Here is a 57,671-nt window from a genome sequence, read left to right on the forward strand (position 1 = left end):
CGCACTTTCATCCTGAAAGATTTAGCTGATGCCATTAGCAGCCTTCCGGTATCTTGGCCGGCTGCTGACTATGGACGTGCAACAAAAGGTGCGGCTTATTCACTCAGGGGGAAGGTGTATTTATACAATAAAGAGTGGCAAAATGCAATTGCCGATTTTGAAGAAGTTGTATACAATAAAACCAACAATTACGGATACGCACTTTACGATGATTATGCAGCTCTTTTTACTCCTACCGGTCAAAGGAGTTCCGAGATGATTTTCGCCATACAGAATAAAGGAGGTGTCGGTATTGATAACGGCATGCCGTTTGCTCACTATCTTGGAACACGCAGCACCTTTGGAGGTTGTTGGAATAATGGAATGCCCTCCATTACATTGGCTGATATGTATGAACTAAAAGACGGACGAAAATTTAATTGGAATGATTTTATCCCGGAATTCAACGAAAAGAACGATGTGAAAAGAATCACATTCATGGCGGAACATACAAGCGGTAACCTAACTTCTATTCCCGACACTGCCCTATTGGCATCCATTTATGAACAACGGGATCCACGAATGATGGAAACTTTGATCGTGCCCTATTCGACCTATGTAGGGTGGAATGCAAATCAACCACGGGAAATGTTATTTGTCGTTGCGCCCGGCACAAACGAAAATTTTGGACAAATTCGAAACAACAAAGGATGGTATGCCTATCTTTGGCGAAAATTTGTTCCGGAAGGGAATATGGATGGAGAGTTAACCGATAGAGCACATACTCCCTTCAATTTCCCGTTAATCCGCTTAGCGGACGTGTTGCTTATGCTTGCAGAAGCTTATAACGAAAACGGACAACTTGATAAAGCTGTCATTGAACTTAATAAGGTAAGACAGCGTTCTTCCACCAACATGCCGGAATTAAACAGCGGCCCGGAATGGCTGAGTGTATCCAACAAGGGGGAGATGTCAGCACGTATTTTTCAAGAAAGAGCCGTTGAGCTGGCAGCTGAAGGCCATCGGTTCAGTGACCTGAAAAGATGGGGGCTGGCCCAGTCTACACTAAGCGGTGTCATTGAAAAAGACTTAATAGGCAACAGTCTTTATACAAGAAGTTTTCAGAATCGTGATCTGTTATGGCCTATACCCGGACAGGAGATTGAGACAAACGAATTGTTGACTCAAAATCCAGGATGGTTTTAATTTGACTATTGAAACAAGAGAAGGCAGCATTGAGTCTGCCTTTTCCTGTTTTCAATCTTCAGACAACACATACTCAGTCACTCTTCAATTTATACAATATGAACATCGACAGATTGTTACTTTTTTCACCTATGAGACTACTGGCTATAATTATTTTGTTTTTTTCTACCCTGTCCATACAATCGCAAACACCGGTTGCCCGTTCATTCGAGCTGAGGCATTTCACACAGGACGAAAAGGCAAACGGGGAGACCGATTTCAAGGGGGAAACCGAATGGATGAATCTGGACCAGCGAATAGCGTTTCTTCATCGTTATGCCGATCATGCCTCCCGTTTCTTCAATGACCCGGGACTCGACACCAGACTTGTAACGGAAGAAGAAAAACAGGTTTTGCTGGATAATTGGAAACCCCAACCCCTGACATCAATAAGAAGGACCGTCCCCTTGCCGAAATGGAAATCATATGGTTACCGAGAGGGGCAGGACATCGGAAAAAGGAAGGCCCTGCACGGATGGGCATCCCATCCCGGTGCAGAAATAAAGAATGGAAAGTTACACCTCACGGACGGTGTAGTCGATATGCATATAGACACCATCACCTGGAGGTTCAAACTCGAAACTAATCTGACTATAGGAGACAACGCCTCGCTGGATATGAGGTTGGGCGGGAATTCGGGTAATGCCGTGGAAGTTACGCTGGACAGGTTATCCGTCACGGTCACCAGCAACGGGAAACAGTCAAGAAGCAGGATAAACAACCCGGCTCCCGGCAAGACGCCCGTTTCCATGACTATCGAGGGAGATTTTTCAGAACATTCGATGAACCTTTATATCAACGGCAAACTGGTTTCAGACTTTGTCCTGTTTGCAGACAGCAGTACGGAACTTGCCGACCGGCTATACATGGCCACGCATGGGCAGGTTGAAATAGAAGACATCTTCCTGTTTAACCATGACCGTGCGGATGGAACGCCACAACAACCCATCCGATCCTCCATTATCTTGGATGAGGACTTCAGTGAAAAGCCCGGTGTTACCGGCTGGAATGCACCCGGCTACGATGACAGCCACTGGAAGGAAGTGGAGCTCCCTACCGTGCACGGCGGCATGCGCGAGGCGGGGGAAAGCCTCTACCTGCGGCATGAGATCGAACTGGAGCCGTTTGAACGGGCAACGCTGGAAATGGAAACCATCGATCCGGCCGGGGAGGTATGGGTCAACGGCCAGGTGGTCGCCGTCACGCAGGGGAGACACCCCCTGAAACTTGACGTCACACCATACCTGAAGCCGGGAAAAAATCTGCTGGCGGTAAAAGTAAAACCCTACTACTCCAACATTCCCATGCTGCATGCCCCGGACGACAGGAACATCGGTTGGTTCCTGGGGCGTACAAAGCTGTTACTGTCCACGCCATGTATGATACAGTCCGCCGAATCATACACGAAGGAGATATCTGGAGGGAATGCATTGCAGGCACACCGCATCCAGGTGCAATTTCCCCGGAAGGAGTATTTTAAAGGGAACCTGGAGGTGAATTATTATCCATGGTTCCCCTTGGAAGGGGAACGGGTAGCAAGCAGAAAGATAGATATACAGGTACGTCCCCGGATCGACAACCTGTTTGAAATGGACATGGAGATACCCGACGCAAATTTATGGTCGGGAGGCAAACCCTACCTGTACAAGGTTGAAGTTATCCTCAGGGACTCCACCGGAAACCCGGTGGATGATGCCGTCTTCACCACCGGTATCCGTACCGTGGCACAGAAAGGGGGAGAACTGCTCATTAACGGGAAGCCGGAAATGCTCAACGGTGCCCAGATCATGGGGATGCGTCCCCCATTGGAGACGATGGCAAAATACAACAGGTGCGCCCCAGTGGGATCGATAGCGGAAGAGATGTTGAGCCTGCGGAAAATGAACGCCAACCTGTTGCGGGTGCATGTGCATGCCGAAAAGGATACCATTGACGGTATCAATGATCCCCGTTACGCAGAGCTGGCGGACCAGATGGGGATTTACCTGATCTGGTCCACGGCCGGTTTTATCCGTGAGGGTGAAGCCTGGAACGTGGACTTCGACGGGTACCCCCAATATATGGCCCAGGTATATAACCATCCCAGTATTGTCCTGTGGGAGGCGTCGAACCATCCGAACCGGTTCAAAGACCACGATATATCGGACACCCACGATTTTATAAGCAGGATATACCGGGTTATCTCAGGAAGGGATCAAAGCCGGCTGATTTCTCCCACCTCCTCTTGGCGGCTCACCCACTATGCCAACCACGAGGGGACACTCGACAGGGATGGCAATTCCATACAGGCGGTCGGGGAATACCATGCGTCCCTGATGACGCGCGGCAGCCAGGATGCCTACTCGGGCTACGGGGCTGAGTGGTCAAAGATCCGCAACATGCCCAATGAATGGGCGGGATCTGTGCTCGCTGCCAACGACATGGCCTATTTCAACTTCGAACATGAAGAGTCGGCCGCCCAGCCAAACTGGGAACTCCACAGGGGCAAACCCTGGTACAGGGTGCAATCCTACGAATGGGGATATGAGGAAGGGAGCATCGGCAAGAAACTCGACACCGGGGAGTGGCGTGCCAGCCAGGCATACCAGGCATTCTCCGCCTGGGAGTCGATGAAAAAACAGATGCTCATAGGCTACGACGGCTTTTCCTGGTGCACGCTCGAGGGAGGGGCCAACATGGGCACTTACCAGAAGCCGCTGATTGACAACCTTGGGCACCCGAAACTGGCCTATTATGTGAACCGGATGGTTTTCCAACCCACATGGGCGGGAAGCGGTGATGTGGATGTGGTATACGGCCCGTCCGACCTTATAACACCTGTAATCCATCATCTCGGAGAGGAAAAGAAGGTGGATGTGGAAGTAATACTCACAAGTTTGGACGGTAAAGGCGTGGAGCGAAAAATATACCGCGATATCCGGCTGGAAGAGGGAAGGAGCATTACCCGGCTCATGCCATTCCGGTTCAAAAAGGCCACGGAAGGGACTTATGCAATCCACTATGTAATATACCAGCAGTGATAATCATTTAATAATATTTACTATAAACTATTCTCGAAGACAATTCTTAAGAACTACAGGAATCGTGCAGCAATTCCGAAAATAAAAACTTCCAACATGGACAGCTGATTTTTATAAATCCATCGAGAAATAGCACCTTTGTAGGGAGCAACTCTATCATAAAATATTACAATAGACAATATATCGGAATGTTACGGTTATTCATGGGCACGCCACCCGAAACCGGCTTGCGCAGTTTCATAAATTACTTATGTTGGAGTTGGAGTTTAATCGAGTAGGAGGAAAATAAAGTAGTTCCTCCTACTTTATTTTCCTCCTACTCGATTTAATGAATGAACAGCCTATTTTATCCTCAATTTGGTTATCAAAAGAAAATCGTGTATATTTGGAGAATAAAAGATGCGTCTCGGACAATAAAAATTAAGCACAATGTCAACCGCTGAATTAAAACTACAGTTCTAAAAGAATGATCGAAATTCTTACACAATATCTCCAAAAAAATCATTTTTCTCATTTCGACCTCAAAGCAGTACTCTTTGACATGGACGGTGTATTATACGACTCCATGCCAGCACATGCGGAATCATGGCAACAAACGATGGAGGAATTTGGATATACTTCAACCGAACCATTGGAGTTTTATTATCACGAAGGAAGGGTAGGTTCTTCCACCATCAATATTATCACTGAACGGGAATTCGGGCGTAAAGCCACCGAAGAAGAAATAAAAAAGATTTACGCGAGAAAATCGGAACTTTTTGCTCAATATAATCAAGGTAAAATTATCCCTGGTATAAAAGAAATTATTAAGTTTGTAAAGTCGCACGGACTAAAGCCCGTATTAGTCACAGGATCAGGTCAACCTTCATTGCTGGATCGGTTAGACACCCACTTCCCGAAAGTATTCACCCCCAAAACAATGGTGACCGCATTCGACGTGGAGCACGGCAAACCTGATCCTGAGCCTTACCGGATGGGATTACAAAAAGGCGACCTGAAACCCAACCAGGCTATTGTGATCGAGAACGCTCCATTGGGTGTTGAATCGGCCGTCGCGGCAGGTATCTTTACCATCGCGGTGAATACGGGACCTCTGCCCGACTCCGTGCTGGCCGACGCAGGCGCTTCAATCGTTCTCCATTCGATGAAAGAATTGCTTGAGAAAATACCGGAAATACTGAGGCAGACAAAGACAATCACTGTGTAAACCAGGAGGATAAAAGATGAACATAAAAACATTTGACCAGGTAAAAGACGAAGTAATTGGTTTACGCGGCACAGAGAGGAGAGATGCTCTTGAGCGTGAGTTGGAGGCATTACGTCTTGGCATTCAAATACGCAATGCACGTGAAAAGCAGAACCTTACACAGGAGCAACTTGCAGAACGCATCAATAAAAAGCGCACTTTTATTTCACGTATAGAAAATGATGGTTCTAACTTGACGGTAAAAACGCTTCTGGATATTGTAGAAAAAGGACTTGGCGGAAAACTTGTCATATCGGTAGATGTATAGTTTATCCTTGAAAATATCACAATCAATGAGAACGGTTTTGAATTTACTGATCCTCCTGCTACTGGCCGGCTGCGCTGCTCCAAAGCAACAAGACCCCGTTAAGGAGATCAACAAAGAAATCGCAGCGGGAAATTTCACAAGAGCTGCGGAACTGGTTGATTCTCTTGTAGCCGGCGGGCAAATCGGAGAACTACAGCAAAGGAATCTTCTGTTTATCCGGGATTCCCTGCATAGGGTAAAATTGGATTTCAATAAAACGAAAGAGGAGATTGTCGAATGGATCGAAAACAATCGCTTGTTTACCCCTTCCGATTCACTGATAGACAGATGGGAACTGTCAAAAGCACTTGAGTGCAGAGTTATCGACGGAGAGAAACGGTATTTCAGGAATGCGGCACCCAATCTCTTCAGAGTGGATGCGTCGGCAAGGGAGTTGAGTCCGGTATCACCCCCAAGCTCGGATGTCCCTCGCGATGCATTATTGATAGGTGCTTTCAATCACAAAATCAGCAGTGATACGAAAGGGAAATACCTTCTTCCCGAAAAAAAGATGAAAGCGCGTTATACGCTGACCGTGAATGCGGACGCTGTGCCGGAAGGTGAACTGTTGAAAGTGTGGTTACCTTTTCCGAGAAAAGATATTGACAGACAAACCAATGTGGAACTGCTCGCGACCTCACAACCCGATTATATCTTGTCTGATGACAAAATGGCACATACAAGCCTTTATATGGAACAAAAAGCCGTAGCAGGTGAACCGACCGTTTTTTGGATCGATTTCCAATTCACCTCCCGGGGGGAGTGGTTCGACTTGTCGGAGATAGCGCCAACCCCTTACGATAAGAGCAGTGCGCTGTTCCGGACATATACCGCGGAACAGAAACCGCATATCGGGTTTTCACCCACTATCCAAGCGTTGACCGACAGCATCACCCGGAATGCGGAGACACCGGTGGAAATCCTTCAGGCAGCCTACCGTTATATCGCATCCAATTACCCGTGGGCAAGTGCGCTGGAATATTCCACTATCGCCAATATCCCGGAATATGTCATCGAAAACCGCAAGGGCGACTGTGGGCAAGTAGCCTTGTTATTGATCACCATGTTGCGATACAAAGGTGTTCCCGCCCGTTGGCAGAGCGGATGGATGACCCACCCTGGAGAGGTGAACCTGCACGACTGGGCGGAAGTCTATTTTGAAGGAACAGGTTGGGTTCCGGTGGATATCTCATTCGGCCGTGGCCCGGAAGTGCCTATCCAGCCGGGAAGGGAGTTCTTTATGAGCGGTATCGATTCCTATCGGTTGTATATCAATTCTGGTTTTTCGGGTGAATTTTATCCTCCAAAAAAATATCCCCGTAGTGAAACGGTAGATTTCCAACGCGGTGAAGTGGAATCCGGCCCGTGGAATCTTTATTTCGACCAATGGAGATATAGAATGGAATTAACTTACAATAATTAATTCTGAAGTTTTTCATTTCACGCCCTTGGGAAGACGAAGTTTTTCATGTACTTTTGTAAGAAGGACGCAAAACACATTGAATATGAACATAAATGATTATGGATTTGTGCGCGTGGCGGCGGCTTCTCCGAAGCTGAAGGTGGCGGACTGCGACTACAACACCGAAGAAATAAAGCGGGTCATCGAGCAAGCGCAGGAGGAGAATGTGCAGTTACTTTGCTTCCCGGAACTCTGCATCACTGCCTATACCTGTGGCGATCTTTTTTTCCAGAAGGCATTGCAACAGAAAGCACTGGAGTCGTTACTCGAGCTGGCCCATTTTATGCGCGACAGGCCGCTGAACGTCATCGTAGGACTTCCCTTGAATATAAGAAACAGCCTCTACAACGTGGCCGCGGTATTGTCGGGCGACGGCATCGAGGGGTTTGTACCCAAAACATATATCCCCAACAACAGCGAATATTACGAAAAAAGGTGGTTCACCTCCGGCAAAGACTTTGAAGGGGATTCGGTAGAAATCGATCTTGTAGATATACCGGTCTATTCGAATGGCAAGGTTTTCCACACCCTCGTTGCCGATTTTGGCGTGGAGATATGTGAAGACCTGTGGATGCCCATCCCTCCCTCATCGGAGTTGGTCATAAAAGGCGCCGAGCTGATCTTTAACCTTTCGGCAAGCAACGAGTTAGTGGGTAAGAACCACTACCGCAAGTCGCTCGTAGTCCAACAATCCGGACGTTGTAACGCAGGCTATGTCTATGCTTCGGCAGGATGGGGCGAATCTACCACCGATATGGTTTTTTCCGGGACCTGCTTTATCGCTGAAAACGGATCGTTGCTCGCCGAATCACAACGGTTTTCAGCAGAAAGCGAGATGATCATTGCCGATATCGACATCGAGGTTTTGCGCCACGACCGGCTGAAGAATACCAATTACACGTCACCAAGCTATTTCCCTGCCTATTCGTTCGACAGTTTTATTGAAGAGGTGGAAGTTTCCAAAATGTACCGCACATTCAACCCACATCCTTTTAACCCTTCCAAAGCGACGTATGACGAGAGCCTCTCTGAGATTTTCGACATTCAAACCCATGGTTTGGCAAAACGGCTGAAGCACACAGGTATAGAGAAAGTCACCATAGGAATCTCAGGCGGTCTGGATTCAACGCTGGCGTTATTAGTGACCGTCAAGACATTCGACCTGCTGAACCTCCCGCACGAAAACATTTACGGTATCACCATGCCCGGCTTTGGCACGACCGGCAGGACGTACAACAATGCTATCTCACTGATGAAGTCATTGGGTGTGACCAGCAAGGAGATTTCCATTGTGGATGCCGTCACCCAGCATTTCAAGGATATCGGGCAGGGGATCAATACCCACGACGTCACCTACGAGAATAGTCAGGCGCGGGAACGTACTCAAATACTGATGGATTATGCCAACAAGATCGGTGGACTGGTAGTGGGTACCGGCAACATGTCGGAGCTGGCATTGGGATGGGCTACCTATAATGGTGATCACATGTCGATGTATGGCGTAAACAGTAGTGTGCCGAAAACGCTCGTCGCCACCCTCGTAAGGTGGATCGCCGACACCCGTATCGATGACGAAGGGGCACGTGCTATTTTACACGATATTTTAGACACTCCTTTCAGCCCGGAACTGCTTCCGGCCCGTGAAGATGGTAAGATCGCACAGGAAACCGAACATTTCGTTGGTCCTTATGAACTGCACGATTTCTTCCTGCACCGCATGCTCCGGTATGGCGACGCGCCCTCGCGCATACTCTTTATGGCCGGCCAGGCTTTTGAGGGAAAATATTCCCGGAAAGAATTGGTAAAATGGCTGAAACTGTTCTACCGACGGTTCTTTGCCCAACAATTCAAACGCTCCTGCATGCCGGACGGCCCCAAGGTAGGCTCCGTGAACCTCTCTCCTCGTGGCGACTGGCGTATGCCGAGCGACGCTTCGGCCAATATCTGGCTGGCGGAATTGGAAAAACAGGAATAATTAGTTTGATTATTGAATGAAACAATAAATATAGAGAAAAATGCCGAAATTGTATGAATATTTAGGATTGATCATTCTTTTTTATTCGAATGAGCATGAACCGATACATGTTCATTGCAAGTATCAAGAAAAAGAAAGTAAAGCAGAAATAATATTTGTAAATGGAAAATTCGTGGAGGTGAAAATCTCTGACGTGCCGGGAAAAGAACCTCTCGACACTAAAAACTTGAAAAATTTCAAGAAGTTGGTTGAGGTGTATAGAGATGATATCGTTAGAAAATGGGTAGATTTTTTTGTATACAACAAAGCGATTCAATCAGAAAAAATAACCAAAAAATTATAGATTATGGTGGTTTCAATTTCAAAAGCAGAATATAGTGGAGATTACAAAATCAAATTTATTTTTTCAGATAATACAGAAAAGACAATTGATTTTAAACAATTTATCATGGATGCTAAAAATCCCATGACAAAGAAATATCAGAACGAAAAGTTATTTAGTCAATTCTCTATTGAATATGGAGATATCCAATGGAATGATTTTGAATTGAGTTTCCCAATTTGGGATCTGTATCAAGGAGCAATATAAACATCGTTTTTTTCTATTAGAAACTATCCCGTATGCAACAATTAATATCCCTCTTCACCTCCTATACAGGAAAAACCAATCCCACGTTAGAGGCTTTACCCACTTCGGGGTCAAATCGGAAATATTTCAGGTTGAAAAAAGATGACCTGTCGCTTATCGGCGTGCATGGGGAATCGCTTGAGGAGAACCGGGCATTTATTGCATTGTCCCGTCATTTTCACCAACAGCAACTGAACACTCCCGAAGTGCTTGCCGTTTCGGAAGATGAAATGTGCTATATCCAACAAGACCTGGGGGATGCTATCCTATTCGATGCGATAAAAGGAGGCAGGCTGACAGGCGTTTTCAGCCATGAAGAAAAAGCGCTGCTACACAAAACTATCGCGATGTTGGCCGATTTTCAGGTGAAAGGCGCACAGGGGCTCGATTTCAACGTCTGCTATCCACTGCCGGAATTCAACCACCGCTCCGTGTACTGGGATTTGAATTATTTCAAGTATAATTTCCTGAAAACTACCGGCATGGATTTTCAGGAGGAGTTGTTGGAGAATGACTTTGAAAAATTGACGGAGAACCTGCTGAGGGATCAATCGGAGACTTTCATGTACCGCGATTTCCAATCACGCAATGTGATGCTGGTGGACGGGAATCCCTGGTTTATCGATTTCCAGGGAGGAAGGAAAGGCCCGGTCTATTATGATGTGGCATCCTTCCTCTGGCAGGCGAAAGCCAATCTCCCGGAAGAATTGAGGGATGAACTTATCCACACGTATGTTGCCTCTTTAAAAAAATATCAACCGGTGGATGAAGCCGATTTTCTGAAACAACTGCGCCAGTTCGTACTTTTCCGCACGTTACAGGTACTGGGCGCTTATGGTTTCAGGGGTTATTTCGAGAAAAAACCGCATTTCATCCAAAGTATACCCTTTGCGCTGAACAACCTCCGTGATCTGCTGAAAGAGGGTTTTGAGGAATATCCCTATCTCGGTGGCATCTTGAAGGAGATGACGGAGCTGAAACAGTTCGCCGATACCCAAAAACGGGCCTTGGAGGTACGTGTTTACAGTTTCGCTTATAAAAAAGGGATTCCCGACGATAGCTCCGGTAACGGAGGAGGATATGTGTTCGATTGCCGCGCCATCAACAATCCGGGAAAATATGAACGCTACAACAATGTGACCGGACTGGATGAGCCGGTAATCCAGTTCCTTGAAGAGGATGGCGAAATGCTGGAATTCCTTGACAATATCTATCCTCTGGTGGACCGGCATGTGAAACGATACCAGGAGCGCGGGTTCACCGACCTGATGATTTCGTTCGGTTGTACCGGCGGGCAGCACCGCTCGGTCTACGCCGCCCAAAAAACAGCGGAACATCTCTCGAAAACATTCGGTATCAAAGTCTCGTTGGTACACCGAGAACAAAATATCGAACAGGCGTTCAGGAAAAGATAAGAAGTAACGTATTAAACAACCGCATAAACAAGTATGGCAACACAATCAACGGTATCGAAGAAAACCACTACAAGTAAGAAAAAAACGAAGAAAACCCCTAAAAAATCCACTCCCAAAGTCTCCCTTCTGCAACGGCCCGATGGCATGAGCTTAGAAGAATGGCAGATAGCCCTCCGCAAACAGGCGGCCCAGAAAGAATTTTTGGACATCGAACCGGTGGACAAAAAACAGGCACCCGGCGATTACAACGTGCGCAATCCCCAAACCGGTTATGTGTACAAAGTAGCGTTCAGGGGAACGGACAGTGCCTGGAATTATTGCTCGTGCCCCGATTTCAAGACCAACCAACTCGGTACCTGCAAGCATATAGAGGCTGTGCAGCTATATCTCGAGAACCACAACAAACGAGTTCCCAAGGAGATCGTCCCCCCTTATACTTCCGTATATCTCTCCTACCGAGGCGAGCGCGATATCCGTATCCGGATCGGGTCCGACAACCGCAAAGCCTTTACGGAACTGGCGGGCCGTTATTTCACCGATGAGGGTATCCTTCCCGAGTCGCACTATGCCCGTTTCTATGATTTCCTGCAGGAGGCCGGGCAAATAGACGACACTTTCCGCTGTTACAACGACGCCTTAGACTTTGTGATAGAAAAAAGAGCTGCTCTTTTCAGGGAACTGAAACTCAACGCCACATATCACGACAATAAACTGAATGGCCTGCTCCGCACGCAGCTTTTCCCATACCAGGAAGAAGGCATCCTGTTCGCCGTACGCAAAGGGCGCAGCATCATCGCCGATGAGATGGGGCTGGGTAAAACCATCCAGGCGCTCGGGGCAGCCGAACTGTTGCGCAAAGAATTCAATATCGCATCAGTGCTTATCTTGTGTCCCACCTCCCTCAAATACCAGTGGAAGAAAGAGATCGAGAAGTTCACCGGCGACACGGCACTCGTGATCGAAGGCAACCACCTGAAAAGACGCGCACAATATGCACAAGACACATTCTACAAAATTGTCTCTTACCAAAGCGCGAACAATGACATAAAAATACTGAAGTCACTCTCTGCCGACCTTCTGATCATGGATGAAGCGCAACGGCTGAAAAACTGGAACACGCAGATATCGAAGGCTGCCAAACGGATTGAGTCGCAGTACACGGTGGTGCTCTCGGGCACTCCTCTTGAAAATAAGATCGAAGAGCTGTATGCCATCGCGCAATACGTGAATTCCTACTGTCTGGGGCCTTACTACCGGTTTATCGACCGATGCTTAGTGAAGTCCGACACGGGGAAGACGATCGGTTACCAAAACCTGAACGAAGTGGGCAACCTGATCGGCAACATCCTCATCAGACGGAAAAAATCGGATGTCCACATCCAACTCCCGGCGCGCATGGACAAGATACTGTTCGTGCCGATGACAACGGAGCAGAAAGAGATGCATGATGAATTCAAAAGCAGCCTGGCCCAGCTGATCATGAAATGGCAAAGGATGCGCTTCCTGAGTGAGAGCGACCGCCGCCGGGTTCTGCTGCTGATGAACCAGATGCGCATGGTGTGCGACAGTACCTATATCTTAGACCAGAAAAGCCGGTACGACACGAAAATCGATGAGCTGCAGGCCATCCTTGACGAATTTCTCGACGGATCGCAGGAGAAAGCAGTCATCTTCAGCCAGTGGGAAAGGATGACACGCCTTGTGGCCGCCGAATTGGATAAAAAAGGAATCCGCTACGAGTACCTGCATGGCGGCGTGCCTTCCGCGAAAAGGAAAGACCTGATGGACAATTTCATGAATGACCCCGATTGCCGGGTCTTCCTGTCGACCGACGCGGGAAGTACGGGACTGAACCTGCAGGCCGCTTCGCTGATCGTGAACATGGACTTGCCATGGAACCCCGCGGTGCTGGAACAGCGGATTGCCCGTATCCATCGGATGGGACAGAAAAACAACGTGCAGGTAATCAACCTTGTCTCCACCGGCACGATTGAAGAGCAGATGTTGGACAAACTCAACTTCAAGTCGTCCATGTTCGAAGGGATATTAGACGGTGGCGCGGACTCCATCTTCTTGGAAGAAAGCAAATTCGACAAGTTGATGCAAACCGTGCAGGAATTTGCCGCCACGGGTGACGAGACGGAAGAACCGCTCTCGTATGCGATTCATCCCGATGAAGTGGAAAAACCTGTCGCGAAAGCCGAGCAGGACGACAGTAATGAAGCAGCGGCATTCAGTGAGACGATGATTCCTGATCTTGAGCAGGAATCCGACGGCATAAGTGGCGGACAACCGGCTATCCCCTCCGGGGTGAATGGCGGACATCCGGTTACCGCCTCCGTGATAAATGGCAATGAAGCCGGGACGTCAAACGGCGCGGAACCGGCCGTGTCTTCCCGGGAAATCGACAGCCCCGCACAACTTGTTTCGCAAAGCATCCATCTTTTAGGCGCTTTCGCCCGTGTTCTCTCTTCCCCCGAAGCCACCACCCGATTGGTCGACTCGCTGATAGAGACCGACCAGTCGACAGGAAAAACATCCCTTAAAATACCTGTGCCGGATCGCGACACAGTCATGCAAGGATTATCCGCCATCGGGAAATTATTAAACGGATTCAATAACCACTGAGGGGCAAGCAATAAATGAAAGCGATGATATTTGCCGCCGGACTCGGCACACGGCTCAAACCCCTTACCGACACCATGCCGAAGGCATTGGTGCCGGTCGGTGGGAAACCGCTGTTGCAGCATACCATCGAAAAACTGACAGCCGCCGGATTCGATGAAATCATCATCAACGTGCACCATTTTGCGGAACAGGTCATCGATTTTGTGGAAGCAAACCATCGTTTTGGCATTCGTATCGAGTTCTCCGATGAACGGGAAAAACTGCTTGATACCGGCGGGGGAATCAAAAAGGCAGCTTCTTTCTTCAATGATAATCACCCGTTTTTAGTGCATAATGTCGATATCCTTTCCAATATCGACTTAAGGAAATTATACGAAATATCGACTCAGCGCATCCAATCAGATTCGGCCTCCCCTCAATCCGGTCAACACCGGTCACACGGGACAGAAATCCCCCCCATCCAAAGCAACCCGATAGCAACCCTTGTCTGCAGTGAACGGAAGACCTCCCGTTACCTCCTGTTTGACGATAACAATCACCTGAAAGGATGGACCAACGAGAAAACCGGTCAGGTGAAATCTCCTTTTCCCGATTTTGATCCCCGGCATTACAAGAAACTGGCTTTCGCGGGGATCCAAATTTTCCAGCCGGATATATTCCAATATATGGCCGACCTTCCGGATCACTTCTCCATCATCGATTTTTACCTCTCAATATGTGAGAAAGAGGATATTTCCTGCTATATACCCGATAACCTGCAACTGGTCGATGTAGGAAAAACGGATTCACTAAAAGAAGCTTCACAGTTTTTAGATAAACTCTCCTGACAATTTCAGGGGAACCATCCATGCCGGAACAACATTCAACCAAGTTTGCATGCTGTCATCAGATACAGAAAGCCGCATATAAAGGCACTGATTTTATATCGTTCTCAAAGCCGAAATTTTTCTTGGATAAACGGATACCATATTTACACTTATATCGTTTCATGAAAATAGGCATACTTTTAGAATGGACTCTTACTCCGGATTTTACCTCAACCGGAATCACATCCACTCCTTTTTGTATCACAAAATCCACCTCGGCAGTATTGTTGTTTTTCCAATACAACAGCGGAATCAAATTTGAGGAGAAAGCTTGTGCCACATAGTTCTCAGCGATGGCGCCCAAGAACGGGACGTCTATTTCAAGTGGGGAGAGAATGGCTTGTGCCGCCATGCCCGATTGCATGACAAGCATGCCCACATCCGACATATACAGTTTAAAATCACTCAAATCAACATGCACTTTTATAGGCATGGTTCCCTGATTCGTTTTCTGACATTTAAGCACAATGCCGGCATACCTGAGCCATTCTATCGATTCTCCGAAAATAGTGGCACTTCCCCCTTTTTGCACGACACTATATTGAAACTTGCGATTCTCTTTTGCCAATTGGGCAGGAATAGATTCATAACAAGCCCGTATCTTAATACTTGTGGAAGGTTCCGCGTATTTCGCCATATCAGCAATATATTCGTTCAGTATCCTGTTTTGGATATCAGCGACAGCGACAAAACTACCGGTATGTATAAACTCTTTGACCGCGGCAGGCATACCGCCGACAATCAGGTATTGATTATAAAAATCTACCGCCATTGAATGCACATCCAACGGTTCACCCGATGCATAATGCGCGCGGATCAACGTAGCAAAATTTTCTCTTCCCAGTGCCCATAAGAATTCTTCAAAATCCATTGGGAACAAGGTTATTTCATCGACTTTACCCACCGGGAAAGAATATTTCTGTCGGTTGATAGCCACACCCAATAAAGAGCCGGCACCTACAATATGATATTCAGGAGCTTGCTCACAAAAGTATTTCAGCGATGTAAGCGCCCTTTCACATGCCTGAACCTCATCCAGGACAACCAGCGTTTTACCCGGAATGATCCGCTGCGAATGGGCAGATTCTAAATATTGGATAATGACAGAAGGAGTAAGGGTTTCATTAAACTTCTCCACCAAAGCTTTATCTATTTCAAGATTGACAACAATGGAGTTATCAAATTCCTGTTTACCAAACTCCTTCAGGATATAACTTTTCCCAACCTGACGTGCCCCGTTCACGATAAGCGGCATCCTGCCGGACTTGTCTTTCCAATGGACTAACTCACTGTATATTTTCCTTTTCATCGATTTATCTTTTTCGCAAATATACATTTATCTATGGAAAAATCAAAATATATAGTATTTTTTCATAGATAAAATTATTATCCAATGCCATTTATCCATTTTTATAGAGTAATGATGAACAAGACATCAAATTGACAAGTATACCTTTTTTAACTTAAATTATTAATCTCCAAAACCATCATACAGTTAAATTTTCCTAATTCCGGTTTATTTAATAAATTATTTTAGTTTTATTCTTGTATATAAAAAATTATTAGTTTTAATTTGCAAGTGTATAATAAAACAAATATTATATTATCGATAAACAGATCATTAAATTATTAAAACAAGGAAGCAAAATGGATATTTTTAACGGATTGGCATCGCAGTATAAAGCGGAATTATTTGGGAATATACTTCCTTTTTGGCTTACCCACTCGCAGGACAAGGAATTCGGCGGGTACTTTACCTGCCTCGACCGGCAAGGGGATGTATACGACACCGATAAATTCATCTGGCTCCAGGGTCGTCAGGTATGGCTGTTCTCAATGTTATATAATAAGGTAGAAAAACGGCAGGAGTGGCTCAATTGTGCCATACAGGGTGCTGAATTTTTAAAAAAACATGGACATGACGGCCACTTCAACTGGTATTTTTCGCTGACCCGGGAAGGGAGACCGTTGGTAGAACCGTACAACATCTTCTCTTATACTTTCGCGGCAATGGCGTTCGGGCAATTAAGTCTTGCAACCGGTAACCAGGAGTATGCCGACATCGCCAAACGCACTTTCGAAAATATCCTCTCCAAGCGAGATAACCCAAAGGGAAAATGGAACAAAGCCTATCCCGGCACCCGCTCGCTCAAGGGGTTTTCCCTGCCGATGATCCTCAGCAACCTCACTTTGGAAATCGAACACCTGCTCGACAAAGAGATCGTTGAACAAACCATGGAAGAATGTATCCATGAAGTGATGGAAGTTTTCCTTCGTCCGGAGTTAGGTGGCATTATCGTAGAGAACTTGAATAAGGACAATACGCTCTCTGACTCTTTTGATGGGCGTTTGATCAATCCCGGGCACGGAATAGAAGCGATGTGGTTTATCATGGACCTGGGGGTACGCCTTAATAGGCCTGAATTAGTTGAGAAAGCAGTTAATACAACGCTGAACATTATCAAATACGGATGGGACAAAGTGTATGGCGGCATCTTTTACTTTATGGACAGGAAGGGATATCCGCCCCAACAGTTAGAATGGGACCAGAAACTGTGGTGGGTACATATAGAAACTCTAATTTCATTACTAAAAGGATATCAATTAACCGGTTCCGAGGAGTCTCTCCAATGGTTTAACAAAGTACACGATTACACCTGGGATCATTTCAAAGACCCGGAACATCCTGAATGGTGGGGTTATTTGAATCGTCGTGGAGAAGTACTGCTGGATTTGAAAGGTGGTAAATGGAAAGGCTGCTTTCATGTGCCGAGAGGACTGTATCAGTGCTGGAAGGTGTTGGAAAACGTTCATCAATTATAATAATAGAAAACAGTAATAATAAACCAAATTTATTCAACTATCTAAACAAAACAGAATGAAAAGGAAAATTTTTTATCTAATGAAAGGATTTTTGCTCACTTTCTTGTGTACATTCTCTTTGAGTATGTTTGCCCAAAACATCAATATAAAGGGAAACATTACTGACACAAAAGGAGAAGTACTCATTGGTGTAACTATTCGAGTACAAAACACACCAATTGGGACAATTACTGATATAGATGGTAATTTTACATTAAGTAATGTACCTTCTAATGCAAAACTTGATGTAACTTATGTAGGAATGCTCCCGCAAACGATTGACCTAATTGGACAATCATTCCTACAAATTATTATGCAGGAAGACAGCGAAACTTTGGATGAATTGGTAGTTGTAGGATATGGAATCCAGAAAAAAGAGACTTTGACAGGAGCCATTACCTCCGTTGCGACCAAAGAGATAAAACAGAGTCCGGCGGCAAATCTGGCGGTCACCTTGACAGGCCGTTTGCCCGGACTTACAACCATCCAACGAAGTGGAGAACCCGGAAGAGATGTAACTCAAATGGTGATACGCGGTTTAGGAACTGTAAATTCTCAAAGCCCAATTGTATTAGTGGACGGGATAGAGCGTGATTTAACCTATATTGATCCAAATGAAGTTGAAACAGTCACCATTTTGAAAGATGCCTCTTCTACAGCTATCTTCGGAATAAGGGGAGCCAACGGAGTCATTCTCGTCACAACAAAACGTGGGGTATCAGAGAAGCCTCAAATAAGCGTAACCGCAGAAGTAGGGTTTCAGGACTTTCCCCGATTTCCATCGCTACTCGACTCATACAACATTGCACTTATCAAAAACCAAATGCAGAGAAACGATGGTTTAGGAGATGCATATACCCAGGAGATGTTAGATCATTTCAAAAATGGTGATGACCCTGACCGCTTTCCCAATACGGACTGGAAGAATATTCTAATGAAAAGTCATGCTCCCCAACAACGCTATAACCTAAATATTTCAGGTGGGGGAGAACGGGTAAACTATTTTGTAAATGCGGGATATTTAAATCAAGGAGGAATATTTAAAGTTGAATCGGGTCTTCCTTATAATCCATCATTCAAACTGGACAGATATAATTTTAGGTCCAATATCGATATTCAATTGAATAAGACCTTAAAAGCAATGTTAAATTTAGGGGGTTATCTGGAGAAACAGAACATGCCTGCCGGGATTAGAGAAAATTTGGACTTCGTTTCAACAGAGTCTCCTGCTTTGCATATTCTTGCCCAATTAATTGTAGACCAAAATGCAATGATACCAGGCCCTGTGACTCCTGATGGAGACGTAGTAACCTGGCAAGGGGGATTTTACCCGCCTTACGGCTCGTTAAACCGATCAGGCTATATACAGCAAACAAGAAATAATATAATGGCTACATTTGGATTAGAGCAAGATTTGAATTTTTTATTAAAGGGATTATCAGCCAAAGCTTGGATGTCCTTTGATGCGAAAACAACGAATAACTTAATGGCCAGTAAACAATATTTAAAGATGGTTCAAGTTATAGAGCCTACAGCTGATGGTGGATACACGATCTCCTATCGTAATATGGGAGACAGTAAAGATACACCCCTAACGCTTTCCGGGAGTAGGTATTTCTCCACATTGACCAATTTCCAAGGATACCTGAACTATGCGAACACATTTGGCGATCATACTGTTACGGGACTTTTACTCTATCAGCAACAAAAAAATATCATAGACCATCAGCTACCCTATAATTTGCTCGGTCTATCTTCAAGAATAACCTATGCGTACCAATCTCGCTATTTTGCCGAAGTCAATATGGGATACAATGGATCGGAACAATTTAAAGAAGGACATAGGTTTGGTTTTTTTCCAGCCTACTCTATCGGCTGGTTAGCCTCCGAAGAAGAATTCATGAAGGATGTATCGTTTATCGACAATCTGAAAATCAGGGCATCTTACGGAAAAGTAGGTAACGATAGGATAGGCAGTAGGCGCTTTTTATATCTCGACGATACACAAATATCATCTGGCGGTTACTCGAGTAGTTTAGGATTGGGACAATATGTAAGCACAAACCTCTTAAAAAACGAAGCCCTACAATGGGAAGTTGCCAAAAAGTTCAATATCGGAGTAGACTTACGCCTATTCAAGGACTTTGACATCACATTCGACTACTTCACTGAAAAGAGAGATAACATATTAAGAAATAGGGGAACAGTTCCTATCCTAAATGGTCTACCGACATCTGTTTTGCCTCCTGTAAACATCGGAGTTATAGACAACAAAGGGTTTGAAGTAGAAATGACCTATAGGAAGCAGTTTAATAAGGATCTATTCTTTTTAACAAAATGGAATGCAACCTATGCAACCAATATACAGAAATTTGCAGACGAACCGCAATTAGATGAGAGCTATGCTTATCGATATCGTGAAACCGGATACCGGATTGGACAGAATTGGGGATATATAGTGGAAGATTACTTCAAAGATGCAGAAGATATTGCCAATTCTCCGGTGCAGAGAATACCCGGACATGAATCTCGCCCTGGAGATTTTAAGTATAAAGATATTAATAAGGACAATATTGTTGATGAACGTGATATCGCGCCAATTGGATATTCAACAATACCTGAAATACAATTTGGGGTGGCGTTCAATGTTATGTATAAAAAATTTGATATAAGTGTCTTATTTCAAGGAGTTACAAATGTAAGCAACTATTCTGGGAATTGGGGAGTATTTGCCAATGGAAATAATTTCCGGAAAAGACACACTGAGAGCTGGACAGAAGAGCGAGTAGCTAACGGAGAAAAAATCAGCTACCCGAGATTGACAACCCAGGCAAACCCCAATGAGATACCTAATTCATTTTTTATCGATGACGGGAGTTATATACGTCTTAAAAATGTGGAATTAGGATACACTATTGATAATGATTTAGCCAAGCGTCTTGGTGCAAATAGAATACGTTTTTATGCCAATGGCCTTAACCTCTTTACTTGGGATCGGCTACCGGTTAAGGATTTTGACGCGGAAATGCAGAGTATCACGACCTATCCGATTTCAAGGTTAATTAATTTTGGTGTTAATTTTATATTTTAACAGTTATGAAAAAAATATTCTTATATATATCACTTATTTCAATCATTGCCTCTTGTGCCGATTTTCTTGACATCACCCCAGACGGAAGGATGTCACTGGAAGATGTGTTCACCAATGAAATACAGACCGAGGCTTATTTAAATACAGTATATGCTTCAATTCCTTCCTATTTTAACAACTACGCTGGTTGGAGTTTTTTAGCAGGTATGACAGATGAAGCAGAAGATGCCGAGGTAGGGAACAATTTGCAGGGAGTAACAACATCTTGGATTATAGGAAGCTTAACACCCAGTTTTAATCCGCTTGCACAGGCGGGATCCTGGTCTCCTGCGGGAGGACAGGACAGATACTCAACGTTCTGGGCAGGTATACGAGATGCCAATGTGTTTTTGCATTATGCGCCCAATGTTACTTTTGCTGATGAAGACAGAAAAGCGAGGATAATAGCAGAAGCAAAAATCTTAAGAGCATTCTTTTACTTCGAATTAGTAAAACAATTTGGTGCCATGCCAATTATAACGGAACCTTTTGATCCGGCATTCGACTATACCCAGTTGACAAGACCTCAGTTTCAAGACTGTATTGACTTTATCGCAACCGAATGTGCGGCTGTCATATCTGAAGGTAAATTACCTATGAGAATTACACTGGAATCCGAACGTGGTCGTTTCACCTTGGCTGTCGCACATATGGTAAAATCAGAAGCCTTATTGTATAATGCAAGCCCTCTCTGGAATCCAACAAATGATGCGAAAAAGTGGTCAGATGCCGCACAAGCATCTAAAGAAGCATTGAACGCCTTAACCACCGGTGATCAATATATGTTGTATGAAAATTACGAGGCCTATTTCCTTACAGCCTCAGATATCACTGAATCCCCTCGTGACAAAGAGACTATTTTCGAAATTAAAACCGGGGCACTCCCTTTATCTACTGTCGGCCTACCTAGTAAACAAGGATCATGGATGATAGGGGCTACACCTTCACAGGAACTAGTCGATTCTTATGACATGGCGACAACAGGAGAACCGGCAATCTTAGGCTATCGGGATGAAGACCATTTAGACCCGATAATCAACTCAACATCAGGATATAATCCTAATAATCCCTATAGTAACCGCGATCCACGATTCTATGCTACGGTATGGTATAATGGTGCTGAATACGACAATATAAACGGAAAGATACATATCGTTGAAACATTTATTGGAGGAGCAGATCAAATGATAAAATCACCACCTAACAGGATCAACACACATACAGGTTATTACCTGAGAAAATTCGTAGATCCTAAACTCTCCATCAATCAAAATTCTTCCGCTTTATTTAAAAAATATCGTTTAGCTGAACTTTACCTGAATTTTGCGGAGGCTGAAAATGAAGTAAACGGTCCCAACGCAGACGTGTATAACGCTATTGATATGGTTCGAAATAGAGTTGGAATGCCAAACCTTCCCGCAGGTCTTGATCAGGAGAAAATGCGCGAAAGGATCAGGCGTGAAAGGCGAGTAGAGTTAGCCTGGGAAGAACATCGTTTCTGGGATGTACGCCGGTGGAAAATATTGCATGAAACGGATAAACTTGTCACCGGAATGGAAATAAGAAGTACAGGCGAAGATCCGGGCTCAGGAGTTATCTCAGTTCCTAACCCCAGCTTTGAATCAGGCACTAACGGTTGGACTTTCTATATTGGAGCAGATGTAGTACCCATTGATGGCCATACTAGTGAACATGTAGTTTTAATGTCTGACGGAGGACATATATTTACCCAGATTGGTGGATTACAACCTAATACAAAATACGAAGTGTCGGCATTGATGGTAGTACAGCAAGGGTCTGGATTTTTAGGTATAAGGGAGTACGGAGATGGAGCAAATGAATCCTCAGTTCAGGTTTTACCGGAAGATGGATTAGAAAGGCAGCAAGTAGAATTTACCACTGGTCCTACAGCTACCTCAGCAGTCATATACAGCTGGTGGCCCGGCGGCAGCCAAGGGATGGTAGATGATTTCGAAATGAAAAAGGCTGGTTCTACAGGCAGTGGCGGTCTCGATCCTTCCAATTTTACTTACACCCGGTTCGTTACCGGAACTAAGAGAAATGCATGGCAGGATAAATTCCTGATATTCCCCATTCCTATCACAGACGTCTCAAATATCCCGGATTTCCTAATAAATCAAAACCCGGGTTGGTAATGGGAAATATATTCTGATGAATACAAGCGGACCTTTTCTAAAGCAAGCCGCTTGTATTTTTTCAATTGAGATATTTTTCAAAACGAATGAATAAAAAAGACTCGTTTCACCTGAAGATTTACTGATTATGCACTATCTTTATAGAATCATTTCCTCTTTAATTATCTTATTCCTGATCGTTTCTTGTACAAAATGTACAACAGACCATCCTGAACCGAATATTGTAGAACCCGAAGAGACAAATCAAACCGATATGTTAGAGTTGATATACAAAATTGCAGATGAGAAGAATATGCGTGTTATAAGTGACTTAAACATGAATGGTGGAGATTTATATCAAAAATATGACCCGGAATATGTGGTGGAGCAACATAAGATTTTTATACAGCGCTATTATAAACGTTATGGCAATCACAAATCTTTCTGGGGTTGGTATTTGAATAACGAGCTGAATCCGCTCAAATCTGATGAGGAAACTATTTCTCCTTTTTGGCGTCGAGTTTGGAAAGCTGCCGTACAGGAATGTAAAAGAGTAGCACCAAATAGCACAGTAACTATTTCACCTTTTTTCCTGTTGGATGAGAATGGATATAGGGGATTTGAATATCTACAACCAATCGAATACGAAAAATGGTGGGCTCAAACCTTAAAGGAAACGGGGATCAACATTTTAATGCTACAGGATTCAGGGGCAGAACATCTTGGATTTTTCACATTGGAAGATAGACGACCTTTTTTTCAAGCATTAAAAAATGCCTGTGACCAGTCCGGAAGTAAATTGTGGATCAATGTTGAGTCAGGAGAAGTTGCGGCAAAGGATTGGGAAGAAGCTATCAACATGGAACGTACAGATACACAGAAATGGGTTTATACCCAAACTGAATGGTTATCTCAAAAATTAGCATTAGCGGCAGAATATGGAGAACATATTATCAATTGGGGATATTATCCTTATATGTTTTCCGGCCCATCAGTAGGGCCCTATCCGTCTGACAATACCCCTATAGCGACCAGAGAAGCCAGCTATGCATCTTACAAAGCTTACTATGAACAGCAATTGGTGATGCCAAAGCCGGCTCAAGGCCCTGTACCTATTATGAGAGGAACCTTGTGGTGGTTGCCCGCAGAAGTCAGTGGATTATCCATCCAGGAGTTCGAGAATTCTATCCGGTTTCAAATAGAGAAGCAGGCTGAAATAGGGTTTGATATATTATGGATTGTAAATGCTCCAGCAAACATGCAATGGGCGATAGATAAAGAAAGTGAGAAATAAGGAGTGGGTATAAACTGGAATTCATTGGGAATCCCCAAAAATAACAAAATCGGGATCGATATCTTTTGGTTAAAGTGAAAAATTTCAAAATAACTGTTTATCAATATAAAACTCATATGGAGAATATTAAATCTGTTTTTATTGCTTTGGTCATCCTGTTGATCTATGTATCATGCACCTCCAGCGAGAAAAGGAAGACATCTGTTGAAACGAGTGAAACGGATATTCTGGAGTTGATCTATTTCATTGCGGATGAAATGGACATGAAGATAATGTGTGACATAGATATGATAGGAGGAGACCTTTATCAGAAAAAAACTGCAGAAGAGCTGATACGGCAAAGTAATTATTATATGGAGGAATACCATGAAAAATATGGTAGTCACGCATCTTTTTGGGGTTGGTATCTCAATAATGAACTTAATCCTTTGGAGCAATCGGATGTGGAACAATCACTATTTTGGCGGACTATTTGGAAATCCGTAGTGGATAAATCCAAAGCTATTTCTCCTGGCACAAAGGTGACGATATCACCATTTTTTCTGCTGGATAAAGAAGGTTATCGGGGTTTCAAGTACCTGAATCCGGAAATATATGAAGAGTGGTGGTATCATACAATGAAAGAGACAGGTATTGATATTTTAATGTTACAAGATTCCGGAGCCGAACATCTCTCTTTCTTTACCCTTGAAGACCGGAAACCATTCTTTCAAGCATTTGCCAACGCTTGCAGAAAAGCAGGGAAAGAGTTTTGGATGAACGTAGAGACTGGTCAGGTAGAAGCAAAAGATTGGGCACATGCTTTACAAATGGAAAAAGATTTTGACAGAAAATGGGCTTTTACAGAGATCAACTGGTTGAAGCAAAAACTTGATTTGGCTGCTGAGTATGCCACTGGAATCATCAACTGGGGGTATTATCCATTGATGAATCCCGTGGAAGAGTATAGCGTACTTACCATTCAGGATATAGACGGACAGCCGGTGGAACTTTCAAGCAGAAAAAACAATTATGATGCTTACAAGGATTATGTAGATCACCTTTCAACCCGTATCCCGCAAGGGAAATTAACCCGCCCCAAACTGAACGGCACTTTATGGTTTTTGCCCCTGGAATTGGGGAGCCAATCAAGAGAAGAACTTGAAAAAGCCGTTGGACAAGAGATCCTAAACCAGAAAGAAGTGGGTTTTGAATTCTTGTGGATCTGCAACACTCCAAAACATTTCAAGCCAGCGTCTTCAGAGAATAACAAATAGTATGAAGATATATACAATATGAAAAAAACAGCTTTATCCCTGTGTATCTTTATCTCCGTTTCATTCATAGGAAATGCACAGTCCTTAGCAGAGTTATTAGGATATAAAAAATATGATAAAATACTCATTATCAACAATGATGATGCAGGAATGTGCCATGCATCCAATGTAGGCACCATCCAAGGAATGAAAGAGGGATTGATTAGTTCGACAACCATTATGACTCCCTGTCCGTGGTTTAATGAAATAGCCCTCTTTGCTAAAAACAATCCTGAACTAAGCTTTGGCGTTCATCTTACGCTCACTTCCGAATGGGAGCATTACCGATGGGGAACCGTTGCTCCACGGGATCAGGTCTCCAAATTATATGATAAACAAGGATATATGTGGCATACGGTAGCGGATGTATATGCGTCATCTATGATAGAAGAAGCTTTAATAGAGGGAAGGGCACAAATTAACAAAGCACTGGATAGCGGTATACCCATTACACATATCGATTCCCATATGGGAACATACCAATATTCTGCCGATTACCTGAACATTTATCTCCAGTTAGCCGAAGAATTTAATTTACCGCTTCGTATGGCATCACAAAACACGCTGGATTTAATGGGGGTCCCCGACTTTAGACAACGATGTCGTGAAAAAGGGCTTATTTGTCCAGATTATTTTATCTACGAAGAATTTGAAAATTATACTTCGGAGAATGTAGAACAATTCTGGACGGACTATCTTAAAAATTTGAAGCCTGGCGTAACTGAAATATTCGTGCACGCTTCTGCTGACAGTGATGAAATCCGATCGATTACCCATTCAGCCGAAACACGTGTAAAAGAGTTGGCTTTCTTTACAAGTGATGCCGCAAAAGAATTGATCCACAAAGAAGGAATTACTGTCATTGGATACAGAGAATTATTAAATCTTCAACGTAAATTAAAAAAATAAGTCAACCCATATACCTGTTATGACTAATATGTTTAATATGAATTTGGTATATAAGATATTTTTTGCCCGTTATACACAACAGATAAGCATCTTCTGCAAAATTATCCTGATTGCCGTTTCGCTGTCGTTCGTACAAACAATCAAAGCACAAATATTGGTGCCGGAATGTCTGTCATGCGAACATTTGACCAATCCCATTGGTATTGATGCCGAGAATCCCCGCTTCACATGGAAGTTGAATGATCAGAGGCGTAATATCAAACAGGCTGCTTATGAGATACGTGTCAGCGAGGATGTCCATTTTCCTGAAAAAACAGATAAGATTGTCTGGCAAAGTGGGAAAATTGAAAGTAGAACGAATTTGGCAGTATATACCGGGAAAAAACTAAAATCCAGAACACGTTATTACTGGACAGTAACTATCTGGGATAGTGAAGGAAATAAGAATACCGCACAAGAATCCGCCTTCTTTGAAACAGGTAAATTAAATGAACCCTGGCAGGCAAAATGGATTAATGACGGCCAAGATACAGTAGTTCAGCCTGCACCTTATTTCCGTAAAGAGGTCACTTTGAAGAAAGCAGTCGAATCTGCCCGCATATATATTGCAGCGGCCGGGTTATTCGAATTGCATATCAACGGCAAAAAAATCGGAGATGATCTCTTAAATCCTATGTTCACCCGGTTTGACAAACGTAACTTATATGTAACTTACGATATTACCGCAAATATTCTAAAAGGCAATAACACGATCGGGATAATCTTGGGAAATGGATGGTATAACCACCAATCGTGGTCGGAATGGGATTTTCATAAAGCCGTATGGAGAAATAGACCCTCCTTTTGCATGGAGGTAGATATCCGGTATGCAGACGGAACTTCCGAAGCAGTGCATTCCGATAGCAGTTGGAAAACAGCAATGGGTCCTATTATTTTCAACAGCATCTATACTGGTGAACAGTATGATGCACGGAAAGAATTATCTGGATGGAACACAAACAAATACAATGACAAAGGATGGAAATATGCCAACATAACAAATGCCCCTTCAAGCATAATAAACGCCCAGACACTAAATCCCATCCGGATCACCGACGAATTCTACTATCTTGGATGTGAAAAAATAAATGACTCGACCTATCTCTATACGCTCCCCGAGAATATTGCCGGAATATCAAGATTCAGGGTGCAAGGAGAACGGGGAACCACTTTCCGGCTTAAACATGGAGAGACAATAGATAAAAATAACCGGGTAGATCAGTCTACCATCGATATTTACAGCGATCAGAAAAATGGCATAGATCCTTTCCAAACCGATATTTTCATTCTTAAAGGAGAAGGGATAGAAGAATTTACACCACGTTTTAACTACAAGGGATTTCAATATGTCGAAGTGACAGTCGACAGACCGGTCAGACTAAACACGAATAACTTGATGGCCTATCGGATCAACAGTGATGTGCGACCTATAGGGAAAATAGAATCTTCCAATGAATTGGTCAACAAAATATGGGCAGCAACCAACCGTTCTTATTTATCCAATCTACACGGCTATCCCACTGATTGCCCCCAAAGGGAAAAGAACGGTTGGACCGGGGATGCGCACATTGCCCTGGAAGCCGCCCTATTTAACTACGACGCCATCACTGTGTATGAAAAATGGTTAGCCGACCATCGGGATGCCCAATTAGAGAACGGTGTATTACCCGCTATTATCCCGACATCCACATGGGGCTACACATGGGGAAATGGAGTGGATTGGACCAGTTCAATGATTATTATTCCATGGACATTGTATCTATACTATGGCGACACACGCCCTCTTTCTGAGAACTACTCCAGCATGAAACGTTTTCTGGATTATGTCACATCCATAAGTCCGGACGGGCTTACAGACTGGGGATTAGGTGACTGGGTTCCCTATAAGACTATTGCTGATAAAGAGTTACTCATATCGATATATTATTATCAAGATGCGCTGATACTCTCAAAAGCTGCAAAGTTACTGGGACATGATCAAGACGTTATAAAATACAACAAACTGGCAGAAAAAATCAAGAATGCTATTAATAACAAGTTCCTGGACAAGGAGAAAGGAATTTATGCTACAGGCAGCCAGGCTGAATTGAGTAATCCTCTCTATTGGGGAATTGTGCCGGATGAACTGACACAAAAAGTCGCCGACAACTTAGCCAAACGCGTAATAGCAGATCACAAACACCTGGATGTAGGGTTACTCGGCTCCAAAACCCTTTTAGGAGCACTGAGCGACAATGGCTATGTTGACTTAGCCTTTGAAGTAGCCACACAAACAACCTATCCATCCTGGGGATGGTGGATAGCCAATGGAGCGACAACACTATATGAAACATGGAAAATTGAAACAGAAACACTCTCCAGGAATCATATCATGTTTGGAGAAATCAGCGCGTGGTTCTATAAGACATTGGGGGGAATCAATATAGATGAAAGGAATCCGGGTTTTCATTCAACAGTCATTAGACCTCATTTTGTAAAAACATTGGATTGCTTTAAGGCTGAATATGACTCCGCAAATGGATTGATTGTTTCTTTCTGGAAAAGAATAAATAGTTTGATTGAATTCAACCTTACTATTCCTGTCAATTGTAATGCTACCCTTTTTTTAGATAATATTATTTCCGGTACAGAAGACCTACAACGAAATGAAAACGGTAGTTTTACTTTACATTCCGGACACTATCATTTTGTAGTTAGTGAAAATGCAGATTAATTATTACACTCTTAATTTTTGAAATATGAAAAAGTATTTATTTTTTATCCTGATTTTATTTTTCGGGATCTCTTGCACAACAGAAAACAAAGAATACAGGACAATATCAATCGAAGTTCTAAAAGATAAAATTGCCGGTGGATGGGCAGGGAAGATGATTGGTGTGACCTATGGATTTCCGACAGAATTTGTCGCACAAGGACATATTTTTGAAGATTCTATCCGTTGGACTCCCGATGATATTGACGGAAGCCTTTGGCAGGACGACCTCTATGTACAGTTGTCGTTTATGATGACAATGGATAAACATGGCGTAGATGCCCCAGCAAAAGAATACCAAAAATCATTGGCGACGGCTGGATTTAGCCTTTTCCATGCCAATGCACAAGCCCAAAAGAATTATTATGACAGTATTTTCCCTCCAATGTCAGGTCATCCTGATTATAATTTCCATGCCGATGATATCGATTTTCAGATTGAATCTGACTATATCGGCTTCATGTGTCCCAGCATGCCCAACCAAGCTGTAGAATTAGCTGACAAAGTCGGACACATCATGAACTATGGTGACGGTTATTATGGTGGTGTATTTGTGGCTGCCCTTTACGCTGAAGCATTTTTTGAGTCCAATATTCTGAGCATTGTGGAACACGCGCTGAAATCTATCCCTGTTGAAAGTGATTATCACAGAATAATAAAAGACGTTATCTTGCTGTACGAGCATTATCCAAACGATTGGCGGGAAACATGGCAGGAACTCGAGAACAAATGGGGTAATGTAAAAGTGTGTGGCTCGGGAACAGATTTTAATATTGACGCCAAACTGAATGGAGCATACATTGTCCTTGGATTACTTTACGGAGAAGGGGATTATTACAAGACCTTGGAAATTACTACACGTTGCGGACAAGATTCAGACTGTAACCCATCAAATGCAATGGCAGTCTTGGGTGTTATGAACGGACTCTCCAGTTTCCCTCAAGATATGCGGGAAAGTATCACAAATATTGGCGATTCAACTTTTGTGAATACCAATTACACATTTAATAAAGCAGTCGAAAATACATATCAATATGCTGTGAAATTTGTAAAAGAAAGAGGAGGTGAAATTATCAGCGATGAAATCAAAATCAAAAGGGAGGTTCCGATTGCCCCTGAATTAGAAGTTTCTTTCCCCGATAATTTATTTAGCTACAAATTTTCAATTTTCGAGACTGACAAATGGCAGTTTACAAATGACTGGCCTATTCACTCCGGTGGACCAAATAATGTATACCAAACAAGATATGGAGAAAAAGCAGGTGATGAACTTGAATTTACATTTGAAGGTACGGGCATATGTTTGAATGGTAATTGGGTAAGAGATGGAGGCAAAGCGGACATCTATTTAGACGGAACACTTCATCGCACCATTGACACATACTCTTTCTATGGGAATCAAGAACACTGGCATGTCAACCTATGGCACGCATTTAATCTGGAGCCGGGAGAACATACCGTAAAAGTAGTTGTAAAAGAAGAGAAAAGGCCTGAATCGGAAGGTACCAGAGTTTACGTATCTGAGGCACTCATTTACAAAACAGGAACTAAAAAGAGTGATACTTTTAAATTTTCGTTTCAATAATTTCCTCTAACATAATCTTGTGTGATGAATAAAGCAAAAATTGTATTATCTCTTTTTCTTTTGACTTTCTCATTGCAAGGTCAGACTCTATCTCCTTTTTCGGATGACGACCGGATTGTCTTTTTAGGCAATAGTATTACCGACGGGGGTCACCATATTCATGAGACAAAAAATAATCGCTGAATTACTGTTATTTCATCCGATATTATATTTTAATGAAATATCTTTATATGTATCAAAATAATTAAACCCAACGTCGTGAAGACAATAAAAAATCTATCTATCGTCTTATGTGCACTTGTGATTAATAACGGATGTGCGCAAATTAGCAACGAAACCAAAGCAGAAAAACAAGGATGGTACCTTTCCATACAATCATTCACTTTTCACTTGTTTACTGTCATGGAGTCATTAGACAAAACAGCGGAGCTGGGAGTTCGATTTATCGAAATTTACCCAGGACAAAAACTTGGGGAAGGGTTTGGAGAAACTCAATTTGGATATCAGCTTAGTAAAGAACAACAAAATAAACTGAAGGAAGAAGCCTCCCTGAGAAATGTGAAGATTATCTCAACAGGTGTTTGGACAGCTGAAAGAGAAGAATGGGAACATATCTTTTCACTCGCCAGCAATATGGGTTTAGAATTTATCAGTGCTGAACCGGCACATGAAGATTGGGATGTGGTGGAAGAACTGGCTAAAAAGTATAAGATCAAAGTAGCAGTGCATAATCATCCGAGCGAAAGCTCTTACTGGAATCCAGAGATACTACTTGGCAGTATCTCCAGAAGGGGCGCTCTATTGGGAGCGTGTGTGGATGTGGGACATTACAAAAGAATGGGACTGGATCCTATTGTTTCTATGCAACAACTAGACGGGAAGATCATGGCATTGCATTTCAAGGATATTGCACCCCAGGGGGAAAAACAAAACCTCGAAGATGTTATATGGGGAAAAGGTATCCTCAACGTGAAAGGAATGATGGAAGAATTGAAAAAACAAGACTTCAAAGGTTATTTTACGATTGAATATGAAGCAGACTGGGAGAACAACCTTCCGCAAATAAAACAATCCATCGACTATTTCAATCAGGTGGCGGAAGAAATACTTTAAGTCAAATGATAAAACAAAAAACAATGTCGGCTAACAGAAAAGTAGCATGACGCTCATAGAATATTAATTTATAATCAGGTATGCAGAAAACAGAGAATATTAGCAATTACGTGATTTTTCTTTCGGTGGTCGCCGCGTTAGGTGGTTTCCTCTTCGGATACGACACCGCAGTGATTTCGGGAACGGTGTCACAAGTGACGGGGCAGTTTGGGCTTACCACACTCCAGAGTGGGTGGTACGTCGGCTGCGCACTTGTAGGTTCAATAAGCGGTGTTCTTTTTGCCGGCGCGTTGAGCGATTATATAGGACGTAAAAAAACGATGCTGCTGTCAGCGGTACTATTTACCACTTCCGCATTGGGATGCTCCGTCGCCTTCGATTTTAATCAATTAGTTATATGGCGTATCGTCGGAGGAATAGGTATCGGTATTGTGTCGATTGTCAGTCCGCTCTATATCTCAGAAATCTCACCCGCTTCCCATCGTGGACGAATGGTTTCACTCTACCAGCTTGCGGTCACGACCGGTTTTCTGGGTGCCTACCTGGCGAATTGGGGGCTGCTCAATTTCTCCGCGGAGTTTTCATCCGAAAGCCCTTTACTTCTCAAAATTTTCGGCACTGAGGCCTGGCGCGGAATGTTAGGTGTCGAGACCATTCCTGCCATACTGTTTTTCATTATCATCTTTTTTATCCCCGAAAGCCCCCGTTGGCTGATCGTGAGAGGGAAGGACAATATGGCGACAGGGATATTCTCCCGAATTTATACCACCTCAGCTGAAGTATCTTTCCAAGTCAATGAAACCAAACAGATGTTGCAATCTGAAGAGAAATCTGATTGGAAGTTCTTGTTTACACCCGGCATTTTCCGCGCAGTACTCATTGGTTCCGCCATCGCCATACTGGGACAATTCATGGGTGTGAACGCCGTATTATATTATGGCCCGACCATTTTTGAATCGAGCGGATTATCGAGTGGTGACTCATTATTTTATCAGTCGCTGATTGGATTGGTCAATATGGGCACCACGGTACTCGCTCTTTTAATCATCGACAAGGTAGGCCGGAAGAAACTGGTCTATATCGGCGTTTCGGGTATGATTGTATCGCTGATCCTGATTGGTGTTTATTTCCTGATAGGTGCATCATTGGGCATGTCAAGTATCTTCTTGCTGGGATGCTTCCTGGCCTATATCTTCTTTACAGCAGGTTCCATCAGCGCGGTGATCTTCGTTTTCCTCTCAGAAATGTATCCCACCAGGGTAAGGGGGTTGGCCATGTCCATTGCCGGATTCTCGTTATGGGTAGGAACCTATCTGATCGGACAGCTTACCCCGTGGATGCTGGAAAACGCCACACCTGCAGGCACCTTCTTCCTGTTCGCATTCATGTGTATCCCCTATATGCTTATCGTATGGAAGCTGATGCCGGAAACTGCCGGAAAGTCGCTGGAAGAGATCGAACGGTTCTGGTTGAAGAAGAAATAACGGGTATCTCCGGAAAATAATTTTTGCTTATGGAAATTTTACAGTAGTTTTGTTGACTGGTAACTTATTACGGTAAAAGAACCCATTATTTAATGAAAAAAATTATTGTAAGTTTTTTATTTTCCTGTTTTATCATCGCCATACACGCGACAGATACAGTGTATGTAAAACAGACAAAGATTCCTGTTTTAATCGACAGATTGGACAATGTATTGATGTATGTCCGGATCGATGCCGGAGAGTCAAAAGTGTTGGATGAGATTACACTCAGGTTCGGCGAAGAGACCGATCTAAGCGAGATAGCATCGGTAAAGCTTTATTATGGCGGTACCGAAGCACCGGAGCGATTGAACAGTTTTCATTATGGGCCGGTGCAGTATATTTCAAGCCATCATGCACAAGGGAAAACGCGCGAGGCGATACCCTCCTATTCCATCAAAGTGAATGAGGTGGAATCTCCGTCCGGCGAAGTGGTCTTTACACCCATCTATAAGCTGTTTCCGGGCATCAACTATTTCTGGGTGAGCCTACAGATGAAACCGAACACCTCGCTACTCTCTACCGTTGGTGTAGAGTTTGTTTCTGCCCTACTCGATGGCAAAGAGGCTCCCGTAGCGAAGCAGGGTGAACCGGCACCCCACCGCATGGGTATCGGGGTGCGTCATGCGGGAGACGACGGCGCCGCGGCGTACCGTATCCCGGGATTGGCGACCAGCAATGAGGGTTCACTACTGGCGGTGTATGATGTGCGCTACAACAACAGTGTCGACCTGCAGGAATATGTGGATGTGGGACTGAGCAGAAGCACCGATAAGGGACAATCCTGGGAAGAGATGCGCATTCCGTTGCAATTTGGCGAATATGCGGGATTACCGAAAGCGCAGAATGGCACAGGAGATCCCGCCATATTGGTCGACACGAAAACCGGCACGATCTGGGTCATCGCACTGTGGACACACGGTATGGGTAACCGACGGGCATGGCATAACTCGCAAGCCGGCATGGAGATCCATGAAACCGGGCAATTGGTACTCACAAAAAGTACGGACGACGGTAAGAGCTGGTCCGATCCCATCAATATCACCCGGCAGGTGAAAGATCCGTCGTGGAGACTTTTGCTGCAAGGCCCCGGAAGAGGCATCACCATGCAGGACGGCACATTGGTCTTCCCGATACAATTCATCGACTCCACTGCCGTTCCTTTTGCCGGCATCATGTATAGCAAAGACAATGGTGAGAAATGGAAGATCCACACCCCTGCCCGTTCCAATACGACCGAGGCGCAGGTAGCCGAAATAGCACCGGGTTTATTGATGCTGAACATGCGGGATAACAGGGGTGGTAGCCGTGCCGTTTCAACCACCAAAGACCTGGGAAAAACATGGAGCGAGCATCCCTCATCCCGGAAAGTATTGCAGGAACCGGTCTGCATGGCCAGCCTTCTACAGGTAGATGCCAAAGAGAATATACTGAACAGGGATATTTTACTCTTCTCCAATCCGAATTCCACCAAGAATCGGAATATGATCACCATCAAGGCCAGCTTGGATGGCGGCCTCTCTTTCCCTGAAGAGTATCAATTGCTGCTCGATGAAGAGTACGGATGGGGCTATTCATGCCTGACGATGATCGACAGGGAAACTATTGGTATCATCTACGAAAGTAGTGTAGCACACATGACGTTTCAGGCCGTTAAGTTGACAGATATTATTAAGAAATAAATCGTCCATGCAGATTTATGAACCGAAAGTGACGGGGAATTAAACCGTAAGAGATTAATAAACCGTAGGGTTACGCAGCATTGCCACGTAACCCTACGGTTTTATGAGCCTGCACGAAACGGGCTTATTTTGTCTGGATATTTATAGCCGCTTTCCTCAATCCTTTGGCTGTTGCTTCCAGCGTTATCGTACCGGGCTTTTCCGTTGATTCCACGACTGCTACCAGCTTACTGTTGAAAAGGTGCATTTGGGGCAGGTGGAAAAGATCGAGACTGGCTGCATCGCCATTGGCACCTGCACGATAGCTTCCCGCTCCCTTCACATTGAATCGCACCAATTCATTTACATTGGGACAGGGATTGCCCTCTTTATCTACCACCGATACCGTAATAAATGCCAGGTCTTTGCCATCGGCATTGATGCTGGAACGGTCCGCCTCAAGCACCAACGCATGAGGCTTACCCGCAGTACGGATTTCTTTCTCCGCCACGGCATTTCCTTGATCATCATAAGCCACCACTTTCACCACCCCGGGTTCATATCGGGTGTCCATCCACATCAGGCGATACCGCTTCTGCCTTTCAAGGCTTTTCTGCGCCTCTTCGGTATAACTTCCATCCAACGGCACGGAGAGATCCTTGGCCCTTTTTCCCTGGCTTTTTCCGTTGATAAACAATTCTGCCGAAGGATAATTGGTATAGACAAAAACAGGTGTCACCTCGCCCTCACGACCTTCCCAATTCCAATGGGGAAGGATATGCAATGTCTCTTCCGTCTTGTTCCAGTGACTGCGATAGAGATAGAACCGGTCCTTGGGTATACCAGCCAGATCCACGGCCCCGAACAACGAGCTATGGCTGGGCCATGCACTGTAATAAGGGGTAGGTTCTCCCAAATAATCAAAACCAGTCCATATAAACTCGCCCATCGTATAGTGGAGGTCGTCATGCTGGATAAAATCGTCTTCGGGAAGGTTCGACCAGCCTGCATGTTCCAAATCATAAGATGAAGCCTGATGATCGTCATAGATAGCCATTGACCGTCTCTCCACCGGGAATTTATAGACTCCGCGGGAACTCAAGGCAGAAGTGGTTTCACTTCCCAGCACCAGTTGCTGAGGCAACCGTTCATAGGCTTCCTGGTACCGGAAGGAACGATAATTGAATCCGGGCACATCCATCATAGCCGCCATGTGATTGGAGAACACATTATCGGGACGGTCCATCCCATTGGTCACGGGACGGGTCGGATCTTCCCGGTGGCAGATATCCTGCAGGAAACGGGCCACCCTGGCGCCTTGCTTGTTACTCTGCTCTTCCACCTCGTTACCGATGCACCACATCACCACGCTGGGATTGTTGCGATAATGATGGATGACATTCACAATATCCTTTTCGGCCCATTCGTTAAAATAGCGATTATATCCGTTTTTCACCTTGGGGATAGCCCACTCGTCGAAAGTTTCCACCATCAGCATCATCCCCATTTCATCGGCAATACGCACATATTCCGGAGCGGGCATATTGTGAGAGGTGCGGATGGCATTCACTCCCATATCCTGCATGATCCGTATCTGCCTGCGGATAGCCGCTTCATTCACCGCAGCTCCCAGCGGTCCCAGATCGTGATGCAGGCAAACTCCTTGAAACTTCACTTTCCTGCCGTTCAGGATAAACCCTTCGTCAGCCACAATTTCAAGGGTACGGATACCAAACGGGGTACTATACTCATCCATCAGTATCCCATCTTTATATAATTTTGAAACTACCCGGTACATATTGGGTTGCCTGATATCCCACAGTAACGGATCTTCGACAAACAGATCCCGGGAAATTTCACCAAGATCATAGGGGGTCAACAATGCTTCATCTGAAGCGACAACACGCGACGAGGCATCATTAATCTCTGTCACCAGTCTGTAATTTCCTTTTCCTGAAGTGACCACTTTTGTTTTCACATTTACCCGTGCAAATTTCTGATTTACTTCGGGAGTAGTGACATAAGTACCCCAAATGGGAATATATGTTTCGTTGGTCGTGATAATATGTACATTACGGTAAAGTCCTGCCCCCGGATACCAGCGCGACTGCTCTTCGAAATTCTCCAGACGGACCGCCAACAGGTTATCCTGCCCGTCATTGTGCACTAAGTCCGTGATGTCAAAATAAAAAGTATTGTAACCGTTGGGCCAATAACCGGCCTCTTTCCCATTGACAAATACCCGGGCATTGCTCATGGCACCATCAAATTGCACCACTACCCTCTTACCCTCCGAATAGTCGGGTATCGAAAAAGTGTTCCGGTACCATCCCACCCCTGTGAAAGGCAGGCCGCCGGTCCTGCCATAATGTTCGATGGCAGTAGTTTGCCCATCCTGCACAATCGCCATCCGGTGAATATCATTCTCCTTGCTGAAAGGACCGTATATTGCCCAGTCGTGTGGTACACGCACTGTCTGCCAGTTACTGTCGTCATACACAATCTCCGATGCTTTGGGATTATCGTCACGGGTAAATTTCCATCCCTGCTCAAGGGTAATAGTTGTGCGGTCAGCAAACAAAACAGCCGATCCGATAAAAAGAGAAAACAGGATTAAGAGATACTTCTTCATACAATTCAATTCAATTTAATTTTCTATATTGGTGCAAAAAATTCATTATACACACATTTCTAAAAAACACTCATCCGTTACCAGAAATATACGATCATTCCTAATAATTATTTATCGAATGATATTAAACAGGATATTTAACGGTAAAACAGTTTTTTAAATTCTCCTGCCAGGTTCTGAAGGAGCTCATCCAGTGTGTTATTGAGTGATCCTTTCAATTCATTGATATTCTTCACGACACTTTCACCCGAAAAATCAGCCACTTTTGACAATGTCTCTTGTTTCTGCTTTTCGACCTGGACCTGTTTGGGCACATTCGATTTCTCTTCCTGAACTTTCTTCAACAGCACATCGTATGCTTTAAGGATTTCGGCCCTCGCATTTTTTCCGTCACCATAATGAATGTTTGTTTATAGTATGCGAATGTTACAAAGTTAGTTTTTTTTCGAGATAGATCGTCCGTTTCTCTAATAAAATCCTCTTTCCTTCCACGTAGATTCCTTCCGCAACTAAAACACCGACAAATCCCCGGAAGAGACCGAAAGGTCTTGGAAGAAGCAACGACTATCCCTGAAAATTATTTTTACTTATAGAAATTTTGCAGTAGATTGTCAGGCTGATAATAAATATGTTACGAATACGGCAAGGATATCAGGCATAACAATAGAGAAGGACGCTAGTGGAAACGCCCGGTATATTTGTGTAGACCTACGTAGATACGGTAAAGATTTAGCCCCTTTCTTAAAGAAATTAGGTTTAGAAAATGAGAAAGAAGAATAATAGCTCCATAACAAAAAGGATTAACACCCTACTTACAGACATGAAATTCGTCATACTCTCTCCCGGCTGATTTCTTCTACAATTTCGGGATTAACCAGGGTGGTGATATCTCCGAAGTCAGATTGTTCCCCTTCGGCAATCTTGCGGAGGATACGCCGCATGATCTTCCCGGAACGGGTCTTTGGCAACCCTGTCACAAATTGTATCTTGTCCAGTTTGGCAATGGCACCGATCTGGTCGGAGATCAGTTGGTTGATCTCTTTGGCGAGGTTCTGACGATCACGCCATAATCCGGTCTCTTTCAATACCACGAAACCGTATAGTGCATTCCCCTTGATATCATGCGGATACCCCACAATAGCACTTTCGGCCACCGTCTGGTGCTCGTTGATCACATCCTCAATGGGCGCAGTTCCCAGATTATGGCCTGAGACAATGATCACATCATCCACCCTGCCAGTAATGCGATAATAGCCCACTTCATCACGCAGCGCACCATCTCCGGAGAAATATTTACCGGGAAATGTTTTAAAATAGGTATCGATAAAGCGTTGATGATCTCCCCAGATCGTCCTTGCTATGCCCGGCCAGGGATATTCGATACAAAGGTTTCCGATCTGTTGATTACCTTCGATTTCATTCCGCAATTCATCCATCAATACCGGTTTAATCCCGGGAAGGGGCAATGAGGCGTAAGTGGGCTTGGTCGGCGTGACAAAAGGGATGGCCGATATCACGATACCGCCGGTCTCGGTCTGCCACCAGGTATCCATCAGGGGGCACCGTTTGTTCCCCACATGGTCGTTATACCAGTGCCACGCCTCTTCATTGATAGGTTCACCGACCGAGCCGATCACCTTAAGAGAATCGAGACGATAATCCCGTACATATTCAATCTTTTCTTTGGCCAGGGAACGGATCGCGGTGGGCGCCGTATAGAACTGATTCACCTGATGCTTTTGGATCACTTCCCAGAAACGGCTATGGGTAGGAAAAGAAGGAATTCCTTCAAAGATAACGGTAGTCGCACCATTGAGCAACGGGCCATAAATGGTATAAGAGTGCCCGGTAATCCATCCGATGTCAGCCGTACACCAATAGACATCACCCGGCATATAATTGAATACATTCTTAAAGGTGTAGGCCGTATAGACCATATATCCTGCTGTGGTATGAAGCATTCCTTTCGGTTTTCCGGTCGAGCCGGAAGTATAGAGGATAAAGAGGGGATCTTCGGCATCCATCACCTCCGCCTTACTGGTAGCGGGCGCCTCATCCAGCAGCGGTTGCAGCCAGATATCACGCCCTTCCTTCATATCGATCTCCTGACCGGTACGCTTTACCACCAACACTTTTTCTATGGTGGGAGATTTAACCAGAGCCTCGTCCACAATACGTTTCAGGTCGATGGTTTTGGCACCCCGGAAGCCACCATCCGCAGTAATGACAAGTTTGCAGGTACAATCGTTAATACGTGTAGCCAGTGCGTTAGAAGAGAATCCGGCAAACACCACTGAGTGGATCGCTCCGATACGTGCACAGGCCAGCACACTGAAAGCAAGTTCAGGGATCATAGGCAGATAAATACAGATCCTGTCGCCTTTCTGAATTCCCTGTTCACGAAGTACATTGGCCATTTTGGATACCTCGGCATAAAGCTGGTTATAAGTATAATAACGGGCAGATTCATTAGGATTGTTCGGTTCAAAGATAATGGCATTCTCGTCTCCCCTGTTCGCCAGATGCCGGTCGATACAATTCTTGGTGATATTGAGCTTGGCATTCCTGAACCAGGTGAATTCTGCCTTCTCCATATCAAATTCCACCACCTTATCCCATTTACGGTACCAGGTGAAATTATTCTCGGCTATTTTCGCCCAGAATTTTTTGGGCTTGCGGATTGATTTGCGGTAAACCTTAAAATATTGCTCTAAGGATTTGATTGAATAACTACTCATCGTAAGCTGGATTTTTAACAGCTGCAAATAACTAAAAAAAATCCATTTACACTTTCATTCTATTATATTTTTACCCCTTTTAGCTATAATTTAATATTATTTAAGTGTATATCTGCCTTTATGGATGAGAATACAGGTCTAAAAAGGTCACTTTTTCAGCAGATTCCTAAAATTAACTATACGATGAAAAGTCAGAAAATTAGCATCGTGATTATTATTTGCCCCTTCGGAGTCATCATCGTATGCCGTTCGGGAAAGAAAGATGATATCATCCCCCTCGAACAACCAATCGACATATTGAAATCCATGTTTCTCCACATCGGGATGATCAAGAACTACCTGATGAACCATCCATTCCCTCAAATCAGAAGAACTGCACAACGCTTGTTTATTCCTTACTCCGGCCGGATGCCTCTCTTTATATTCAGGAGAAATATAGTTAGTCAACATCCAATATCTTTTCGATCTTTCGTCATAACGGATGGTGAATTTTTTACTTCCACCCGGAAGCTGAATAAAATCCCTGTCCGGGTCAAAGGAAGCGATCTTGCCATCCTGAGAGATCCTTACTACGGCTGCCTGCTCCTCAATTCCCGCGGGAATATCCACACGCAATATATCCACTACATTGCCATCAGGGTCTACCACTGCATTTCCTTCCAGCCAGGCTCTGAAATTTCCGTTCAAATAGTCAGAGTTAAAAGAAAGATAATTGGTTTTCTGCCAACTTTCAGCATCCAAAAGATCGGCGTCGACCGGTGCCGAGACGACCATGGCACTATATCGCTTTCCCCATTCGGATGTGGGTGCCGTGGCATATTCAACCGCTCTCCAGATACGGCCATTCTGGTAAACTATAGGCATTGGGGCGGTATGGTATTCACCTTCCAGAATCAAGCCATTGGATTTCAGGTAGGGTATTGTCCATGTATATCCATCATCATCCGACTTGCGGATGATCAGGTTCCCATGATGTTTGTTTGTCCCGATCAAATATAAACTACCGCGATGAAAGAAGAGATTAGACCAGAACTGTCCGTCAATTTGAGTTATCTTTTCCCATGTCATTCCTTTGTCTTTCGATTGAAAGACGAGCGTCTGTGCAGAGCGGAACTCCGAAGAGCGGGGGCCGAACTCATCGTGCGTAGCGATATAAGTGCCGTTGGGGAGGACGCACAAGCTCGGCGAACCGATGTAACGTCCTGTTTCCTTCCCAATATGATTGACCACAACACCCGGCGGTTTAGCGGTTTCCTGTGCCAAAGCCGGGAGAGCAACCGACAATACTAAAATCAAACCATTTATTTTAGCTTTCATCGTCCAATCCAATTTTATTCATTACAAAGATATCTTATATTGTCCATTTATCAGCATGATTCCATACCAAACCGCTCCATCATTTCCATGCACATGCGCCCATTGTGGTAAGGGCATTTCCAAAACCCCGCCTTATCGTCTCTCCGGTTGATACTCCCATCGGGAAGACGACTCCAATACCATTCTCCTCCCTCTTTATCGACGATGTGGGTGCGGATATATTCCCACACGCGGGCGGCTTTCTCCTTGTAACGGACATCTCCCGAATTCTCATATGCGTACATATACCCGACCACGGCTTCTGCCTGTACCCACCAATGTCGCTCTCCATCAGTATGGTCTCCCACCCGTTCGTATGCCATGCTTCCGTCGATCTCCAATCCTTCCGATGCCGCATCCGCAATTTTCAGGGAAATTCCTTTGATCCTGTCCAATAGCTCCTTGTCACCCAACACCTCCGCAGCTTCGAATAACAGCCAGGAAGCCTCTATGTCATGCCCGTAGGAAATAGCCTTGTACCTGGCATTCCACTCCTCGTCGAAGAACAGGTCCAGGTGATTTGTTTTCCGGTCGAGAATTTTGATCGCGAAGATGTCTATCAACCGCCGCTGGGCAGCGACCAGCTCTTTGCCCTTCCATATCCTGAGCAGGTTGGAATAAGGTTCCAACACATGCAGATGGGTATTCATCGTCTTTTTTTCATTCGCATCCTTCTCACTCAGGCGCATATCTTCTATGGATTGCCAATCCCGGGTATATGCCTCAAGATACCCTCCCAACCTGTCGTCATGACATTTTTCGATCAGCCGGAAAAAATCTTTCGCCAGTTCCAATGCCTGCGGATTGCCCGTCGCCCGGTAAAACTCGGAAAAGCCATACAGCATAAATCCCTGCACATAGGTTTGCTTTTTCCTGTTCACCGGGTTTCCCTTATAATCCAGTTCCCAATAAGCGCCGCCATATTCCTTGTCGATGAAATGATCGATAATATAATCGAATGCCCTTTGCGCAATCGACAGATACTGTGCATCTTTCAATAGCCGGTAGGCTGTAGAGAAGGTCCATAGTATGCGGGCATTGAGGATAGCTCCTTTGTTCGCTTCGGGATGTAACTGATCACAACCATCTATCTGTCCGTAGAAACCACCTTGCTCATCATCCTGCATCTTGTCAATCCAGAACGGCAATATATTTTCTGTCAGTTCTCTTTTAAAACCGTTCATAGTGGATGCCTCCTCTTTTCCAGCTCATTCGTAATGGTTTTCACCCCCTTTTCGGTCAAAGGATAAAAGTAGATGAATATCACCGAGAGGAGAGCGCCCACAGCCGGAAAAATACTCATGAACAACTTGATCCCGTTGATGGTTTCTGTATTTTGCAGCTGATTGGCTTCAAATCCGAAGTAAGCCAGCAGCCAGCCCGTCAAGGCCGTACCGATGGCCCATCCCAGTTTCTGGCTCATTGAAGACGAACTGAAAATCAGCCCGGTAGCGCGGTTGCCTGTTTTATATTCCGAGTAATCGGCGCAATCGGCGTACATCGACCATAACAACGGAAAAATACTTCCTGCACAGATACTGATCAAAGCCTGAAGGGTAAATATCAAAGCGAGGCTATGGCTGCCCAGTCCGTAGAAAATGATACTGAGTGCCGTAGCGATTGCCATCGCCCCCATATAGGTGTAGCGTTTACCTATCCGGTTGCTCACCGGCGCGGCAAGGATAACGCCAAGCAGGTTGGCGGCCTGTCCCAGTGCAAGGTACAATCCGCTAAGGACAAAGGGGATATTCAAGAGTTTCACCGCACCGAATATATCCTCTTCCACATAATACTTGAAGTAATAGATGGTCGCACCGTCGCGGATGGAATTGAAGATAAGGGCTGAAATCCCGGCTCCCAGCAGTATCCACCACGGCCTGTTCCGGAGAAGATCCCTCAGGTCGTCTTTCAATGGGGCCTGTTTCTCCCGGATGGGCTTCACCCGCTCCTTCGTAAATGCAAAGCAGAGCAGGAACAGGATGGCACAGGCAATGGCGACCACTATCACCGCCATGAACCATCCGTGCTGCTGGGCTTCCACCTCTTTGCTGTGACCGCTGAAATGATTGACCATCGGCATGAACAGGAGCAACGTCACAAAACTACCGATGTAGGCAAAGGCCATACGGAAGGTAGAGAGCACATTCCTGTCCTTCGGATCGGGGCTCATCACGCCCAGCAGGGAAGCATAAGGCACATTAATTCCAGAGTAAACAATCATCATCAGCGAATAGGTGACATAGGCATAGATCACCTTATCGGCAGAAGAGAAGGCCGGCGTGAAAAAGGTAAACACCCCGATCACCGCGAACGGAATGGCCAAAAACAGCAGGTAGGGCCTGAATTTACCCCACCGTGTCTCGGTGCGGTCCGCTATCACCCCGACCACCGGATCGAAAAACGAATCCCATACGCGTGTGATCAGGAACATCGTCCCCACTGCCGCGGCTTCCATCCCGAACACATCGGTATAGAAAAACAGGAGGTACATCCCGAATAATTTCCAGAACATCGACGATGCCGCATCGCCAAATCCGTATCCTATCTTCTCTTTGAGTGTTATCATTTCTCTTATTTCGATTTATTTAAAAACCGCAGGTTTTTGTCGATTTGTTTATGCAACGTCTGTACCGACGCAAAGGAGAACAAGCCATCTTCGGGCGTCCGGAGGCAATAATCAACCAGCCGGTCCACGGTGGATGTGGCTACGTGCATCCGCGTATCGCACGAAGCATAATAGATAAATACCGTCCCGTCGCTATCGGCAATCCACCCATTACTGAACAGGACATTCGACACGTCCCCCACACGCTCTTCACCCTCGGGTGCCATGAAATAGCCACCCGGAGAAGCAATCAATAGCGAAGGGTCTTCCAACGAAGTCATATACAAATATAATACATATCTCAGACCCGCGGCACATGCCCTTACGCCATGTGCCAGATGAAGCCATCCTTTCGGTGTTTTAATGGGTGCCGGCCCTTCCCCGTTCTTCAACTCTTTAATCGTATGATAAAAGCGCCGGTCTACAATTTTTTCTTCGGTAATCACGGCTTTTGTCATATCGTCCACCAACGCCCATCCGATACCCAATCCGCTGCCGGCATTGATAAAGCCATCCTGGGGACGGGTGTACAATGCATATTTCCCGTCCACAAATTCGGGATGAAGCACCACATTGCGCTGCTGGCTTTTCGACTCCACATCGGGCAACCGTTCCCAATTCACCATATCTTTCGTACGCACCACCCCTGCCGCTGCTTTCGCTTTCGACAGGTCGCCCGGCTCGGCCGTATCATCGAACCGCTCCACGCAGAATAACCCGTAAATCCATCCATCCTCGTGATGTGTCAGCCTCATATCATATACATTGGTGGCAGGATCATCATTCTCGGGAATTAATACAGGATAGTCCCAAAAACGGAAATTATCAATGCCGTTGGGACTTTCGGCGATGGCAAAAAATGATTTCCGGTCGACGCCTTCCACACGAGCCATAAGCAGGTACTTCCCATTCCATTTGATGGCACCGGCATTCATCACCCCGTTCATCCCGATACGTTCCATCAGGAAAGGGTTTGTCTCCGGATCCAGGTCATACCGCCAAAGGGGAGGGGTATGGGCCGCCGTGAGTGCCGGATTCTTATATCGCTCGAACCAACCGTTGCTATCCTGTAACGGTTCGTTTTTCAATATAACCAGTTTCTCGTAAGCAGCCGCTATCACCGCCCAACGTTTTGTATAAAGATCGTCCATTTCTTATTTCTAACTTCTTATTTACAACTTCCCCATTATTACTTCAGATCAGGCATCTGATCCCGGGTAATCACTCTTTCGTCGCCCAACAACCCCGACAGATAGGAGGCTCCGTTGTGGTTGTCCGAGCGGGTATAATCACCGTTCCATGGCATAAACCACGACCAGATATCACCATTCTCGAACATAGCATCTACCATAGGAATGGAACCACATTCACTGAGTGCCAGTATCTTTTTCCCGGTGTATATCTCTTTCACCTTGTCGAAGTTCACATATTGCGAACCGTGTTGCTTTTCTCCGGGATAGATATCCATACCGATGATATCCACGTATTCATCTCCCGGGTACCAGTCAAGTGCATTATCTGCTGCATCGCTGGTCCATACCCAGATCAGGTTATTCAACCCATGATGCTCCGTGAGCCTGCTGAACATTAATTTCCATAATACTTTACATGGCGCTGCACCTTTCGCACCCCACCAGAACCATCCGCCGGAGGCTTCATGCAGCGGACGCCACAGGATGGGAATATTGGCATCCTTAAACTGTCTCAAATAAAGAGCTACCGCATCGATATCCTCTACCATGGCCTTATATTCGTCAGAATTGCTGTCACTGATTTTGGATATGTCGAACGATGTCTTTTCAGTATAGAATTCATTGGACTGTTTCAATGGATCCCTCCAGTGCCACATGATGGAAACGATTCCGTTGTTCTCCCACCAGTTTTGCACGTTGACAGCCATCTGGGTATAACTACCCAGCCCTCCGGTAGTGGTGTAATTGATCAGGTCGAAGCCTGCCAACGCCGGCCATTTACCCGTATTATCGAACATCCATTGGGCTTCTTCGATGCCCGTACTATAATTGGCCATCGCACCGGAGATTACTTTTTGTCCAAAATTATCTTTCAGGAAACCATAAAGCTTCACTACCTCGTCGGATGGATTATCCGTAACAAGTTTTTCAGTAATGTTGAATGGGGTATCCTCTGAGGCTTCGATAATTTCAATATAGTCTACGAAAATCCATCCCCAGTCTTTACGAATCGCAATCGTATTTTCTCCTGCATTGAGGTTTATTTTATTGACAGATACTGTTTGCCATTCTTCACTTCCGCCAAAATGAATCTTGGATATCTGTTTCCCGTTCACTTCAAGGTTGTTTTCTTTGGATCCTTCCTTCGCTGCATAACCGATATTTATTCTGTATTTTCCAGCTTCGGACATCACCACCTTGAATAATATATCTCCATTTTTCATGTCAACGTACCCACTCCCGGAAAAACCGGCAAAATTGCTCGCTTTTTCAGCACCCCCGCTGAGGGTTGCCTCTTCCGCCTCATATCGTTTATTGTTGGAAGGAGTCGAAAATGAAAAAGCAGCTGCCGGTGCACCTACACCCGACAAATTGGTAACAGCTCCTTCGGCAACAGAAATCTGGTAGGTTTTGAAATTTTTTTCTATGTCGATGCTGAATATCAGTTTGCGTTCCGTTACCGTCACCTCCGCTTGCTGGCCGTTTACGGTAATCCCGCTGTTATCGGCAATCTTTATTCCGGTATTGTATACCATACAGACTTCCGCGCCAGACAATACATTTTCGGCTTTATCTTTCGGTGTGGAGTAAAGGAACTTGGGCGCCCTTTCCGGGGCTTCCACTTCCGGCTCTTTATTATCGCATCCTCCTGCCACAAGCAAGAGCGCAGGCATCAATACTAAAAAGATCTTCTTCATGTTGTCCTATATTAAGTTTTTATTTCTTTGCCAGCACCTTAATCTCCCAGATGGAAATATGGGCCGACTTGGCTTCTGCCCTTTTTACATTCACCCGGATATAGCGGGCTGTCGCCTCTTTTTCCGAGATCCTTGTCTGGTAAGCCTTTTTGGCTTGTTTGGTGTAATCAGCGTAAGTCGACCATTCATCATTGTCGTCCGAATACTCTATCTTATAGAGGTAATACTTGTCGAAGTACTCGAAATCGACCTGTATTTTGCTGATTTTTTCCCGTTTGCCCAGATCTATTGTGATCCATTTGTCTTCTCCCAGTTCTGCCTCCCAACGGGAATCATTGCGCCCATCCACTGCCATCGTCGGTGGAAAGTCGGTTGTCAACGAGTTGGTGATGACGGTTTTATTCAGTGCAATATTTTTGAATTCCGATTGATCGAGTCCCAATGAGCTGAGATCGTCCAAGGGTTCTACCCTTGTGATTGCACCTTCATTGTCGAAGAACAGTTCGGCCACGCAGGAAAAACGACTATTACAGGAAGGATAGTTGTGTTGATTTTGCCGATGATAAAACATAAACCAGCGCCCGTTCACTTCGATGGCAGATGTATGTCCCGGTCCGAAGATTTCCTTGGAAGGGTCTGTTTCCAATATCGGTTTTTGGGCCAGTTCCCGATATATTTTGCCCGGTTCGTCAGCTATGGCGTACCGAACGTTGTAGGTCTCGAGCCAGCAATGTCCACCCGCCCACATCATGTAATACTTCTCGTCCTTATAAAAGATATAGGGTCCTTCGGTAAAATCGGTCAGTTCCCCTTCGATGGGATCGGTACTCATCATCTTACGCATATAGGTAGGCGAATTCACATCGTTGTCGAACACCAGTAGGTTTTTCCATGAACCGATCCCCATGATTTTTTTGCTTTCCGGGTCCTGAAAGAGTTCCACATCGAAATCCCTTATCTGGAATGTTTCCTTCCACGGTCCCAGCGGAGAGTCGGCCTCCATCATATAGGCAAGGTAATCCACCCCCTGCTGGTGCACCATATAATATTTTCCGTTGGCACCCTTTACCATGCTCGGCGCCCAAAAGAAGCGGTCGTTGATATGGAGGTATTCGATATCCCAATTGACCAGGTCATCCGAAACCCAGATGAACGGCTCTCCATTATGTTCCTCATAGCCGTCGGATGTGATGGAGAGATAATACTTGCCATCCATATAACGGATGCTCGGATCGGCGAAATAGCCCGGGATAACGGGATTCTGCGCCTGCAGGGAGAAGGTCGCAAGCAGGGCAGTCACCAAAAAAAGTTTTTTCATTGTACAATAATTGATCATAGCTGTTTATTAATGTTGGTACATATCCGGCAATTCCGTTTCGAAAAGGATGTCCATTCTGTTTTTGAATTGAATGAAATCGTTTTCCGAAGGATGTCCGGGATAAGGGGCATAAAAATGTCCCGGGATATCGAAGGCGTTGCGCCATACCAACACGTAAACCGGCTTATTCGGCTCGATCGCCTTGTACAATACCCGATTGAACCAATCGGCAATTGGGATTCCCTCAGCCCCCGTCTCACTGAAGATATAAGGCTTACCGTTCCGTTGCGGTGAATCATGCAGCATCGCCAATATTCTCTGTACATTGGCAATATATTCCTGCGTTTTGGCCTCACCATCACGATGGTAGAAATCCAGGCCCAGTATATCTACATACGCATCACCTGGGTAACGGTCGAAATAAGCCTGCTCATCCACCACGAAATCGGGTGAATAGACATAAAGGATATTATGTAATTGTTTCGTATCACGCAGATAGTCCACGGTAAAGTGCCACAAAGCAATATAATCTTCTTTCGTGCACAATGTTTCACCCCACCAGAACCAACTGCCCGTGTGCTCGTGGTAAGGGCGGAAAAGTACGGGGACGGCTGTACCTTCTTCCGTTCTCAGTGAACCGATAAAACCGGCCAGGTTGTCGAGCCATTGCATGAAGAGCCCATGTTTCTCTCCACCCGGAAGAATGGAGCGTACCACTCCCTCGGACGAGACGTCCCATGCCGACCCACCGGTAAAGGGGTTCTGCAGGTGCCACCCCAACGTGTTCACTCCTCCTCTTTCGAACGATTGGATGATCTGCTCCCGCATTTGAGAGAACGGAACCCTGTCGATATTCAGTTCGCTGCCAGTCTCGATATGTCCCATATCCCAACCATATACGGCGGGATAGTCACCGGTTACTTTTCTCACATCCGACTGCCCGCTATCATCCATCCAACCAATACCGTAGGATGTATCGTCCTGATGGCCGAACATCACGCTTCTGCCTTGCATTTCTACCATATTTGCATAAAGCGCCCTGGTTTCTTTCGTCGCATTCCTATCCACCATTTCCAGTTGTTGATCCGGCTGATAACCGGTACAGGCGTAAGCCGCAAGGACAAATAAACAGAGTTGTACTACTCGTTTCATTCAAAAAAATTAGAAGAGGGCGGTGCCTTTTTTCGGGAAACACCACCTTCTATTGGTAAAATATTACTCTTTCGTCGCATCCAGCGGAACCGAAGTAAAGATAAAATAATCCATATTCAGTTTCGCGTTGACACCGCTCGCGATATTTCCACCTCTGGCGTACACACTGAAGTTGAACGGTTGCGAAAGGTTGAAGCTCGCCGCTGATCCGCCCCATACATCCCAGGCAGTGATATCGAAGAGCATCGAACGCCATTCCCATTTGCTGTTGGTAGGTGCGAATTTATAATTATCACCGTAAGATGAGTCAAGCTTCTGATTAGCCAGCTTATTGTCGCCTTGTAGGATCTGGAATCCGGCATACCCTTCGGTATCGCCGGTATTTACCAGAAAGTTCAGGTAAATCGCGTTGCCATATTTGCCCGGGTCGAGACCTTCCACATCCAGGCTCATGATATTCCCTAACCATGCCCAAGCGTCACTACCTACCGTATAATTATAAGTTACGTATTTCTCTCCCTGATGGTAACCCGTCAGACCGGTTCCGCCATTGAAAGTAACAGGCAAATCTCCTCCTGCAGGTGCTTCAGCATCCCAGATAAGGGTAGGGTTCAATGGACCGTCGGTAATCATTACTTGGTCGATCATGATCTCGAACGGCTCTGAAGATCCTACATTGCCACCCCTGAACCAGAGGTCTATCTTGTCCACCTGGCCTTTGATATTCGACCAACCCATTGCTTCCAGGTCATAAGATCTCCATTCCCAGCCATTGGTGGTGATCTTGTAGTTATCGGTATATTCTCCTCCCTGTCCGGTGAAATGTTTATCGGATTCTGACCCACCGATGGTGATAGCAGGATTCATATACCCGCTCTTTCCATTTGTATTGACCAGGAAAGTAATATGCGGACTAGTGAATGTTGTTAAATTGAATCCGTTTCCACTGTTGTTATTCGTCAGTTTGATATAACAACCATCCCATCCGTTTCCTGCATCCGATTTTATCTGGAATGCTTTTCCGAAGAAACCGTTATCAACCACACCTCCTGTATAAGGAGTACCTCCCCATCCGTCAGCGGTAGCCGGGGCAGTCTCAAAGTCCCAAAGAAGAATGGTTTGTTGTGGGGTATAAGTGGTCTTCGGTTCTACCACACTGATCACCGGAGAGGTCAACGTTTGCCCTGTCTTGGTAACGGCAATCAGGCTTCCGCTTTCAGGCAATGTCAATCCGGCAGTGGCATAAGTGGCAGAGGTTTCCGATGCCGCAGCTTTAGAAAGTGTCACACTTTCAAATTTCAGGGATTGAATCATATCCATATTCTCCCCAGTAATCGTCACCGTCTTTCCCCGCTCTATTTCCACGGGCCACTGATTGATAACCACATCCAGGTATTGAGGGGTAAAAACCTCTTTGGAGATATTCTCCCTTTTATACTTGTTCGCCACCGTAATATTGGCCACTTCAGCCATACGGGGCACCCGGATCACAAGGATTTCCTTATCCTGGTTGACGATGGTCGCAGACGCATTTCCGATAAACACGGAGGTGACGAATTGCATATTCTCACCGTACAGGGTAATTTCATTTCCTACCCGTTCGGTTTTCGGATTAAAATCGACAATTTCCGATACCGGCAGGTTGATATCATAGTTTTTCGAAAACTCGTCTTCGGTACAACCGGCCAACAAAGAGACCAGTACGATACCATAGAGCAATTTTATATAGTTTTTCATTTGCATATCTTTCATTGTTTATGATTAATAGTTCGGGTTCTGCTCAAGACCCCAGTTCTGGACCTCATCAAGTGGTATCGGCAAAACAGGGATGACAGTATTGTCTTTGCCGGTGAATGCATGATTCCTGATCCGGTTGGCAATACCTTCATGCCGTACCTCCACATCGGTACGTCCTTCATTACCGATCAAATCGGTATCTTTCGCTTTGGAGACCGTATCGACCAGTTTTCCAGTACGTACCAAATCCCAGATACGGTTTGATTCCATCGCCAGTTCCAGACGGCGTTCATGCAAGATGGCATCCAATAACGCCGTTCCGGACACATTTACATTGGGTACGTCGGGTGTAGTTACAGGCATTGTATATCCGTCGGGACTACCACTTACGTATCCTTTGCAATAGGAACTGTTACGAGCCCTTTCCCTGACCATATTCAGATATTGGCGGGCTTCGACTTCCTTTCCGGTATGATAGGCAGCCTCTGCATGGATCAGCAACACATCGGCATAACGCATGATCAGGATATTTTTATTGGCAGCCTTATCCAACGACGGTTTAAAGGGTAGTGCCGCTTTCCGGTTCAGGTAATTGCTACCCTGCTCTGTGCGGTTAAATTTCATTTGTACGCCGTATAAAATTTCATTATTGAACCCAATACCATATACTGTACTCGAAAGACGGGGATCCGAAGGGTTGAATGCATCTACCAGATTCTGTGTGGGGTTATGGAATCCCCAACCTGTATTGGCTCCCGTATTCGACTCCCGATTTCCCTGGAACAACGGATAGGCATTTCCTACCGATGCAGGAGCATCGCTTGCTGTTCCGTCTGCCGCCTGTATCTCGAAGATCGATTCGGAGCTGTTTTTGTTCTCATACTCGAATAATAAAGCGAAATTGGGTACCAAACTGTACTCACCGGAATTGATGATCGCCAAGGTAAGATTATATATATCGTTCCAGGTATGTTCACATTCGGCGTCGACACCAATCTGGTACATCAACGATTTAGCAAGGAATGCCCGTGCAGCCCCTTTCGTGGCACGTCCCATGTCAGCGGCAGGATAGGTACTTCTTTCCGGCAACAACTCAATCGCCTGCCGCAAATCGGCATTGATAAATTCGAAAGTCTCATGGAGCGTTGCCCGGACTGTCTTCCCGAAATCGGACGGATTCAACGGAGCGGAGAATAAGGGTACTCCTCCAAAGTGGCGTAGCAGATAGATATAATGGTATGCCCTCAGGAAATAGCTTTCTCCCAATAGTCGGTTTTTTAAATTTTCAGGAATAGTCGCATCGGGTAAATTCTTGATAGCATAATTGCTGCGCGATACTCCCCAAAAACCATGGATCCAGAAAGCGGTAGCAAGGGAACTCCCCTGCTGGAGCCTATAATCCTCCAAATCGATAAGTTGCGGCATATCGGGTAGATTACTTCCCTTTACCGCATCATCGGTAGCAATACTTGCCAACATGAAATCATAATGGTGATCCATCCAGTCTCCGTCGGGACCGCGCCCTTCAGTTTGCGAAAGAATGTCGTAAATACCGTTGATGACCTTGATCGCATTCTCTTCGGTATTCATATAGTTACCGCTGTTTTCCTGTCCCTGTGGTGTAAGATCGAGAAAATCACTACAGGAAGTCAGCAGCAAACCGGTTAATAAGAATAAGGAAAATATCTTCTTCATTTTTATGTAATATTTAACAAATGATTAAAAAGTAAGATTCAACCCTACGGTAAATATTCGTGGCGTTGGATAGCTTGCCATATCCACACCTGCATTCAGCGGATTACCCCACAGGTCGCCCATTTCGGGATTGAATCCTGAATATTTCGTAAAAGTAAGCAGATTATCGGCCGACACATAAATACGAGCCCTATTCAAGAATGCTTTTTGTGAAATATGACCCGGTAATGTATAACCCAATTGAATGGTTTTCAATCGTAAATATGAGCCATCTTTTACATATCGATCAGAGAAACGGTCGTTTTGATTAGGATCCCCTGTATGCACACGGGGAAGGTCGGAGTCGGCATTTTCCGGTGTCCACCGGTTCATCATCGCCTTCGAATTGCTCCACTCGCGCATGTTCGTACTGTACATTACGGAATACATATAATTGGCTATCTTATTACCTTGCGAACCCTGAAAAAAAGCATTCAGATCGAATCCCTTATAGGCTGCTGCCAAAGTAAATCCATAAGTGAAATCGGGATGGGGTGTGCCCAAATGTACCCGGTCCTCGTCATTAATGACTCCATCATCGTTCTGGTCGACGAAAATAACATCTCCCAGTTCGGCATTGGGTTGTATTACCTTTCCTTGACTATTGACATGACCACTCAATTGCTCTGTGGTCTTAAAAATCCCGGCAGTCTGCAAACCGAAAAAAGAAGCGATTTCTCTTCCTTCTTCGGTCTTACTGTACTGTCCATAGAGCGGTTCGCCACCACCCAAAGATATCACCTTATTCTTGATGAACGAGATATTGAAACCCGCAGTCAAAGAAAACTCTTTTCCAATCATGGTATCGTAATTCAGATGGAATTCCAATCCGCTGTTGCGCACGGAGCCGGCGTTGGTCTTTGGTCTTGACATTCCGGCATAAATCGGTATGGGGGTATCGAGGATCATATCGTTGGTATTGCGGATAAAATAATCTATATTTCCGGATAATCCGCCATTAAACAAACCATAATCGAGTCCCACGTTATATGATTCCGCAGTCTCCCACGATAATTCTTCATTCGCCAGTTTTCGCTGGATGGCTCCATCCACCTGGGAGCCGCCAAATACAGCCGTATAGCCGGTATTCATCAGCGACAGGTAGTCAAAATCCCCGGCGCTGGCCTGGTTACCCACATGTCCCCAACCGGCACGCAGTTTCAGTTGTGAAAGTGGAGAATTATGTTTCAGGTCTTCCATAAAATCCTCTTCCATGATATTCCATCCCAGGGAGAAAGAAGGAAAGTATCCCCATCTTTTCATGAACTTCGAGCTTCCGTCTGCACGATACGTCCCTGTGAAGAGGTATTTTCCGTCGAAAGTATAATTCAACCTGAAGAATCCGGACAACAATGTGTTATGTCCGGCACCACCCGATGCTTCCAGATTCTCCTTGTTGGACGACATACCGATATACCGCAGATCAGCATCTTCCGGCACGTCATATACCTTGGCAAAGAGATTGCTGGATTTCGACTTTTGGGCTTCCATACCCAATGTTGCATTAATACTATGTTTACCAAAAGTATTCACATAACTGAAATAATTATTGGTGTTCCAATAGACATTCTCGCTTCTGTTTTCGGTGAGGCTGCTCCTATCCCTTTGCTGATCGGCAGTAATATAATATTTAGGATAATAGTTGCGGGATTTGCCGAAAGCGAAGTGCTGCCCATATTGTGCTCTGAAAGACAACCCTTTGACGAATATATCGTTGATCTGCAGGAAGGCATTGGCGATGTAACGGTCTTCGGAATTCTTCCGGAATTTGTTTTCATAAGCCGATTGTGCCGGATTTCTTCCATAAGAGAAATAGATTTCACCAAACTGGTTCGTATATGAATCCCATGCCGCGGAAATCGGATCTGCTTTCAGTGACTGGGTAAGGGATCCTGAATAGAAATCGCCATCGTTACCCGATTTCTCATAAGTAGTATAAGAAGCATTGATTCCTATATTTACATTTTCGAACAATTTATATTCGTTATGGAGATGGAACATGAATTTATCGAGATAGGTATTTTTGATAATCCCCTCCTCCTTTGAATAAGTGGTACCGATATCATATTTATTCCGCTCCGAACCGCCCGATACATTGATATTATAATTCTGTGTATTTCCGGTACGCATGATCTCATCTTGCCAATTGGTGCCTACACTTTTATTGGCGATAGCATAATCTAAAATGGACTGCATCTGCAGTGACGGCGTTTGGTTGGCATTTTTGTAGGCTTCCAGTTTCAGCTCTGCATATTCGGCTGCATTCAACATATCCAACCGTTTGACAGTTTCAGTGGTTCCCCCAAAAATATTCACGTTCACCTTCGTTTTCTGTTCAAATGCTCCCCCTTTCGTTTTCACCAGAATCACACCGTTTGCCCCTCGCGAACCGAAAATAGCCACGGCGGAAGCGTCTTTGAGTATCTCCATCGATTCGATGTCATGCGGCGCAATATGGCTGATATCATTCACCGGGAATCCATCCACCACGAATAGAGGATCGGAATTATTCACACTACCGGTACCACGGATACGTATCTTCGTACCGGCGCCAGGTTCTCCCGAGTTGTTGATTACACTTACACCCGGTGCACGTCCCTGAATGGCCTGGGTAACGTCAACCGCGGACAATTTGGTCAATTCATCGGCTTTCAATGAAGACAAGGCTCCGGTCAAGTCACTTTTGCGCATGGTTCCGTATCCCACCACGACCAGTTCATCGAGCATCTCGGCATCCTCGTTCATGACGACGGACAAACGAGTCTGATTACCGACACTGACTTCGACTGTCTTATACCCAATACTTGAAAATACAAATACCGGATTTTCTGTAGTTACATTCAAGGAAAAATTCCCGTCGATATCGGTAACGGTACCGTTCAAGGTTCCTTTCTCCATAATATTCACACCAATCATCGCAGAGTTGTCCTGACTGTCCGTCACGGTACCGGTTACGCTGCGTTGTTGTGCCATTAACGATAGGCTCATACCAAGAGCCAGAAATAACATCATCACGTTTTTCATACGATTATTTCTTTTTCATTACAGTGTGTGGGGCTTCAGGTTTATATGCACACTCCACACGAGACAAATTATAAGTTAATAAAAGTTACTTATCGATTACAAAAATATAGCTACTGCGGCAGATGCACAAGTATTATCTTATCCTATAACAATACTATTTTAATCACGACACCACGACTGTATACAAAGCGCACAAACAGGTAGATAGTCGGAATTATTTAGAAAAAATTTGACTCATATTGACTATAAACAAGATAAATAAGAAGGGATATATATCCCAAAATGGTATTATTTTAATCCAAAATAATACAATATGCTCTCAATAATAATGAATAATTATAATTAAAATCATATTCTAATGATTATGGAAGTTACCGTAACCATCGAAGGAATGTCTATTTAACTAAACAATCACTTTGGTTTTTCTAAAATTTTCACGGAATTCCTTGGGAGAACAATCTTTTCTTTTTTTAAAAATGCGGTTAAAATTAGACAGGTTATTAAATCCGCACTCGTAACAGATTTCCGCAATGGAGTTGGTAGTATCCACCAAAAGCCTGGATGCATATCCCAAACGGATATCGATAATGTAGTCGGAAACTGTTTTTCCTGATCTCAGTTTAAAAAAACGGCTCAATGCCACAGGCGTCATCCCTATGATTCCTGCAAGGTCTTCAAGCCGTATCTCTTCTTTATAATGGTTATTGATATATTCATGTATTTTTCGTACGCGCCGGCTATCGGAATTCTCATCTATATGGGCGAATGAAGTGCTGGCCAGGGTGCGGTAATTGTCGCATAAGGAAAGTTCATAAAGAATAGTCAGCAGTTTTATCACGGCATGGAATCCTGATTTTTCGGCAGAAAGGGTGTCAATCATGGGGTAAACTTTCATAATGGTCTCCATCGGAAAGTTGATTCCTTTCTGTGCGTTACTGAGCATCTTACGGATGCTGTCGAACTGGTTTTTATGAATTAAATTACCGAAGAAAAGATCTTTGGAGAATTGAATGGTTATTTCCCGGATCTGTTTGGATGTACATTGATGTTGTTCCCATACATGTTCCAATTCCTCGCCCGCAATAAGCGTAAGGTCGTATTTGCCGATAACTTCAACCGAATCACCCACAATACGCCTTACTCCTTCGGCATTTTCAATATAATTAATTTCGAACTCACTATGGGAATGCAACGGGTAGGTGAATTCCGATTTCCGCCGGTCGGCAATATAAAAGCAATCCTTATCCGATAAAGGAGTAATCTCATGCATGATATGTCTGCAATCCGGGTTGGCCATCGACACCTATCGTTAAGATCCCATAATAATTTTATAAAGATAGTATTAATCGAACATTTTTTTGAATTTATCGAATACTTTTCTCCTTTCCGTTTGAGAAGGGATAAAGTTCTCCGACT

At 44.8% G+C, this 57,671-nt stretch carries 38 protein-coding genes (2 of these 38 running past the window's edge); 22 read left to right on the forward strand and 16 right to left on the reverse strand.

Features of this window, described 5'->3' with window-relative positions; translation table 11 throughout:
* The 11 genes from ABV001_RS16665 to ABV001_RS16715 all read left to right on the forward strand — a co-directional run.
* Window positions 1–1,185 carry the 3' portion of a RagB/SusD family nutrient uptake outer membrane protein gene (locus ABV001_RS16665; RefSeq protein WP_352423843.1) on the forward strand. Its footprint begins 531 nt before the window's first position, so 1,185 of the gene's 1,716 nt are visible here — the last part of the coding sequence; its start codon lies beyond the left edge, outside the window; it ends in the stop codon at window positions 1,183–1,185.
* A 98-nt stretch (window positions 1,186–1,283) separates the two neighbouring features.
* Entirely contained in the window at window positions 1,284–4,244 is a 2,961-nt protein-coding gene (locus ABV001_RS16670; RefSeq protein WP_352423844.1) for a sugar-binding domain-containing protein, read from the forward strand.
* 466 nt (window positions 4,245–4,710) lie between these two features.
* Window positions 4,711–5,451: an inorganic diphosphatase gene (locus tag ABV001_RS16675; RefSeq protein ID WP_352423845.1), complete on the forward strand. Its 741-nt coding sequence runs from the start codon at window positions 4,711–4,713 to the stop codon at window positions 5,449–5,451.
* A 16-nt stretch (window positions 5,452–5,467) separates the two neighbouring features.
* Window positions 5,468–5,758, forward strand: coding sequence for a helix-turn-helix domain-containing protein (locus ABV001_RS16680; protein WP_352423846.1), 291 nt, complete (start codon window positions 5,468–5,470; stop codon window positions 5,756–5,758).
* A gap of 25 nt (window positions 5,759–5,783) precedes the next feature.
* Window positions 5,784–7,220 carry a transglutaminase-like domain-containing protein gene (locus ABV001_RS16685; protein WP_352423847.1) on the forward strand — a complete coding sequence of 479 codons (1,437 nt, stop codon included), beginning with the start codon at window positions 5,784–5,786 and terminating at the stop codon, window positions 7,218–7,220.
* Window positions 7,221–7,302: 82 nt separating this feature from the next.
* Window positions 7,303–9,234 carry an NAD(+) synthase gene (locus tag ABV001_RS16690; RefSeq protein WP_352423848.1) on the forward strand — a complete coding sequence of 644 codons (1,932 nt, stop codon included), beginning with the start codon at window positions 7,303–7,305 and terminating at the stop codon, window positions 9,232–9,234.
* Between the two features lie 40 nt (window positions 9,235–9,274).
* The gene (locus ABV001_RS16695) at window positions 9,275–9,577 is read left to right on the forward strand and encodes a DUF4160 domain-containing protein (RefSeq protein ID WP_352423849.1); all 303 of its coding nucleotides are present in this window, start codon (window positions 9,275–9,277) and stop codon (window positions 9,575–9,577) included.
* 3 nt (window positions 9,578–9,580) lie between these two features.
* Window positions 9,581–9,823, forward strand: a complete 243-nt coding sequence (locus ABV001_RS16700; protein WP_352423850.1) for a DUF2442 domain-containing protein — start codon at window positions 9,581–9,583, stop codon at window positions 9,821–9,823.
* 32 nt (window positions 9,824–9,855) lie between these two features.
* Window positions 9,856–11,277, forward strand: coding sequence for a RapZ C-terminal domain-containing protein (locus ABV001_RS16705; protein WP_352423851.1), 1,422 nt, complete (start codon window positions 9,856–9,858; stop codon window positions 11,275–11,277).
* A gap of 33 nt (window positions 11,278–11,310) precedes the next feature.
* Window positions 11,311–13,905 carry a DEAD/DEAH box helicase gene (locus tag ABV001_RS16710; protein ID WP_352423852.1) on the forward strand — a complete coding sequence of 865 codons (2,595 nt, stop codon included), beginning with the start codon at window positions 11,311–11,313 and terminating at the stop codon, window positions 13,903–13,905.
* A gap of 14 nt (window positions 13,906–13,919) precedes the next feature.
* Window positions 13,920–14,732 carry a nucleotidyltransferase family protein gene (locus ABV001_RS16715; protein ID WP_352423853.1) on the forward strand — a complete coding sequence of 271 codons (813 nt, stop codon included), beginning with the start codon at window positions 13,920–13,922 and terminating at the stop codon, window positions 14,730–14,732.
* A 58-nt stretch (window positions 14,733–14,790) separates the two neighbouring features.
* Here the strand turns inward: ABV001_RS16715 and ABV001_RS16720 are convergent, their stop codons facing one another.
* The gene (locus ABV001_RS16720) at window positions 14,791–16,080 is read right to left on the reverse strand and encodes an ATP-binding protein (RefSeq protein ID WP_352423854.1); all 1,290 of its coding nucleotides are present in this window, start codon (window positions 16,078–16,080) and stop codon (window positions 14,791–14,793) included.
* Between the two features lie 338 nt (window positions 16,081–16,418).
* Here ABV001_RS16720 and ABV001_RS16725 point away from each other — a divergent pair, with 338 nt between their 5' ends.
* From ABV001_RS16725 to ABV001_RS16775, 11 genes are all read left to right on the forward strand, one after another.
* Window positions 16,419–17,594 (forward strand): n-acyl-d-glucosamine 2-epimerase, encoded by a 1,176-nt coding sequence (locus ABV001_RS16725; RefSeq protein ID WP_352423855.1) that lies wholly within the window; start codon window positions 16,419–16,421, stop codon window positions 17,592–17,594.
* A 55-nt stretch (window positions 17,595–17,649) separates the two neighbouring features.
* Window positions 17,650–20,724 carry a SusC/RagA family TonB-linked outer membrane protein gene (locus ABV001_RS16730; protein ID WP_352423856.1) on the forward strand — a complete coding sequence of 1,025 codons (3,075 nt, stop codon included), beginning with the start codon at window positions 17,650–17,652 and terminating at the stop codon, window positions 20,722–20,724.
* A 5-nt stretch (window positions 20,725–20,729) separates the two neighbouring features.
* Window positions 20,730–22,919 carry a RagB/SusD family nutrient uptake outer membrane protein gene (locus ABV001_RS16735; protein WP_352423857.1) on the forward strand — a complete coding sequence of 730 codons (2,190 nt, stop codon included), beginning with the start codon at window positions 20,730–20,732 and terminating at the stop codon, window positions 22,917–22,919.
* Between the two features lie 127 nt (window positions 22,920–23,046).
* Window positions 23,047–24,192, forward strand: coding sequence for a DUF4434 domain-containing protein (locus ABV001_RS16740; protein WP_352423858.1), 1,146 nt, complete (start codon window positions 23,047–23,049; stop codon window positions 24,190–24,192).
* A 74-nt stretch (window positions 24,193–24,266) separates the two neighbouring features.
* Window positions 24,267–25,448, forward strand: a complete 1,182-nt coding sequence (locus ABV001_RS16745; RefSeq protein ID WP_352423859.1) for a DUF4434 domain-containing protein — start codon at window positions 24,267–24,269, stop codon at window positions 25,446–25,448.
* A gap of 18 nt (window positions 25,449–25,466) precedes the next feature.
* Window positions 25,467–26,396 carry a polysaccharide deacetylase family protein gene (locus tag ABV001_RS16750; RefSeq protein WP_352423860.1) on the forward strand — a complete coding sequence of 310 codons (930 nt, stop codon included), beginning with the start codon at window positions 25,467–25,469 and terminating at the stop codon, window positions 26,394–26,396.
* Between the two features lie 37 nt (window positions 26,397–26,433).
* Entirely contained in the window at window positions 26,434–29,148 is a 2,715-nt protein-coding gene (locus tag ABV001_RS16755; protein ID WP_352423861.1) for an alpha-L-rhamnosidase, read from the forward strand.
* A gap of 25 nt (window positions 29,149–29,173) precedes the next feature.
* Entirely contained in the window at window positions 29,174–30,772 is a 1,599-nt protein-coding gene (locus ABV001_RS16760) for an ADP-ribosylglycohydrolase family protein (RefSeq protein WP_352423862.1), read from the forward strand.
* Between the two features lie 258 nt (window positions 30,773–31,030).
* The gene (locus ABV001_RS16765) at window positions 31,031–31,885 is read left to right on the forward strand and encodes a sugar phosphate isomerase/epimerase family protein (RefSeq protein ID WP_352423863.1); all 855 of its coding nucleotides are present in this window, start codon (window positions 31,031–31,033) and stop codon (window positions 31,883–31,885) included.
* An 80-nt stretch (window positions 31,886–31,965) separates the two neighbouring features.
* Complete coding sequence (locus ABV001_RS16770) at window positions 31,966–33,369, forward strand: sugar porter family MFS transporter (protein ID WP_352423864.1); 1,404 nt, start codon at window positions 31,966–31,968, stop codon at window positions 33,367–33,369.
* Window positions 33,370–33,461: 92 nt separating this feature from the next.
* Window positions 33,462–35,090 carry a BNR-repeat neuraminidase N-terminal domain-containing protein gene (locus ABV001_RS16775; RefSeq protein WP_352423865.1) on the forward strand — a complete coding sequence of 543 codons (1,629 nt, stop codon included), beginning with the start codon at window positions 33,462–33,464 and terminating at the stop codon, window positions 35,088–35,090.
* Between the two features lie 124 nt (window positions 35,091–35,214).
* Here ABV001_RS16775 and ABV001_RS16780 read toward each other — a convergent pair whose 3' ends face one another.
* The 15 genes from ABV001_RS16780 to dnaJ form a co-directional block, all read right to left on the reverse strand.
* Window positions 35,215–37,701, reverse strand: a complete 2,487-nt coding sequence (locus tag ABV001_RS16780; protein WP_352423866.1) for a glycoside hydrolase family 2 TIM barrel-domain containing protein — start codon at window positions 37,699–37,701, stop codon at window positions 35,215–35,217.
* 137 nt (window positions 37,702–37,838) lie between these two features.
* Window positions 37,839–38,045, reverse strand: a complete 207-nt coding sequence (locus ABV001_RS16785) for a hypothetical protein (RefSeq protein ID WP_352423867.1) — start codon at window positions 38,043–38,045, stop codon at window positions 37,839–37,841.
* Window positions 38,046–38,531: 486 nt separating this feature from the next.
* Complete coding sequence (gene acs, locus ABV001_RS16790) at window positions 38,532–40,439, reverse strand: acetate--CoA ligase (protein WP_352423868.1); 1,908 nt, start codon at window positions 40,437–40,439, stop codon at window positions 38,532–38,534.
* A 147-nt stretch (window positions 40,440–40,586) separates the two neighbouring features.
* Window positions 40,587–41,756 (reverse strand): sialidase family protein, encoded by a 1,170-nt coding sequence (locus tag ABV001_RS16795; RefSeq protein ID WP_352423869.1) that lies wholly within the window; start codon window positions 41,754–41,756, stop codon window positions 40,587–40,589.
* A gap of 50 nt (window positions 41,757–41,806) precedes the next feature.
* The gene (locus tag ABV001_RS16800; protein ID WP_352423870.1) at window positions 41,807–42,979 is read right to left on the reverse strand and encodes an AGE family epimerase/isomerase; all 1,173 of its coding nucleotides are present in this window, start codon (window positions 42,977–42,979) and stop codon (window positions 41,807–41,809) included.
* Entirely contained in the window at window positions 42,976–44,361 is a 1,386-nt protein-coding gene (locus tag ABV001_RS16805) for an MFS transporter (protein ID WP_294082232.1), read from the reverse strand. Before ABV001_RS16805 ends, ABV001_RS16800 begins: the two co-directional genes overlap by 4 nt.
* A 5-nt stretch (window positions 44,362–44,366) precedes the next feature.
* Entirely contained in the window at window positions 44,367–45,551 is a 1,185-nt protein-coding gene (locus ABV001_RS16810) for a glycoside hydrolase family 130 protein (RefSeq protein ID WP_294082230.1), read from the reverse strand.
* 38 nt (window positions 45,552–45,589) lie between these two features.
* Window positions 45,590–47,290 carry a glycosyl hydrolase gene (locus ABV001_RS16815; RefSeq protein ID WP_352423871.1) on the reverse strand — a complete coding sequence of 567 codons (1,701 nt, stop codon included), beginning with the start codon at window positions 47,288–47,290 and terminating at the stop codon, window positions 45,590–45,592.
* 19 nt (window positions 47,291–47,309) lie between these two features.
* On the reverse strand, window positions 47,310–48,608 hold the full coding sequence (locus ABV001_RS16820; protein WP_352423872.1) for a family 43 glycosylhydrolase: 1,299 nt from the start codon (window positions 48,606–48,608) through the stop codon (window positions 47,310–47,312).
* Between the two features lie 27 nt (window positions 48,609–48,635).
* A complete protein-coding gene (locus ABV001_RS16825; RefSeq protein WP_294082223.1) occupies window positions 48,636–49,760 on the reverse strand; it encodes a glycoside hydrolase family 26 protein in 1,125 nt (374 codons plus the stop codon).
* Window positions 49,761–49,823: 63 nt separating this feature from the next.
* On the reverse strand, window positions 49,824–51,497 hold the full coding sequence (locus ABV001_RS16830; protein WP_352423873.1) for a hypothetical protein: 1,674 nt from the start codon (window positions 51,495–51,497) through the stop codon (window positions 49,824–49,826).
* A gap of 24 nt (window positions 51,498–51,521) precedes the next feature.
* Window positions 51,522–53,192 (reverse strand): RagB/SusD family nutrient uptake outer membrane protein, encoded by a 1,671-nt coding sequence (locus ABV001_RS16835; RefSeq protein ID WP_352423874.1) that lies wholly within the window; start codon window positions 53,190–53,192, stop codon window positions 51,522–51,524.
* Between the two features lie 24 nt (window positions 53,193–53,216).
* Window positions 53,217–56,255: a SusC/RagA family TonB-linked outer membrane protein gene (locus tag ABV001_RS16840; protein WP_352423875.1), complete on the reverse strand. Its 3,039-nt coding sequence runs from the start codon at window positions 56,253–56,255 to the stop codon at window positions 53,217–53,219.
* Window positions 56,256–56,658: 403 nt separating this feature from the next.
* Window positions 56,659–57,552 (reverse strand): AraC family transcriptional regulator, encoded by an 894-nt coding sequence (locus ABV001_RS16845; protein WP_352423876.1) that lies wholly within the window; start codon window positions 57,550–57,552, stop codon window positions 56,659–56,661.
* A 45-nt stretch (window positions 57,553–57,597) separates the two neighbouring features.
* Window positions 57,598–57,671 carry the 3' portion of a molecular chaperone DnaJ gene (gene dnaJ / locus ABV001_RS16850; RefSeq protein ID WP_352423877.1) on the reverse strand. The gene runs 1,081 nt beyond the window's last position, so the window shows 74 of its 1,155 coding nt (coding positions 1,082–1,155); its start codon lies off the right edge, out of view; its stop codon occupies window positions 57,598–57,600.

The organism is Proteiniphilum sp., assembly GCF_040307845.1.
Classification (GTDB): domain Bacteria; phylum Bacteroidota; class Bacteroidia; order Bacteroidales; family Dysgonomonadaceae; genus Proteiniphilum.

Excerpts from the sequence above, each read along its gene's own strand:
- ABV001_RS16670 (WP_352423844.1), top strand. The coding sequence starts at position 1,284 with ATGAACATCGACAGATTGTTACTTTTTTCACCTATGAGACTACTGGCT.
- ABV001_RS16675 (WP_352423845.1), top strand. The coding sequence starts at position 4,711 with ATGATCGAAATTCTTACACAATATCTCCAAAAAAATCATTTTTCTCAT.
- ABV001_RS16680 (WP_352423846.1), top strand. The coding sequence starts at position 5,468 with ATGAACATAAAAACATTTGACCAGGTAAAAGACGAAGTAATTGGTTTA.
- ABV001_RS16685 (WP_352423847.1), top strand. The coding sequence starts at position 5,784 with ATGAGAACGGTTTTGAATTTACTGATCCTCCTGCTACTGGCCGGCTGC.
- ABV001_RS16690 (WP_352423848.1), top strand. The coding sequence starts at position 7,303 with ATGAACATAAATGATTATGGATTTGTGCGCGTGGCGGCGGCTTCTCCG.
- ABV001_RS16695 (WP_352423849.1), top strand. The coding sequence starts at position 9,275 with ATGCCGAAATTGTATGAATATTTAGGATTGATCATTCTTTTTTATTCG.
- ABV001_RS16700 (WP_352423850.1), top strand. The coding sequence starts at position 9,581 with ATGGTGGTTTCAATTTCAAAAGCAGAATATAGTGGAGATTACAAAATC.
- ABV001_RS16705 (WP_352423851.1), top strand. The coding sequence starts at position 9,856 with ATGCAACAATTAATATCCCTCTTCACCTCCTATACAGGAAAAACCAAT.
- ABV001_RS16710 (WP_352423852.1), top strand. The coding sequence starts at position 11,311 with ATGGCAACACAATCAACGGTATCGAAGAAAACCACTACAAGTAAGAAA.
- ABV001_RS16715 (WP_352423853.1), top strand. The coding sequence starts at position 13,920 with ATGAAAGCGATGATATTTGCCGCCGGACTCGGCACACGGCTCAAACCC.
- ABV001_RS16720 (WP_352423854.1), bottom strand. The coding sequence starts at position 16,080 with ATGAAAAGGAAAATATACAGTGAGTTAGTCCATTGGAAAGACAAGTCC.
- ABV001_RS16725 (WP_352423855.1), top strand. The coding sequence starts at position 16,419 with ATGGATATTTTTAACGGATTGGCATCGCAGTATAAAGCGGAATTATTT.
- ABV001_RS16730 (WP_352423856.1), top strand. The coding sequence starts at position 17,650 with ATGAAAAGGAAAATTTTTTATCTAATGAAAGGATTTTTGCTCACTTTC.
- ABV001_RS16735 (WP_352423857.1), top strand. The coding sequence starts at position 20,730 with ATGAAAAAAATATTCTTATATATATCACTTATTTCAATCATTGCCTCT.
- ABV001_RS16740 (WP_352423858.1), top strand. The coding sequence starts at position 23,047 with ATGCACTATCTTTATAGAATCATTTCCTCTTTAATTATCTTATTCCTG.
- ABV001_RS16750 (WP_352423860.1), top strand. The coding sequence starts at position 25,467 with ATGAAAAAAACAGCTTTATCCCTGTGTATCTTTATCTCCGTTTCATTC.
- ABV001_RS16755 (WP_352423861.1), top strand. The coding sequence starts at position 26,434 with ATGAATTTGGTATATAAGATATTTTTTGCCCGTTATACACAACAGATA.
- ABV001_RS16760 (WP_352423862.1), top strand. The coding sequence starts at position 29,174 with ATGAAAAAGTATTTATTTTTTATCCTGATTTTATTTTTCGGGATCTCT.
- ABV001_RS16770 (WP_352423864.1), top strand. The coding sequence starts at position 31,966 with ATGCAGAAAACAGAGAATATTAGCAATTACGTGATTTTTCTTTCGGTG.
- ABV001_RS16775 (WP_352423865.1), top strand. The coding sequence starts at position 33,462 with ATGAAAAAAATTATTGTAAGTTTTTTATTTTCCTGTTTTATCATCGCC.
- ABV001_RS16780 (WP_352423866.1), bottom strand. The coding sequence starts at position 37,701 with ATGAAGAAGTATCTCTTAATCCTGTTTTCTCTTTTTATCGGATCGGCT.
- acs (WP_352423868.1), bottom strand. The coding sequence starts at position 40,439 with ATGAGTAGTTATTCAATCAAATCCTTAGAGCAATATTTTAAGGTTTAC.
- ABV001_RS16795 (WP_352423869.1), bottom strand. The coding sequence starts at position 41,756 with ATGAAAGCTAAAATAAATGGTTTGATTTTAGTATTGTCGGTTGCTCTC.
- ABV001_RS16800 (WP_352423870.1), bottom strand. The coding sequence starts at position 42,979 with ATGAACGGTTTTAAAAGAGAACTGACAGAAAATATATTGCCGTTCTGG.
- ABV001_RS16805 (WP_294082232.1), bottom strand. The coding sequence starts at position 44,361 with ATGATAACACTCAAAGAGAAGATAGGATACGGATTTGGCGATGCGGCA.
- ABV001_RS16810 (WP_294082230.1), bottom strand. The coding sequence starts at position 45,551 with ATGGACGATCTTTATACAAAACGTTGGGCGGTGATAGCGGCTGCTTAC.
- ABV001_RS16815 (WP_352423871.1), bottom strand. The coding sequence starts at position 47,290 with ATGAAGAAGATCTTTTTAGTATTGATGCCTGCGCTCTTGCTTGTGGCA.
- ABV001_RS16820 (WP_352423872.1), bottom strand. The coding sequence starts at position 48,608 with ATGAAAAAACTTTTTTTGGTGACTGCCCTGCTTGCGACCTTCTCCCTG.
- ABV001_RS16825 (WP_294082223.1), bottom strand. The coding sequence starts at position 49,760 with ATGAAACGAGTAGTACAACTCTGTTTATTTGTCCTTGCGGCTTACGCC.
- ABV001_RS16830 (WP_352423873.1), bottom strand. The coding sequence starts at position 51,497 with ATGAAAAACTATATAAAATTGCTCTATGGTATCGTACTGGTCTCTTTG.
- ABV001_RS16835 (WP_352423874.1), bottom strand. The coding sequence starts at position 53,192 with ATGAAGAAGATATTTTCCTTATTCTTATTAACCGGTTTGCTGCTGACT.
- ABV001_RS16840 (WP_352423875.1), bottom strand. The coding sequence starts at position 56,255 with ATGAAAAACGTGATGATGTTATTTCTGGCTCTTGGTATGAGCCTATCG.
- ABV001_RS16845 (WP_352423876.1), bottom strand. The coding sequence starts at position 57,552 with ATGGCCAACCCGGATTGCAGACATATCATGCATGAGATTACTCCTTTA.